The sequence below is a fragment of the Alcanivorax sp. NBRC 102024 genome, assembly GCF_001602235.1.
Classification (GTDB): Bacteria; Pseudomonadota; Gammaproteobacteria; order Pseudomonadales; family Alcanivoracaceae; genus Alcanivorax.
Window position 1 is genome coordinate 565,208 of the sequence record NZ_BDAS01000001.1, and the last position, 55,001, is coordinate 620,208.

The 55,001-nt window shown below is 59.5% G+C and carries 55 protein-coding genes and 1 riboswitch (1 of these 56 cut by a window edge); of the genes, 33 read left to right on the forward strand and 22 right to left on the reverse strand.

Features of this window, described 5'->3' with window-relative positions; genetic code table 11:
- Together A0251_RS02700 and A0251_RS02705 are read left to right on the forward strand one after the other, a co-directional pair.
- On the forward strand, window positions 1–1,386 hold the 3' portion of the coding sequence (locus A0251_RS02700; protein WP_062815277.1) for a hypothetical protein. The gene continues 474 nt to the left of window position 1, outside the view; the window shows 1,386 of its 1,860 coding nt (coding positions 475–1,860); the start codon falls outside the window, past its left edge; it ends in the stop codon at window positions 1,384–1,386.
- Between the two features lie 39 nt (window positions 1,387–1,425).
- Window positions 1,426–2,121 (forward strand): hypothetical protein, encoded by a 696-nt coding sequence (locus A0251_RS02705; RefSeq protein WP_062815278.1) that lies wholly within the window; start codon window positions 1,426–1,428, stop codon window positions 2,119–2,121.
- 65 nt (window positions 2,122–2,186) lie between these two features.
- Here the strand turns inward: A0251_RS02705 and A0251_RS02710 are convergent, their stop codons facing one another.
- Window positions 2,187–3,548 carry a deoxyguanosinetriphosphate triphosphohydrolase gene (locus tag A0251_RS02710; RefSeq protein WP_062815279.1) on the reverse strand — a complete coding sequence of 454 codons (1,362 nt, stop codon included), beginning with the start codon at window positions 3,546–3,548 and terminating at the stop codon, window positions 2,187–2,189.
- Between the two features lie 136 nt (window positions 3,549–3,684).
- Here A0251_RS02710 and A0251_RS02715 point away from each other — a divergent pair, with 136 nt between their 5' ends.
- Together A0251_RS02715 and A0251_RS02720 are read left to right on the forward strand one after the other, a co-directional pair.
- Window positions 3,685–4,374, forward strand: coding sequence for a type 1 glutamine amidotransferase domain-containing protein (locus tag A0251_RS02715; RefSeq protein ID WP_062815280.1), 690 nt, complete (start codon window positions 3,685–3,687; stop codon window positions 4,372–4,374).
- An 82-nt stretch (window positions 4,375–4,456) separates the two neighbouring features.
- A complete protein-coding gene (locus tag A0251_RS02720; protein WP_062815281.1) occupies window positions 4,457–4,933 on the forward strand; it encodes a glutathione peroxidase in 477 nt (158 codons plus the stop codon).
- Between the two features lie 139 nt (window positions 4,934–5,072).
- Here A0251_RS02720 and A0251_RS02725 read toward each other — a convergent pair whose 3' ends face one another.
- From A0251_RS02725 to A0251_RS02740, 4 genes are all read right to left on the reverse strand, one after another.
- Complete coding sequence (locus A0251_RS02725; protein ID WP_062815282.1) at window positions 5,073–5,498, reverse strand: YeeE/YedE family protein; 426 nt, start codon at window positions 5,496–5,498, stop codon at window positions 5,073–5,075.
- Complete coding sequence (locus A0251_RS02730) at window positions 5,495–5,935, reverse strand: YeeE/YedE family protein (RefSeq protein ID WP_062815283.1); 441 nt, start codon at window positions 5,933–5,935, stop codon at window positions 5,495–5,497. The genes A0251_RS02725 and A0251_RS02730 overlap by 4 nt, the downstream gene beginning before the upstream one ends.
- A complete protein-coding gene (locus tag A0251_RS02735) occupies window positions 5,932–6,243 on the reverse strand; it encodes a helix-turn-helix transcriptional regulator (RefSeq protein ID WP_062815493.1) in 312 nt (103 codons plus the stop codon). The genes A0251_RS02730 and A0251_RS02735 overlap by 4 nt, the downstream gene beginning before the upstream one ends.
- 189 nt (window positions 6,244–6,432) lie before the next feature.
- The gene (locus A0251_RS02740; RefSeq protein WP_062815284.1) at window positions 6,433–7,092 is read right to left on the reverse strand and encodes a hemolysin III family protein; all 660 of its coding nucleotides are present in this window, start codon (window positions 7,090–7,092) and stop codon (window positions 6,433–6,435) included.
- 261 nt (window positions 7,093–7,353) lie between these two features.
- Here A0251_RS02740 and A0251_RS02745 point away from each other — a divergent pair, with 261 nt between their 5' ends.
- The 8 genes from A0251_RS02745 (at window position 7,354) to A0251_RS02780 (ending at window position 17,110) form a co-directional block, all read left to right on the forward strand.
- Window positions 7,354–7,800 (forward strand): Dps family protein, encoded by a 447-nt coding sequence (locus tag A0251_RS02745; RefSeq protein ID WP_062815285.1) that lies wholly within the window; start codon window positions 7,354–7,356, stop codon window positions 7,798–7,800.
- Window positions 7,801–7,915: 115 nt separating this feature from the next.
- Window positions 7,916–8,650: a glutathione peroxidase gene (locus tag A0251_RS02750; protein ID WP_062815286.1), complete on the forward strand. Its 735-nt coding sequence runs from the start codon at window positions 7,916–7,918 to the stop codon at window positions 8,648–8,650.
- A 426-nt stretch (window positions 8,651–9,076) separates the two neighbouring features.
- Window positions 9,077–10,150, forward strand: a complete 1,074-nt coding sequence (locus A0251_RS02755; RefSeq protein ID WP_062815287.1) for an efflux RND transporter periplasmic adaptor subunit — start codon at window positions 9,077–9,079, stop codon at window positions 10,148–10,150.
- A complete protein-coding gene (locus tag A0251_RS02760; RefSeq protein ID WP_062815288.1) occupies window positions 10,151–13,219 on the forward strand; it encodes an efflux RND transporter permease subunit in 3,069 nt (1,022 codons plus the stop codon).
- A gap of 195 nt (window positions 13,220–13,414) precedes the next feature.
- Window positions 13,415–14,395: a calcium/sodium antiporter gene (locus A0251_RS02765; RefSeq protein ID WP_062815289.1), complete on the forward strand. Its 981-nt coding sequence runs from the start codon at window positions 13,415–13,417 to the stop codon at window positions 14,393–14,395.
- A 24-nt stretch (window positions 14,396–14,419) separates the two neighbouring features.
- The gene (locus A0251_RS02770; RefSeq protein ID WP_062815290.1) at window positions 14,420–15,544 is read left to right on the forward strand and encodes an AI-2E family transporter; all 1,125 of its coding nucleotides are present in this window, start codon (window positions 14,420–14,422) and stop codon (window positions 15,542–15,544) included.
- On the forward strand, window positions 15,541–16,287 hold the full coding sequence (locus tag A0251_RS02775) for a DUF4397 domain-containing protein (protein WP_062815291.1): 747 nt from the start codon (window positions 15,541–15,543) through the stop codon (window positions 16,285–16,287). The genes A0251_RS02770 and A0251_RS02775 overlap by 4 nt, the downstream gene beginning before the upstream one ends.
- A gap of 109 nt (window positions 16,288–16,396) precedes the next feature.
- Entirely contained in the window at window positions 16,397–17,110 is a 714-nt protein-coding gene (locus tag A0251_RS02780) for a DUF4397 domain-containing protein (RefSeq protein WP_062815292.1), read from the forward strand.
- A gap of 91 nt (window positions 17,111–17,201) precedes the next feature.
- On the opposite strand, the gene A0251_RS02785 is transcribed toward A0251_RS02780, so the two are convergent.
- Window positions 17,202–18,149 carry a pirin family protein gene (locus A0251_RS02785; RefSeq protein ID WP_062815293.1) on the reverse strand — a complete coding sequence of 316 codons (948 nt, stop codon included), beginning with the start codon at window positions 18,147–18,149 and terminating at the stop codon, window positions 17,202–17,204.
- Between the two features lie 46 nt (window positions 18,150–18,195).
- On the opposite strand from A0251_RS02785, the gene A0251_RS02790 reads away from it, so the two are divergent.
- The 5 genes from A0251_RS02790 to A0251_RS02810 all read left to right on the forward strand — a co-directional run bounded on the left by A0251_RS02790 (window position 18,196) and on the right by A0251_RS02810 (window position 22,576).
- Entirely contained in the window at window positions 18,196–18,651 is a 456-nt protein-coding gene (locus A0251_RS02790) for an OsmC family protein (RefSeq protein ID WP_231874139.1), read from the forward strand.
- Window positions 18,652–18,713: 62 nt separating this feature from the next.
- Window positions 18,714–18,998: a pyrimidine/purine nucleoside phosphorylase gene (locus A0251_RS02795; RefSeq protein ID WP_062815295.1), complete on the forward strand. Its 285-nt coding sequence runs from the start codon at window positions 18,714–18,716 to the stop codon at window positions 18,996–18,998.
- A gap of 19 nt (window positions 18,999–19,017) precedes the next feature.
- Complete coding sequence (locus tag A0251_RS02800; protein WP_062815296.1) at window positions 19,018–19,920, forward strand: alpha/beta fold hydrolase; 903 nt, start codon at window positions 19,018–19,020, stop codon at window positions 19,918–19,920.
- A gap of 91 nt (window positions 19,921–20,011) precedes the next feature.
- On the forward strand, window positions 20,012–21,094 hold the full coding sequence (locus A0251_RS02805; RefSeq protein ID WP_062815297.1) for a hypothetical protein: 1,083 nt from the start codon (window positions 20,012–20,014) through the stop codon (window positions 21,092–21,094).
- 210 nt (window positions 21,095–21,304) lie between these two features.
- Window positions 21,305–22,576: an MATE family efflux transporter gene (locus A0251_RS02810; protein WP_082810744.1), complete on the forward strand. Its 1,272-nt coding sequence runs from the start codon at window positions 21,305–21,307 to the stop codon at window positions 22,574–22,576.
- Window positions 22,577–22,717: 141 nt separating this feature from the next.
- Here the strand turns inward: A0251_RS02810 and A0251_RS02815 are convergent, their stop codons facing one another.
- Window positions 22,718–23,641, reverse strand: coding sequence for a sterol desaturase family protein (locus tag A0251_RS02815; protein WP_062815299.1), 924 nt, complete (start codon window positions 23,639–23,641; stop codon window positions 22,718–22,720).
- Window positions 23,642–23,763: 122 nt separating this feature from the next.
- Here A0251_RS02815 and A0251_RS02820 point away from each other — a divergent pair, with 122 nt between their 5' ends.
- From A0251_RS02820 to A0251_RS02835, 4 genes are all read left to right on the forward strand, one after another.
- Entirely contained in the window at window positions 23,764–24,786 is a 1,023-nt protein-coding gene (locus tag A0251_RS02820; RefSeq protein WP_062815300.1) for an AraC family transcriptional regulator, read from the forward strand.
- 215 nt (window positions 24,787–25,001) lie between these two features.
- Window positions 25,002–25,982, forward strand: coding sequence for a nitronate monooxygenase family protein (locus A0251_RS02825; protein WP_062815301.1), 981 nt, complete (start codon window positions 25,002–25,004; stop codon window positions 25,980–25,982).
- Window positions 25,983–26,126: 144 nt separating this feature from the next.
- On the forward strand, window positions 26,127–26,579 hold the full coding sequence (locus A0251_RS02830) for a glutaredoxin family protein (RefSeq protein ID WP_062815302.1): 453 nt from the start codon (window positions 26,127–26,129) through the stop codon (window positions 26,577–26,579).
- A 26-nt stretch (window positions 26,580–26,605) separates the two neighbouring features.
- Window positions 26,606–27,208: a glutathione S-transferase family protein gene (locus A0251_RS02835; protein WP_062815303.1), complete on the forward strand. Its 603-nt coding sequence runs from the start codon at window positions 26,606–26,608 to the stop codon at window positions 27,206–27,208.
- 71 nt (window positions 27,209–27,279) lie between these two features.
- Here the strand turns inward: A0251_RS02835 and A0251_RS02840 are convergent, their stop codons facing one another.
- Entirely contained in the window at window positions 27,280–27,807 is a 528-nt protein-coding gene (locus A0251_RS02840) for a hypothetical protein (RefSeq protein WP_062815304.1), read from the reverse strand.
- A gap of 219 nt (window positions 27,808–28,026) precedes the next feature.
- Between A0251_RS02840 and A0251_RS02845 the strand changes: the two genes are divergently transcribed.
- Genes A0251_RS02845 through A0251_RS02855 form a run of 3 tightly spaced genes read left to right on the forward strand, consistent with a single transcriptional unit; the run spans window position 28,027 to window position 30,417 of the window.
- Window positions 28,027–29,070, forward strand: a complete 1,044-nt coding sequence (locus tag A0251_RS02845; protein WP_062815305.1) for a hypothetical protein — start codon at window positions 28,027–28,029, stop codon at window positions 29,068–29,070.
- Window positions 29,070–30,074: a phosphotransferase family protein gene (locus tag A0251_RS02850; RefSeq protein WP_062815306.1), complete on the forward strand. Its 1,005-nt coding sequence runs from the start codon at window positions 29,070–29,072 to the stop codon at window positions 30,072–30,074. Before A0251_RS02845 ends, A0251_RS02850 begins: the two co-directional genes overlap by 1 nt.
- Entirely contained in the window at window positions 30,064–30,417 is a 354-nt protein-coding gene (locus A0251_RS02855) for a DUF6285 domain-containing protein (RefSeq protein ID WP_062815307.1), read from the forward strand. Before A0251_RS02850 ends, A0251_RS02855 begins: the two co-directional genes overlap by 11 nt.
- A gap of 11 nt (window positions 30,418–30,428) precedes the next feature.
- Here A0251_RS02855 and fghA read toward each other — a convergent pair whose 3' ends face one another.
- Window positions 30,429–31,274 carry an S-formylglutathione hydrolase gene (gene fghA, locus A0251_RS02860; RefSeq protein ID WP_062815308.1) on the reverse strand — a complete coding sequence of 282 codons (846 nt, stop codon included), beginning with the start codon at window positions 31,272–31,274 and terminating at the stop codon, window positions 30,429–30,431.
- A gap of 123 nt (window positions 31,275–31,397) precedes the next feature.
- Window positions 31,398–32,507, reverse strand: coding sequence for an S-(hydroxymethyl)glutathione dehydrogenase/class III alcohol dehydrogenase (locus tag A0251_RS02865; protein WP_062815309.1), 1,110 nt, complete (start codon window positions 32,505–32,507; stop codon window positions 31,398–31,400).
- 140 nt (window positions 32,508–32,647) lie between these two features.
- Here A0251_RS02865 and A0251_RS02870 point away from each other — a divergent pair, with 140 nt between their 5' ends.
- On the forward strand, window positions 32,648–33,520 hold the full coding sequence (locus A0251_RS02870) for a LysR family transcriptional regulator (RefSeq protein ID WP_062815310.1): 873 nt from the start codon (window positions 32,648–32,650) through the stop codon (window positions 33,518–33,520).
- Between the two features lie 232 nt (window positions 33,521–33,752).
- A complete protein-coding gene (locus tag A0251_RS02875) occupies window positions 33,753–34,151 on the forward strand; it encodes a GFA family protein (protein WP_062815311.1) in 399 nt (132 codons plus the stop codon).
- A gap of 32 nt (window positions 34,152–34,183) precedes the next feature.
- Here the strand turns inward: A0251_RS02875 and A0251_RS02880 are convergent, their stop codons facing one another.
- The 9 genes from A0251_RS02880 to A0251_RS02920 all read right to left on the reverse strand — a co-directional run bounded on the left by A0251_RS02880 (window position 34,184) and on the right by A0251_RS02920 (window position 43,948).
- The gene (locus A0251_RS02880) at window positions 34,184–35,338 is read right to left on the reverse strand and encodes a hypothetical protein (RefSeq protein ID WP_062815312.1); all 1,155 of its coding nucleotides are present in this window, start codon (window positions 35,336–35,338) and stop codon (window positions 34,184–34,186) included.
- A 10-nt stretch (window positions 35,339–35,348) separates the two neighbouring features.
- Complete coding sequence (locus A0251_RS02885; protein ID WP_062815313.1) at window positions 35,349–35,567, reverse strand: hypothetical protein; 219 nt, start codon at window positions 35,565–35,567, stop codon at window positions 35,349–35,351.
- A 251-nt stretch (window positions 35,568–35,818) separates the two neighbouring features.
- Window positions 35,819–36,760, reverse strand: coding sequence for a DegV family protein (locus A0251_RS02890; protein WP_062815314.1), 942 nt, complete (start codon window positions 36,758–36,760; stop codon window positions 35,819–35,821).
- Window positions 36,761–36,887: 127 nt separating this feature from the next.
- Window positions 36,888–38,357: a pyruvate kinase gene (gene pyk, locus A0251_RS02895; protein WP_103917308.1), complete on the reverse strand. Its 1,470-nt coding sequence runs from the start codon at window positions 38,355–38,357 to the stop codon at window positions 36,888–36,890.
- A gap of 129 nt (window positions 38,358–38,486) precedes the next feature.
- Entirely contained in the window at window positions 38,487–38,954 is a 468-nt protein-coding gene (locus A0251_RS02900; protein WP_062815315.1) for an aminoacyl-tRNA deacylase, read from the reverse strand.
- Between the two features lie 332 nt (window positions 38,955–39,286).
- On the reverse strand, window positions 39,287–40,114 hold the full coding sequence (gene metF / locus A0251_RS02905) for a methylenetetrahydrofolate reductase [NAD(P)H] (protein ID WP_062815316.1): 828 nt from the start codon (window positions 40,112–40,114) through the stop codon (window positions 39,287–39,289).
- Window positions 40,115–40,205: 91 nt separating this feature from the next.
- Window positions 40,206–41,594, reverse strand: coding sequence for an adenosylhomocysteinase (gene ahcY, locus A0251_RS02910; RefSeq protein WP_062815317.1), 1,389 nt, complete (start codon window positions 41,592–41,594; stop codon window positions 40,206–40,208).
- 20 nt (window positions 41,595–41,614) lie between these two features.
- A riboswitch (S-adenosyl-L-homocysteine riboswitch) is annotated at window positions 41,615–41,692 on the reverse strand.
- A 61-nt stretch (window positions 41,693–41,753) separates the two neighbouring features.
- Window positions 41,754–42,902, reverse strand: a complete 1,149-nt coding sequence (gene metK / locus A0251_RS02915; RefSeq protein ID WP_062815318.1) for a methionine adenosyltransferase — start codon at window positions 42,900–42,902, stop codon at window positions 41,754–41,756.
- A 62-nt stretch (window positions 42,903–42,964) separates the two neighbouring features.
- Complete coding sequence (locus A0251_RS02920) at window positions 42,965–43,948, reverse strand: metalloregulator ArsR/SmtB family transcription factor (RefSeq protein ID WP_062815319.1); 984 nt, start codon at window positions 43,946–43,948, stop codon at window positions 42,965–42,967.
- A 195-nt stretch (window positions 43,949–44,143) separates the two neighbouring features.
- Between A0251_RS02920 and tkt the strand changes: the two genes are divergently transcribed.
- The 4 genes from tkt to fba all read left to right on the forward strand — a co-directional run bounded on the left by tkt (window position 44,144) and on the right by fba (window position 49,533).
- Window positions 44,144–46,144: a transketolase gene (gene tkt, locus A0251_RS02925; RefSeq protein ID WP_062815320.1), complete on the forward strand. Its 2,001-nt coding sequence runs from the start codon at window positions 44,144–44,146 to the stop codon at window positions 46,142–46,144.
- Window positions 46,145–47,173, forward strand: a complete 1,029-nt coding sequence (locus A0251_RS02930) for a type I glyceraldehyde-3-phosphate dehydrogenase (RefSeq protein WP_062815321.1) — start codon at window positions 46,145–46,147, stop codon at window positions 47,171–47,173.
- Between the two features lie 48 nt (window positions 47,174–47,221).
- Window positions 47,222–48,385, forward strand: a complete 1,164-nt coding sequence (locus A0251_RS02935) for a phosphoglycerate kinase (protein WP_062815322.1) — start codon at window positions 47,222–47,224, stop codon at window positions 48,383–48,385.
- An 83-nt stretch (window positions 48,386–48,468) separates the two neighbouring features.
- Window positions 48,469–49,533 (forward strand): class II fructose-bisphosphate aldolase, encoded by a 1,065-nt coding sequence (fba, locus tag A0251_RS02940; RefSeq protein WP_062815323.1) that lies wholly within the window; start codon window positions 48,469–48,471, stop codon window positions 49,531–49,533.
- A gap of 64 nt (window positions 49,534–49,597) precedes the next feature.
- Here fba and A0251_RS02945 read toward each other — a convergent pair whose 3' ends face one another.
- Together A0251_RS02945 and A0251_RS02950 are read right to left on the reverse strand one after the other, a co-directional pair.
- On the reverse strand, window positions 49,598–50,026 hold the full coding sequence (locus A0251_RS02945; protein ID WP_231874140.1) for an META domain-containing protein: 429 nt from the start codon (window positions 50,024–50,026) through the stop codon (window positions 49,598–49,600).
- 75 nt (window positions 50,027–50,101) lie between these two features.
- Entirely contained in the window at window positions 50,102–50,752 is a 651-nt protein-coding gene (locus A0251_RS02950) for a flavin reductase family protein (RefSeq protein WP_062815324.1), read from the reverse strand.
- 112 nt (window positions 50,753–50,864) lie between these two features.
- Here A0251_RS02950 and A0251_RS02955 point away from each other — a divergent pair, with 112 nt between their 5' ends.
- Entirely contained in the window at window positions 50,865–51,815 is a 951-nt protein-coding gene (locus A0251_RS02955) for an alpha/beta hydrolase (RefSeq protein ID WP_062815325.1), read from the forward strand.
- A 106-nt stretch (window positions 51,816–51,921) separates the two neighbouring features.
- Window positions 51,922–52,425: a hypothetical protein gene (locus tag A0251_RS02960; protein WP_062815326.1), complete on the forward strand. Its 504-nt coding sequence runs from the start codon at window positions 51,922–51,924 to the stop codon at window positions 52,423–52,425.
- A gap of 68 nt (window positions 52,426–52,493) precedes the next feature.
- Here the strand turns inward: A0251_RS02960 and rpiA are convergent, their stop codons facing one another.
- On the reverse strand, window positions 52,494–53,147 hold the full coding sequence (gene rpiA, locus A0251_RS02965) for a ribose-5-phosphate isomerase RpiA (protein WP_062815327.1): 654 nt from the start codon (window positions 53,145–53,147) through the stop codon (window positions 52,494–52,496).
- 151 nt (window positions 53,148–53,298) lie between these two features.
- On the opposite strand from rpiA, the gene ilvA reads away from it, so the two are divergent.
- Window positions 53,299–54,822 carry a threonine ammonia-lyase, biosynthetic gene (gene ilvA / locus A0251_RS02970; RefSeq protein ID WP_255357597.1) on the forward strand — a complete coding sequence of 508 codons (1,524 nt, stop codon included), beginning with the start codon at window positions 53,299–53,301 and terminating at the stop codon, window positions 54,820–54,822.
- Window positions 54,823–55,001 lie beyond the last annotated feature (179 nt).

The window sequence follows — 55,001 nt, forward strand, 5'->3', positions numbered from 1 at the left end:
GGCTTTGCCGGTAATGATGATGGCAATGTTTCCCAGGATGAGTGGCTTCAGGCTCTGGGGATTGCTCAGCAAAAAGTGAAGAGCGCTCTAGGGTTTGACCTGCTTGGTGATGATGTGGATCTGTTTTCCAGTCCTCCTCTAATCACTTCTGCCGACGATGATCAGGCCAAAGTTGTTCAGCTGCGTACGGCTGTAGAGGCCGTATCTGCATTAGCTGCAGAGCTTGCCAAAAAGGCGAAGGAAGCCAATACCGCCAGTGAAGAGTCTGCTGACAGCATCTTCTCTGCGCTGCTGCAGGATTTCTCTGATGGGACGATTGATGGCCAGTCAGATGGGCAGGCCCTGAATGCCTTCAGTGACATCCCAAACCTGGCGACAGAAGTCACTCAGGACCCGTCAATGCTGGTTATTCCCGGCACAGATGGTGTCACGGTTGGTCAGACCAACACGGTTGTGGCCGGTGAAACGGCGGATACGGGTCAGTCTGGAGTGGATACCAGCACAGCCTCCGCTACCACTGCCGATCCCGCCCCAGCAAAGGTCGAGAGTGACCTTGATGGCGATGGTGAGCCGGACAGTACCGATCCTGACATCGATGGCGATGGTGTCCTGAACGCCGACGATCCTGCACCTGGAAACCCTGATCGTGATGATGATGGTGTTGTCGATGGTGACGATGCCTTCCCTGATGATGCGGAAGAAACTGCTGATACTGACGGGGATGGCGTAGGCGACAATTCGGATGCCTTCCCGGAAGACGAGACCGAGACAGTGGACTCCGATGGCGATGGTGTCGGCGATAACGCTGATGTGTTCCCGAATGATCCGGAAGAAACCGCTGACACCGACGGCGATGGCGTAGGCGACAATGCGGATGCTTTCCCGGAAGACGAGACCGAGACCGTAGACTCCGATGGGGATGGTGTTGGCGATAACGCTGATGTGTTCCCGAATGATCCGGAAGAAACCGCTGATACCGACGGCGATGGCGTAGGCGATAATGCGGATGCCTTCCCGGAAGATGAGACCGAGACCGTGGACTCCGATGGGGATGGTGCCGGCGATAACACGGATGCTTTCCCGAACGACCCTGGAGAAACGGCTGATACGGATGGTGACGGGGTTGGGAATAACGCTGATCTCTTCCCGGAGAATCCCGATGAGAGCGTCGACTCTGACGGCGACGGGGTTGGCGATAATTCGGATGCTTTCCCTGATGATGTTACCGAAAGTGAAGATGCCGATGGTGATGGATTTGGTGACAACGTAGCTGATCCAGATCCCACTGATCCTTGTGTTCCCAGCACCACGGTCAGTGCCTGCACCGGCACTACTGTCGAAGCAGTCTGGGGCGAAACGAAATGGAACCAAGCGAACTGGCAGTAAGCCGGTTTGGCAACTAATTACGGAAGAAGGAACGACACAATGGAAAAAATTATGATGACTGCTCTGGCTGCTGCAATGGCAAGTTCCGTGGCTGTGGCAGAAGTGACTGTGCCGAATACATTTGTGCAGGGTACGAACGCGGTTGCGGAAGATGTGAATGCCAACTTTCAGGCCTTGGCTGCGGCTATTGATGAAAGCAATAGCCGCATTGCCGCTCTTGAAGAGCAACTGGAGGCGGCCAAATCTTTAGATGTTTCTGGATCAAACTATGCAGTTCAAAGCTCTTCTGCATCAGTAAGAATTCGTGATGCAAACCCAAGCGGTACAGATGATTTCTCAAGTTGGGGAGTGGATTTATTCTCGGAAAAATTTTCCCTTACATTTAATGCTGACACGGACAAAACTGTTACTTTAGAATTTGAAATTGAGCAGGAAGGTGATTTGGATAATGGGTTTCGCTTAAGTATTGAAGAGGATAGTGAGCCCGTAACGGAAACCCTTTATTGGAATCAGGAAGGGAATCGCCTTCAAATTGCTGAATCCTTAGGTGGCGAGCCAGTGGTTGAGTTTGTTGTCGTAGAAGGCGCGAGTGTTATCTACTCTGCTGATACAGAATCTGTTCGGAATGAGAATCTGGGGCATATTGGATGCGGTGAGCAGGGTTTGGATACTTGTTACGAGGATTATTTTGATAACGGGACCCTAGTGGGCATCCGTCAAACTTCGACTCAGTGACTTTTGGTGAATGCGTGATATTTCCGAGCAGGTAGCGATGACGCCTGCTCGGTCATTTATACGCACTAGTACCGTGTTTCCGCCATTCCCGAAAACTGTTTGGCCAGATAGGTGGCGTAGTTGTCAGTCATGCCGGCAAGAAAATCCAGTGCCCGCATGATGCATTGATAAATGCGTTCCTGTTTGGGCAGCGAGGCCAGTTGTTCCGGAAAACTGTGTCGGCCGATCAGGTCGATGATCCGTTCGTGGCGATAGTTCCGGGCGCTATCGCAGGCATGGGACACCGCCGCTTCAATCAGGCCGTCCAGTAGCGCGCCCATCACTTCGAAGGCCCCGATTTCCAGTTCGATTTTCCGTGGATGCTCGAACACTTTCGAACGGGCCAGCTGCTTGGCGTTTTCCACCACATCGCGCACCGCCGGTTCACAGTGGCTGATCAGATCCCCTTCCATTCTGCCGCCCAGCAGATTGTCGTGGTTGGCCACGAAGGCCTCCACCCCGGCCTCAATGAAGCATTCGATGATCTTGCCCCGCAGCAGGGCCGCCTTGCGGCCGTCGCGCAGGTCGGAATGGATCAGGTCGCGGACCTCGGGGGTGTCAGGAAGGGCCGGTTGCAGCAGGGCATAGACTTCGTCCCAGTGCAGCAGGTCCATCTCCAGGCCATCTTCCAGATCGATAATGGCGTAACAAAAGTCGTCAGCGGCCTCCATCAAATAAGCCAGCGGGTGGCGGCAGAAACGGCCCGGAGCAATTTCCCGCAGGCCGGTGGCAGCGGCCACCTCCCGAAAGGCATCGGCTTCCGACACAAAGGCGCTGTACTTGCCGGGCTTGCTGCTGGCTCCGTTGCTGCCGGTGGCATCGATGGACAGCCAGGGGTATTTCAGGAAGGTGGCCAGGGTGGCATAGGTCAGGCGCATGCCGCCGTCGTACTGGTGGTATTCACTCTTGGTGATGATGCGAAAGCCCTGGGCATTGCCCTCGAAAAAGGTCAGGTCGCTTTGCTGCTCCGGGGCCAGCATGGCGAGGAAGCGTTGCCCCCGTTCCTGGAACCAGGCGCGGATGGCGCGCTCGCCGGTGTGTCCGAACGGCGGGTTGCCGATATCGTGGGCCAGGCAGGCGGACTGGACGATGTCACCCAAGTCGGTGGCGCTGACCGTGTCCGGGAGCAACTGGCGCTGCTGCAGCCGTTCGCCCACGCGGATGCCCAGGGTGCGTCCCACGCAGGACACTTCCAGGGAATGGGTCAGGCGGTTATGAACATGGTCGTTGGTGGCCAGCGGGTGCACCTGGGTCTTGCGCGCCAGTCGCCGGAAGGCGCCGGAAAAGATGATCTTGTCGTGGTCGCGCAGGAAGGCAGTGCGACCGCTCTCATCCTTGGCGCTGCGCCCGCCCAGCCGGGCCTTGTTGAGTAACTGGTGCCAATCCATACAAAAAAATCCGCCTGCGGGCTTGATGAAAAACGCTGTCGCACCCAACGTGAGAAGAACCAATCACAGCATGTTGCCATGGGCCGTGCTGAGATGAACAGAACAGGAACGCAGTGAAACACGAACGGGAGGCGTAATGAATCTGGATAAACCCCTGCTGATGCTGGTTACCAGTGCATCGCAAATGGGTCAGGGTCAGCAGACCGGCCTGTGGCTGGAAGAATTCGCAGTCCCCTGGTTGCTGTTCCGGGAGAAAAATATCCCGGTGGTGGTGGCCAGTCCCCGTGGTGGCAAGATTCCCGTGGACCCCAACTCGGTGCCGGATGATGAACAGAAAGCCCAGTGGTCGGAAGCGATCTCTGCCCTGCAGGATACCCGTCCCCTGGAAGAGATCTGGGAAGACGGGTTTGCCGGTGTCTTTGTCCCTGGCGGCCATGGCGCCATGTTCGATATGCCGGATCACCCCTTGGTGGCAGCGGTGATGGAACGGACCTGGGCTCAGGGTGGCCTGCTCGGTGCGGTCTGCCATGGCCCGGCGGCGCTGGTGGGACTCCGCAATGAAGACGGCACCCCGCTGGTGCAAAACCGCACCCTGACCTGCTTTACCAACGAGGAAGAGCAAGAGGTGGGGCTGGATGATGTGATGCCGTTCCTGCTGGCGACTCGCCTGGCAGAGTTGGGGGCGACGCTGGATCTGGGCGACAAGTTTGTCAGTCACGTGGTGGCGGACGGGCGACTGGTGACCGGGCAGAACCCGCAGTCCAGCCGGGCCGTGGCGGAAACGCTGGTCGAGGTGATCTATGGCGGCCAAGGCGCCCAGGGATAATGCCCTGACTCGCCGGCACCCTGGCCTTACGTTAAGGTAAGAGCCTCGCGCCAGCCGGCGTTCGATTCCGTTGGGAGACATCATGGGGATTTATGATTACAGCGCCACGACCTTGAGTGGCGACGAAAAAGCTCTGGCTGATTTTAAAGGCAAGGTGCTGTTGATTGTTAACACCGCCAGCAAGTGCGGTTTCACGCCGCAGTACAAGGGACTGGAGGCGCTTTATGACGACCTGCAGGAAAAGGGCCTGGAGATTCTCGGCTTTCCCTGCAACCAGTTCGGCAAGCAGGAGCCCGGCGCGGCGGACGAGATCGGTGCTTTCTGCGAGAAGAACTACGGGGTCAGCTTCACCATGTTCGACAAGATCGACGTGAACGGTGACAACACCCACCCGCTGTACGCTTACCTGAAAAGCGAAGCCACCGGTGTGTTGGGTAGCAAGGCCATCAAATGGAACTTCACCAAGTTTCTGGTTAACCGGGATGGCAAGGTCATCAAGCGCTATGCGCCCACCGACAAGCCGGAAGCGATCCGCAAGGATATTGAAGCCCTGCTGTAAGCAGGGTGGAGCGACAGGTACGAGTTGCGAGTAACGAGTTTCGAAAAGCGATAATCAGCAGATGGACTGCATCGATTAAGCCGTAGAGCGATTCCGGTTTTGCCTTTCGCAACTCGTTCCTCGAAACTCGTCACTGCCTTTACGCGCTCTTACGCCTTTCCAGCCATTCAAAGGCCGCCATCCCCGCCACCATGGCGGCAACGAAGACCACGGCCTTGAGGCTGCCGGTGCCCAGTGCCACCAGCGCCGGGCCTGGACAAAAGCCCGCCAGCCCCCAGCCCACCCCGAAACCCAGTGAGCCCAGCACCAGCCGCCGGTCCAGTTTGCGGTTGCCGGGTATCTGAATGGGGTCGCCACTCCAGGCAAGGTGACGACCCTTGGTCAGGACAAAGCCCACCGACGCCACCGCAATGGCGCCCACCATTACCAGCGCCAGGGACGGATCCCAATCGCCGGCCAGATCCAGAAAGGCCAGCACCTTGGCCGGGTTGGCCATGCCGGCCAGTAACAAGCCGATTCCGAAAATCAGGCCGACGATGAAGGCACTCAGTTGCGAACGGTTCATAGCGCCCCTCCCAGACAATGGCGAACCACATAGACGGTGACAAAGCCGCTGCCCATGAACGCCAGAGTGGCCACCAGTGAGCGCGGAGAGAGTCGGGAAATGCCACAGACCCCATGGCCGCTGGTGCAGCCGGCGCCGTAGCGGGTGCTGATGCCGACAATCAGCCCGGCAAGGATCAACAGCGGCCAGTCCGCCGCAATGATCAATGGGGGCAGGGTGGTTGCCAGGCCCCACAGCAGCGGGGCAGCGACCATGCCCAGCACAAAGGCCAGTCGCCAGCCCCGGTCACCGGGGGCGGGGCGCACCAGGCCGCCGACAATGCCACTGATGCCGGCAATGCGGCCGTTGGCATGAATAAAGAGGGCGGCGGCCAGCCCGATCAGGGCGCCACCGGCCAGGGCCGACCCGGGCGTAAAGGCTTGCCAGTCGATGGTCATCGGGTGTCTCCACAAAACAGGGCGTACAGGGTTTCCAGCACGGCCAGGGCCTTGGGGTCGGCAATGGAATAATGCATCTGCTTGCCGTCCCGGCGACTGGCCACCAGCCCTTCCCGGCGAAGAACGCCCAGCTGTTGGGACAGGGAGGGTTGGTAAACGCCAACTAATTCTTCCAGCTCGCTGACGCTGCGCTCGCCCTCGGTGAGCTGGCAGAGCAACAGAAGCCGATCCGGGTGTGACAGGGCCTTGAGCAGCTGACTGGCTTCGGTGGCGTTATCGCGCAGGGCATCCATATCCAGAGTTTCCATGACACTTCCATAAAATATATTTAAATAAAATATATAATGAATGATCAGGATCATGCAAGGGGCTGACGGGTAACCGCTATCTCGTCGCCTGATTAGCCGTTGGCGCTTTGCCTGTCACGCGAAGCGGCGTGGCGTTCCTGGTTTCGCTTTGCAAGCAAAGCGCCAACGCGACCCGCGCGGCTGGACCGGCTAGACCGGCAGCACACCGTAGTAGACGGCGAAGAAATGGCAGACGCTGCCGCCCATGACGAACAGGTGCCAGATAGCGTGGTTAAAAGGAATAAAGCGGTCGGCCAGGTAGAAAATCACCCCGGCGGTGTAGGTGATGCCGCCGGCCAGGATCAGCCAGAATCCCAGGTCATTCAATTTGGTGGTCAGCTCCCCGGACGCAACCAGGATCAGCCAGCCCATGGCCAGGTAAATGCCCACCCGCATCAGCTTGAAACGGTGGCCGTACATTGCCTTGAGACCGATACCGATGAGCGCCAGTGTCCAGATCACTGCAAACAGGATCCAGCCGGTCTGGCCACGCAAATTCACCAGCAGGAAAGGCGTATAGGTGCCGGCAATCAAGCCGTAGATGGCGCAGTGATCGAGCATCTTGAACACCGCCCGCCACTTCGGGTTGCGCAGGCTGTGGTAAAGCGCGCTGGCACTGTAGAGCAGGATCAGGCTGGCGCCAAAAATACTGAAACCGACGATTTTCCAGGGGTCGCCCTGCAGACTGGCGGCAACCACCAGCACCACGGTGCCGGCCACACTCAGGGCTGCGCCGATGCCGTGCGTCCAACCGTTCAACCATTCTTCCAGAATAGAGTAATCCGTTTCCGGTTGTGGGGTTGCGGGCATTGACGGCGTCTTCTTTCCAGTGAGAGGAGACTGCATCATGCCGAGCGTTCACCGCGCCTGTAAAGCGCCAATTCAGTCAGAGGTGCAGATCGGCGTTCCCTATCGAGGCAATGAATTCATTCTCCTGTCGATGCGCGGATTGTGGCGTTACGGTCAACACATGGCATGGCGAAGCGGGGTTGAAGTCGCTGTCCCCGAGGCCATGTAAGGAAACAGCGGGAGAGTCTCCCGCCGCACATTCGCACAGCAAGGAGCCACGCAATGATTGAGCACAACAAGCAGGTTGCCGAGCAGTTGAGCAAGTTACTGGCGGAGAGTTATACCCTCTACCTGAAAACCCACAAGTATCACTGGAACGTGACCGGACCCATGTTCCACAGCCTGCATCTACTTTTCGAGCAGCAGTACACCGAGCTGGCGCTGGCGGTAGACACCATTGCCGAGCGAATCCGCGCACTGGGTTGGAAGGCGCCGGGCAGCTATGCGGAGTTCGCCAAGTTGTCCACGGTGAAAGACGCGGTGGGCGACCCGTCTGCCAGTGACATGATCCGAGAGCTGGCGCAGGACCACCGCACCGTTGCCGAGCAGGCCAATCGGGTCTTGAAACTGGCCGGCGAGCACGAGGATGAGGGGTCTTCCACGGTAGCCAGTGACCGCATCGAGATTCACGAAAAGGCGGCCTGGATGCTGTCCGCCCATCTCGACTGATAGTTAAAGGCAATTGATGAAATAGAGGTAATCCGTTTTCCAGATCAATAGAGGGTGACTATTATTGAATGCATAGCAAATGAGCCACCCTCTAATTGGCACAAGGAGTGCAACCATGCTGGAAAATCGCGCAGGACAACGCGTCCCCCAGGTCACCTTCCGGACCCGTGAAGGAAATGAATGGCAGGACGTGACCACCGACGACCTGTTTCAGGGAAAAACCGTGGTGGTGTTCGCCCTGCCGGGGGCATTTACGCCGACCTGCTCCTCCACCCACCTGCCCCGTTATAACGAACTGGCGCCGGTGTTGAAGGCCAACGGTGTCGACGACATTGTGTGCCTTTCCGTGAACGACGGCTTCGTCATGAACGCCTGGGCTGGCGACCAGGCTGCCGGCAACATCCGTTTCATTCCGGATGGTAACGGCGAGTTCACCGACAAGATGGGCATGCTGGTGGACAAGCAGGATCTGGGTTTTGGGCCCCGTAGCTGGCGGTATTCCATGCTGGTGAAAGACGGGGTAATTGACCGCATGTTCATCGAGCCGGAAAAACCTGGCGACCCGTTCGAGGTCTCCGATGCGGACACCATGCTCAATTACATCAATGGCGAAGCGGCCTTGCCCAAGCGGGTCACCGTTTTCACCAAACCGGGTTGCCCGCACTGCACCCGAGCCAAGAAGGCGCTGGCCGATAACGGCTACGCGTTCGAGGAAATCGAACTGGGCAGCCGGGGGCTGAGCTACAGCACCCTGGCGGCGGTCACCGGTGCCGGCACCACGCCGCAGGTGTATATCGAAGGCGAACGCATTGGCGGCGCCGATGAGCTGGAAGCCTGGCTCAAGGCCTGATCAGGCCGCAAGCCTGGTAAAGAGCAACCCCGTGACGCGCTCACCTTCACCGCACGGCGGGCAGGGTGGACCCACCCGCCATGCATCGTACTTCCCCCCTTGGGTCGACGCCTGTCGGCCCTTTTTTTTACGGTAAATCCCCGCAGCTTTGCGAGAGGTAGGGTGCCACTGAGCCCAAGGCGAACTGCACCATGAAGCGCCGGGTCGGTGCAGTTCGCCTCAGGCTCAGTGGCACCCTGCGCAATCGGTGGTGGCGGTCAGGGATTCAGGGTTAGGGTTTCATCATTCGGAAGCCGTTTCCCTACACAAAGACACCACAGTCATTTCAGGTCAGAATCCGGTAGGGTTTTGAATAGGCTTCACGACACGGCGGCAAGTTGTGTGATAATTGGTACTGGTTAGTACCATGGAATCGGGAGAGCACGCATGGCACGTTTCTGGGCACTGGTTGGCCTGTCTCTGGTGATGGCGGGATGTGGTGATGAGCCGCCTGCGCAGGCGCCGTTACCGCAGCCGGTGAAACTGTACACGGTGAATGGCGATGGTGCCGGGCAGCTTCGGCATTACCCGGGGCGGGTGGTGGCGACCGAAGGGTCACAGCTGGCGTTCCGGGTGTCCGGGCAGCTGGTCAAGCTGCCGGTGCGTGCGGGTGAACAGGTGAAGAAGGGGCAGCTGCTGGCGGCCCTGGATCCGGCGGATTTCAACAATCAGCTGGCGGACCGCCAGGCACAGTATGATCTGGCCGAAAGTCAGTATCAGCGAGCCATCAGCCTGCGCGAGCGCGGGGTGATTTCCGAAGCCCAGTTTGACGAGTTGCAGGCCAAACGCCGCCAGGCCCGGGCTGCCCTGAGTCAGGCCCGTGACAATGTGGACTATACCCGTCTCAAGGCACCCTATGAGGGTACCGTGGCGCGCACCGAGGTGGAGAATTTCCAGTTTGTGCAGGCCAAGGAACCGATCCTCTATCTGCAGGGTGACGATAACATCGATATCGAGTTCGCCGTGTCCGAACGCTTTTTCACCAACCTGAGGGAAGGCGGCGAAGACTATCAGCCGACGGTGCGTTTTGAAGGGGCGCCCAACCGTACCTTCAAGGCAAGCTATAAAGAGCATGAAGCCAGCGCGGATGCGCGTACCCAGACCTACAACATCACCCTGACCATGGCTAACCCTGAAGGCTTGCTGGTGCTGCCGGGCATGAGCGTGGATGTGGCCATTGACCTGAGCCAGATCCGCAAGGCCTCCGCGGATCACTTGCAGGTGCCGGTGGAGGCGGTGTTCAAACAGGACGGCAAGGAAGGAGCCTTCGTCTGGCGCTATCAGAAGCAGGACCAGGAGGGAACGGTGACCGCGGTGCCGGTCATGCTCGGCCAGGTTGTCGGTGACGGGGTGGAAATCCTGGACGGCCTGCAGGCCGGGGATCGGGTGGTCAGTGCCGGGGTTCACCATCTTGAAGAGGGTCAGACGGTCCGTGAGTTGGTGAAAGAGCGGGGACTGTAAATGAATATCGCCGCCTACAGCATCCGTCATCGCGTCGTTAGCTGGCTGTTCACTCTGGTGCTGCTGGTGGGCGGGATCGTCAGTTTTACCCGGCTGGGTCAGTTGGAAGATCCGGAGTTCACCATCAAGACGGCCATGGTGATTACCAGCTACCCGGGGGCGTCGCCCCGTCAGGTGGAAGAGGAAGTGACCCTGCCGGTGGAGATGGCCATCCAGAATCTTCCCTATGTGGATTACGTCACTTCCATCTCCAGCAATGGGCTGTCCCAGGTACAGGTGGAGATGAAACCCACCTACCGGTCCAGCCAGCTCAAACAGATCTGGGACGAGTTACGGCACAAGCTCACGGACCTGCAACCTGAGTTACCGCCGGGAGCCGGCACCATTCAGGTCATGGATGACTTTGGTGATGTGTACGGTATTTTGCTGGCCATTACCGGGGACGGTTACCGCTATCAGGACATGCAGGATTACGCCGACTACCTGACCCGGGAGCTGGTGCTGGTGAAAGGCGTGGGCAAGGTGGTGGTAGGGGGCCAGCGCCAGGAGCAGGTGCTGGTGGAAATCTCCCGCACCCGGCTGGCGTCACTGGGCATCAGCCCGGAACGGATCTTTTCCCTGTTGCAGACCCAGAATACGGTCAACCCGGCGGGCAAGGTCAGAGTCGGTGACGAATACATCCGCATCTACCCCACCGGAGAATTTCCCACCGTCCAGGATATGGGGGATCTGCTGATTTCCGAACCGGGCGCGGATGAGCTGGTTTACCTGCGCGATGTGGCCACCATTGAACGGGGCTACGCAGAGGTGCCGGATCATCTTTACCGCTTTAATGGTGAGGCGGCCCTGACCCTGGGGGTTTCGTTCTCCAAGGGCGTCAATGTGGTGGAAGTGGGCGCGCGGGTAGAACAGCGTCTGGCCGAGTTGGAGTACCAGCGACCGGCGGGCATGGAGCTGGCCACGGTCTACAACCAGCCCGAAGAGGTCGACAGTTCGGTGGGGGCCTTCCTGCTCAACCTGGGCGAGGCCATAGCCATCGTCATCGTGGTGCTGCTGGTGTTCATGGGGGTGCGCTCCGGTCTGTTGATGGGGGGCGTGTTGCTGCTCACCATCCTTGGCACCTTTATCGTCATGAAAATGCTGGCCATTGATCTGCAGCGGATTTCCCTGGGCGCACTGATTATTGCCCTGGGGATGCTGGTGGATAACGCCATCGTGGTCACCGAAGGCATCCTGGTGGGCATGAAGCGGGGCATGTCGAAACTGGAAGCGGCGGTGGATATTGTCCGCCAGACTATCTGGCCACTGCTGGGGGCCACGGTGATTGCCATCATGGCGTTCGCGCCCATTGGTCTTTCCGAGGATGCCACAGGGGAATACACCAATACCCTGTTCTGGGTGTTGCTGATTTCGTTGCTGCTCAGCTGGATCACAGCGGTGACCCTGGTGCCGTTCTTTGCCGACCTGTTCTTCTCCGACAAGGATGTGGGCGGTGCCGAGGGGGAGGCCGAAGACCCCTACAAAGGGAAAATCTTTGTCATCTATCGGCGTTTGCTGGACCGGGCCATTCACCACCGGGTGCTCACCCTGAGCGGCATGGGCATCCTGCTGGTCGCAGCGGTGGTGGGCTTCGGCGCAGTCAAACAGGCCTTCTTCCCGCCCTCCAATACCCCCATGTTTCTGGTGGACTACTGGCTGCCCCAGGGCAGTGATATTCGTGCCACCCGCGAGGCGGTGGAGCGTCTGGAGTCATCGCTGCTGGATATGGACGAAGTCACCGGGGTGACCAGTACCATCGGTCGCGGCGCCGAGCGATTCATGCTGCCCTATAACCCGGAAAAGAGTTACCCCAGCTATGCCCAGTTGATTGTTCAGGTGGGCGAACGGGAGCAGATTGATGCGGCCCTGTCTGCCACCCGGAAACTGATCGGCGAAGAACACCTGCAGGCCTTTGCCAAGGTGAAACGCCTGATGATCGGTCCCAGCCCGCCGGCGTCCATTGAGGCCCGTTTCAGCGGCCCGGACCCTCAGACGTTGCGCGAATTGGGGCTGAAGGCCCAGGCGATCATGCGTGCCGACGGCGGTCTGGAGAGCATTCGACATGACTGGCGTCAGCAGGAAAAAGTGATTCGTCCCCAGTTTCAGGAGGCCCAGGCCCGCCGTGCCGGCATCAGCCGGGAAGACCTGGACAATACCCTGGCCCTGAATTTCAGCGGCCGCACTGTCGGCCTGTACCGGGACGGCAGTCAGTTGTTGCCCATTGTGGCGCGGCCCCCGGAAGAGGAGCGGCTCAGTGCCGATAACCTGAACGATGTGCAGGTGTGGTCGCCGGTCTATACCACCTATATCCCGATTACCCAGGTGGTGTCCGATTTCCGCACGGAGTGGGAGAACGCGCTGATTCTGCGTCGTGACCGCAAGCGGACTCTCACCGTGCAGGCGGAGCCGGATGTGCTCGGTGATGAAACCGCCGACCAGGTGCTGCGCCGGATCCGCCCGGCCATTGCCGAGCTGGAATTGCCACCGGGGTATTCCCTGGCCTGGGGGGGAGAATATGAAGCCTCGAAAGATGCCCAGGCAGCCGTATTCGGCAGCCTGCCCATGGGCTACCTGTTCATGTTCATCATTACCATGCTGCTGTTTGATTCCCTGCGCCAGCCGCTGGTGATCTGGGCCACGGTGCCGCTGGCCATTATCGGCGTCACCCTGGGCCTGTTGCTGCTCAATGCCCCCTTCGGCTTCATGGCCTTGCTGGGCTTTCTCAGCTTGTCCGGCATGCTGGTGAAGAACGGCATCGTGCTGGTGGAGCAGATCAAGCTGGAGATGGAATCCCTGCCGCCGTTTGAGGCGGTGGTGACAGCGTCCATTTCCCGGGTGCGACCGGTGTGCATGGCGGCAGTGACTACCATCCTGGGCATGATCCCGCTGTTGTTCGATGCCTTCTTCGAATCCATGGCGGTGGTGATCATGTTCGGCCTGGGCTTCGCCACCATCCTGACGCTGATTGTGGTGCCGGTGCTTTATACCCTGGCCTATGGCATCAAGCCGGGGCGGGAAGAGCATGTGTGAACCCTGTCTGTAGGGGCGGGGTGCTCTGAGCCATGTGGGTGTGGGGCGCGAGCGACGAGATGCGAGTTACGAACGGCAAAATTCGATAGAGGTTTTGGGTTTTCGTAACTCGCTTCTCGTAACTCGCAGGTGTCTGTTTCCGTTCTCTCTGCCACAATGCCCGCCTGACACGATTCACTACCCCAAGGAGTCCCCATGTTGTTGGCTATTGCCGCCGTCATTGCTGGCCTGATTTTGCTGGTATGGAGTGCTGACAAGTTTGTGGAAGGGGCAGCGGGTACCGCCGCCCATGCCGGGATGCCGCCGCTGCTGATCGGCATGTTGATCGTCGGCTTCGGCACCTCCGCACCGGAGATGGTGGTGTCTGCCATGGCGGCGCTCGATGGCAATCCCTCGCTGGCCCTGGGCAATGCCTATGGCTCCAATATTTCCAATATTGCCCTGATTCTCGGGGTGGTGGCGGTGATCAGCCCCATTGCACTGAATTCGGCGGTTCTCAAGAAAGAGCTGCCGGTGCTGACGCTGGTGACCTTGCTGGCCGGCTATCAGCTGTTGGATGGCAATATTTCCCGTCTGGATGCCTGGGTCTTGATCGCCGTGCTGGCGCTACTGATGGGCTGGTCCATCTATGCCGCCATGACCGGTAAAGGGGATGTGCTGGCCGGGGAAGTGGAAACCGATCTGGCGGAACACCCGCTGCCCCTGAAGACGTCGTTGTTCTGGCTGGTGGTGGGCCTGGCCCTGCTGGTGGGTAGCTCCCGGCTGCTGGTGTGGGGGGCGGTGGATATCGCCCAGTCACTGGGGGTCAGCGATCTGATCATCGGCCTGACCATCGTGGCGATTGGCACCTCCCTGCCGGAGCTGGCCTCCAGTATCGCTGCGGTCCGCAAGGGGGAGCACGATATTGCCTTTGGTAACGTGCTAGGCTCGAACCTGTTCAATACCCTGGCGGTGGTGGGTATTGCCGGTGCCATCCAGCCCATGAGCGTGGAAACGCTGGTATTGCAGCGCGACTGGAGCCTGATGATGGTGCTGACCCTGGCCCTGTTCGTCATGGGCTTTGGGTTATGGGGCCGCAAGGGCCAGATCACCCGGGGCAATGGTGTCGTATTGCTGTTGGTGTTCGTATCCTATATGAGTTTCCTGGGCGGCAGCGTGATCATGGCGGCCCGCTAACGTGTCAAAAGGGACGGAGTGGCGATGCAGGGTACGGATATATCGGTAAAGCTGGAGCGTGGCACGTTTTTGCTCACGCTGGTGGCGGTCAGCGTGGCTTTTGCGCTGTTGTTGAAACCCTTCTTCGCCCCGATCTTCTGGGCCTGCGCCATCGGCGTGATTTTCTATCCGTTCCAGAAACGGCTGCTGGGCAAATGGCCCCATCGCCGTAACCTGGTCTCCCTGTGCACCCTCATCCTCTGTGTGGTGCTGGTGGTGATTCCGGTTCTGGTGGTGGCCTCCTCCTTTGTCACCGAAGGGGTGTCCCTGTTCCAGAAAGTGCAGAGCGGCGAGCTCAACCTGGCTGACTATGTGGACCGCATCAAGCAGGCCTTCCCCTGGTTGCAGACCCTGGCCGAACGTTTCGATATTGACCTGGATCGCATCAAGTCGCAGACCGTGGAAGCCTTCACCGGCGCCGGCCAGTTTCTGGCCAAGCGGGCCCTGGCTGTCGGTCAGAACACCTTCCAGTTTTTCCTCAATCTGGGGCTGATGCTGTACTTGGCGTTCTTCCTGATCCGCGACGGCGATGCCATGGTCAGCATGCTGATTCGCGCGCTGCCGCTGGGTGACGAACGGGAAAAACTGCTGTTTGCCAAGTTTGCTGAAGTGACCCGGGCTACCATCAAGGGCAATCTGCTGGTGGCAGCGACCCAGGGGGCGCTGGGCGGATTGATCTTCTGGTGGCTGGGTATCCCCGGTGCCTTGTTGTGGGGGGTGGTGATGGCCGTGCTGTCGCTGATTCCGGCGGTGGGGGCAGGCCTCATCTGGGTACCGGTTTCACTCTACCTCTATGCGGTGGGTGATATAGTGAATGCCACCATACTGGCCTTGTTTGGTATTTTTGTTATCGGGCTGGTGGACAATATCCTGCGGCCGATCCTGGTGGGCCGGGACACCAAGTTGCCGGATTATGTGGTGTTGTTTTCCACCCTTGGCGGCCTGGCCATGTTCGGCATTACCGGTTTTGCGCTGGGGCCGCTGCTGGCGGCCCTGTTTGTTGCCTTCTGGGGCATTTTCATACGCGAGTTCAATGAGGGTGAAAGTCCCGCCGTTCTGCTGGAGCAGCAGGGCAGTAGCGAGGAAGCGCCCGGGAGTGAGGCATCATGATTTTTCTGCGTCTGGTATTGGCCGCGTCCGTGGCAGGGCTGTCGACTTTCGGTTGCGACGAGGATGATGACAACGGTCTGTTTTCTGACAACGCCAGAATCTACTTCCATAACCAGCTGACCCAGGTGGGTGGCGGCAGCGAAGATGATGTCACCGTGGACCTGTTTGTGGACAACCAGAATAGTCCTCTGCAGGACGATGTGGGCTACACCATTACGGGCAATGTCAGCGCTGAATCCATCGAGCTGGATGACGACAGTGAGTCCTTGTCTTTCGATGCCCGTGGCAGCAGTTCCGGCAGCACCCTGGTCAACGGCCCACTGAATCGCACTCTGACAGCGGGTGATCGTTATACCGTGGTGCTGATGGGGGATACGACGCTGGACAACCGTCAGCTGCGCACCTACCGCCACCAGGATATGGACGTAACCAGCGGTCAGATCCGGGTGCGTTTCATCAATACCCTGTCGCGCCTCTCCGGCGACGAACTCAGCGTTGTCACGCCGGGCGCAGCCGGCCAGTCGCTGGTGTCCGGTCTGGAGTATGCGGAGGGCAGCAGCTATGTCTCGGTGAATGCCAGTGGCAGCCTGGACGTGACGGTGAACAACGAAACCCAGGGCCTGGAAATCGACCAGGTAAGCTGCAGCGTCAGCAGCGGCCGCAGCTACGATGCCATCATTGCCTATCGCCGTTTCGACAGCGACGATGACCAGATCGCCCTGTACTGCCAGCCGTTCAACTGAACGGCTGGCAGTACCCGCCTTTCGACCCCCTCCAAACTGCCAACTATTACCAAAAAAATGCCGCTGGCCGTGGTAATTCTTACGCCGGTAATCGATTCGGGAGAAAACAATGAAAAAGCTGGGCCTGCTGGCCATGGCCGGTGTTGTGATGTTGTCCGGTTGCGGGGGAGATGACGATGAGGTGGAGGATCTGCTGCGGCCCCCTGCCAGCCTCTATTTCCATAACCAATTAACCGACTTCACGGATCCGGATGCCTCCAGCATTCGTGTGGATGTGGTGACCAACAAATCTTCGGATCCCCTGTTTGAGGATGTGGGTTACTCAACCGATGAACAGGACGGCAAGAATCTGAAACTGGATGCCGGTGAAGACACTATCGAATTTTCCGTGCGCAGAAATGGCAGCGACTTCCACGCAGACAGCGCGAGCCTGAAAGCGGGGGATAATTACACGCTGGTATTCATGGGCGATGTTGTTGGCGGTGCTCTGCAATTGGCTGCGTTTCGCCAACAGACGCCAGAGGTGGCTGCTACCCAGGTAGGGGTGCGTTTTATCCATGCCATGTATGAGCAAGCCAGCACCCGTTTCTCAATCGGCATTGCAGCGGATCTGGATTATGGCAAAGCAACCGGCTATTTCGCAGATACACCGAACGGCAGTGGCCGCCTGGAAATTGAAGTGAGGGATGCGGCGGATGACAGCCTGCTGGATACGGTATCCTGTGCGGTTCAGGCCGGTAAGAGCTATGACGCCATCATTACCCACAAGGGGTTTGCTGATCCTGACATGGCGATGTTTTGCCAGCAGGTAGAAGGCTCCTGATCCGGGCTGTGTTGGTGTAGGAGCCATGCTCGCATGGCGAACATGTTGAGCGATTCGCCATGCGAGCCTGGCTCCTACGGGCCAATCCGAATCATTTAAGCCGTACTGATGGATCCAGGCTGGGGGCTTTCAGGGGATCGCCCTGATAGGCCGCCACATCCGGGAAGCGTTGGTTGGGCCAGGCAGCCCAGTCTGCAATCGCTGCCTCCAGCTGCTGCTGGTCCCGACCGACAAAATTCCACCACAACAGCACGGGTTGCCCCAGAGGCTGGCCCCCCAGCAGCATCACCCGGCTGTTGGCGCTGAGCGTGAGTGTCAGGCTGTCACGGCCACAACCCAGGTAGTACAGCTCACCCACCTGCAGGGTTTCACCGTCCACCTCGGCGCGGCCTTCGCTGATGCATAGCCCCAGTTCAAAATCCGCCGGCACAGGCAGGGTCAGGGTGCAGGTGTCTTGCGCCACGATATCGGCGCCGACCAGGGGGGAGTACACCCGGGCGGGGGAATGGTGGCCATCCAGTTCGCCCACCACCAGGGTGATGTCCGCACCCTCCTGATGCCATTGCGGCAGGTCGGTGTGATGGCTGAAGGCCGGGTCGGTGTCTTCGTGTTCGGCGGGCAGTGCGATCCAGAATTGCAGACCATGCATGGGGCCGCTGAAACCCTCGGGGCTTTCCTCGGAGTGACAGATGCCATGCCCGGCAGTCATCAGGTTGAGTTGTCCCGGGCGAATCACCTGTTCATAGCCCAGGCTGTCCTTGTGCAGCAGGGCTCCCTCGAACAGCCAGGTCACGGTCTGCAGGCCGATGTGAGGGTGGGTGCCCACATCCACGCCGTTGTCGGCGGCCAGTGAGGTGGGCCCGATATGGTCAAGAAAACACCAGGGGCCGATCAGTCGCTGATCACGGCTGGGCAGATGGCGAATGATCGGTAGGCCACTGCCGAGAATGCTTTTGCGTGAGGCCACCGCCTTGAGTGTGGGTTTGCTGGCCAGGTTGGGGCATTCCACCATCTCGCCGCTGGCATTGGTATTGCTCATGGCCGTCTCCGTGGCATAGTCATTGATCCTGCTTCTGGAGGTCTGCATGCAGTCTACAGAGGCGGTTTGGTATTTCAGTATGCAAGCGGCGACGCTTCAAGAAAAGGAGAGCATGATGGCCAAGGTGCAGGTTCAAAGCGTGGAGAAGTACGTGCAGCAGATTGATGCCCGGCAGCATCGGCTCGCTGCCGATGAAGGCGAAAAGCTGGGTGGCAGTGACAGCGGCCCGAATCCCTACGAATTGTTGCTGTCCGGACTGGGAGCGTGCACGTCCATTACCCTGCGAATGTATGCCGAGCGCAAAGGGTGGGACTTGGGTGAGATTCAGGTGGGTCTGCATTTTTACCGGGATGACGCGGGCAAGGAATATATCGATCGTACCCTGACCTGTAGCGGTCAGTTGAGCGACGAACAGCGGCAGCGTCTGTTGGAGATTGCCGCCAAGACCCCGGTCACCAATACCGTGCGGCAGGGCACTCCGATTGCCACGGATTGGAAATAAGCGGCACAGCGACGGCGCTTTTGGCATACTCGCGCCTCCATTGACTCAACGGAGGTCCTTGCATGTTCAAGGTCAACGAATACTTCGATGCCAAGGTGGCATCCATTGCCTTTCAAGCCGAAACCAAACCGGCCACCGTCGGCGTTATGGCGCCGGGCGATTACGAGTTCGGCACCAGCGAGCACGAGACCATGACCGTGGTAAGCGGCGCACTGACCGTGAAGTTGCCCGGCGCTGCCGATTGGCAGACGTTTGCTGCCGGTGACACCTTTGAGGTCGTGGCAGACAGTCGTTTTCAGGTAAAGGTGGCTATGGATACCGCCTATCTGTGTCTGTACGGCGAATAACAACAAACGGGGGAGCGGGATGCCGTTATTTCCTGCCAGGGACGGCCAGTCTCTGCATGTGAGAATTCTGGGGCGTGGCCAGCCGGTGCTGATGTTGCACGGGCTTGGTATGCAGGGACGCGACTGGTTGCCTTTTGTGTTGCCATACCTGCGTCGTTACCAGTTCTTCATGCCGGATCTGCGCGGGGCGGGACAGTCCGCCGCCGCCCGATTCAATCAGCCGGATGTGTTCCATAACCACATGCAGGACATGGAAGACCTGGTGGCCCATTTCGGGTTGCAGGACTTCCATTTGGTGGGCTATTCCCTGGGTGCCACCACCAGCCTCCTCTGGCAAGCCCACGGGGATTTCTCCCCGGTGGCACGGTATCTCCATATTGATCAGACGCCCTGCATTGCCAACCAGCCGGATTGGGCCCACGGCCTGTTCGGTGAGCGTCAGGAGCATTTCTTCTCCCAGCTGCGGGAGTTGCTGGTATTGCTGGAGGCGGCGCCGGATCAGGGGCGGGTCGCCAACCTGGCTCCCGGTCTGCGCGAAGCGGTACTTCGCCAGTTGACCCATATTCTCGCGCAAGTGGCTGGGCGCCCCGGGCTGCATTCTGCCTTTCGGGCCACTGCCCGCTGGTCCGGATTATGGGCTCGCCTGCTGCCGGTGGCGGAGCTGGCAGATATTCGTGCCTACCTGCAGGCCTACCTGTCCGCAACCCATGATTATCGGCCCACTGCGGCGGATTTCCCGGTGCCGGCCACGGTCATCACCGGCGCCCACTCCCCCCTCTATCCTGCGGAAGGGCAGGCTGCGTTTGCCGAACTGATCGGGGCTCGCCATGTGGTGTTATCCCGCTCCGGCCATGTGCCGCTGATGAGTCAGCCGTGGGCGTTCACCCGCGCGCTGGGGGAGTTTCTGACCGCCCAGCATTGAACGGCGGAAGCAGCCGCGGAATGCAATTTCGGAAATCTGCCAATAGCGGGTAGGATGCATAACCTTCCTGAGCAGGTTGCGGAGAGAACAGGTGGTCGCCATTCACAATAACGCCCCGGCCTTGACGTTGCGCGCGGGCACCGACGCTATTGCCCATTTGCGCGAATATGGTCTGCGTGCCGGGGATGTGGACATTGTTCCCGGTGCGGCCGGTGGTCCCAAGGCCCTGGGAATCAACGGGCTGGACCAGGCCGTTTTTGGTGACTTCCTGCCCCGGGCTCCTCGCCGTCGGACCCTGATCGGTGCCTCCATTGGAAGCTGGCGTTTTGCCGCCATTGCCATGGGGCAGGACCCGGCCAAGGGGCTGGCAAGGCTGGCGGAGCTCTATACCTGCCAGCGTTTTCCCAAAGGCATTACCTCCAGAGAAGTCAGCCACCGCTGTGCGGCCATGCTCTCCGACCTGCTGCAGGATCGCGACCAGCATATCCTGCATAACCAGAACTACCGGCTGGTGATTGTCGTAATTCGCAGCCGCGGCCTGATGGCTCGGAGCGGCGGTCTGGGCCTGGGTCTGGGCCTGGCCGGGCTGATCGGTACCAACTTTTTCAGTCGTCAGGCCACTGGCCTGTTCATGGAACGAGGCCTGGTTTACCCGGACGGCAGCCCGCTGCCGGTGGGCCCGCTCAATGATTTCACCACCCACCATATTTCCCTGGGGGCGGAGAACTTGCGTGCGGCGCTGCTGGCCAGTGCCGCTATTCCCATGGTGCTCGATGGGGTCACCGGCCTGCCTGGGGCGCCGGATGGCGTCTACCGGGATGGCGGTATGCTCGATTATCACCTGGATTTGCCTTACCAGAGCACGGGTATTGTGCTGTATCCGCACTTCACGGACCGGGTGATCCCCGGCTGGTTCGACAAGCCGTTGCGCTGGCGCAACGGCGATCCCAAGCGGCTGCGTCGGTTGTTGCTGGTGTCACCCTCCCGGGAGTACCTGGCCAGCCTGCCCCATGGCAAGTTGCCTGATCGCACCGACTTCAAGCATTACCTGGGGGATGACGCCGGCCGCGAGGCCTATTGGCGCAAGGCGGTGGGCGAGAGCCAGCGGCTGGGTGATGAATTCCTGGAGCTGGTGGAAAGCGGCAAGCTGATGGACCGTATCCAGCCGCTGTAAGTCTTTCCATAGGAGCGTCGCTGGCGGCGCGATAACCCAGCCTACGCGTTGCTCGATACGGTTATTATCGCGCCGCCAGCGACGCTCCTACGAGAAGACATGTTACCCTCGCCTCGTTTCTCTCCATGACCCGGACCCGGATTGCCCGTGACTGAATCCAGCCCCACAACCCTTTCCCTCGTCCGCCAGCTCTGGCAGCAAACCTGGCCCATGGCGCTGGGGGTGATGTCGTTACTGGGGTTCTACTTGGTCGACAGTATCTTTGTGGCACGGCTGGGCACGGCGCCGCTGGCGGCCCAGTCGTTCACCTTTCCGCTGGCGTTTCTGGTGATCGGGGTCCAGGTGGGGATCGGCATTGCCATTGCGGCACTGATTTCCCGGGCCATCGGTGCCGGGCAGCAGGATCAGGCCAACCGGCTTGGCGCCCTGGTGCTGACCGGTGGTGGCCTGTTGCTGGGGGTGCTGTTGCTGCTGCTCTGGCTGCTGCAAGCCCCGGCGTTTTCCCTGATCGGTGCCAGTGACGCCATTCGCGAACTGATCCGCCCCTACTGGGCGATTCAGGTGCTGGCCATGTGGGTGGGCGGGGTGTTGTACTTCGGCTACAGCCTGTTCCGGGCCCATGGCAACACACGCTTTCCGGGGCTGATGATGGTGCTCACCAGCCTGCTCAACCTGATGCTGGACCCAATACTGATCTTCGGGGTGGGGGACTGGGACGGCTTCGGCCTTCCCGGTGCGGCGCTGGCCTCGCTGCTGGCCTTTGCCATTGGCCTGGGCATTCTGGTGCTGGCCCTGCGCGGTAAGGGCTGGGTGCAGCGCCATGGCATGCTGGTACAGATGCGAGTCTCTGCCTGGCCCTTTGCGCAGATTGCCGGGCCCGCCATGATCAGCCAGCTGATGCCGCCGCTGGCGGCCATGCTGGCCACCGCCCTGGTGGCCCGTGCCGGTGATCAGGCCGTGGCCGCCTGGGGTATGGCAAGCCGGCTGGAAAGTTTTTCCATCGTGCTGGTGCTGGGCATGACCATGGCCCTGCCGCCCTGGCTGGGCCGTTGCTATGGCGGTAATGACTGGGATACCGTGCGCCGCCTGATGCGGGTGGCGGCGGCCATGGTGATCGGCTGGCAGCTGTTGCTGGGGTTGTTGATGGCCTTGCTGGCGGCACCGCTGGCTGGGCTCCTGGTGGATACCGCCCCGGTGCAGGCCTACCTGGCCCTGCTGATCCGCTGGTTGCCACCGAGCTATGGGCTGCTCGGTGTCTGCATGCTGGTGGTCTCCGCCAGTAATGCCCTGGGCTGGCCCATGCGCGCCATGCTGATTTCCTTCCTGCGCCTGTTCCTGTGCTACCTGCCGTTGCTCTGGCTGGGTTATCAGCTGGGGGATTTCGGCGGCCTGGCCCTGGGGGCGGCGTTCGGCAATCTGCTGGCGGGGGTGATGGCGTGGATGTTTTATCAGCAGGCGCTGGGAAAGGCAGTTAATAGTTAATAATGAATAATTAATAACGTCGCGGTGGCGGCTTGCTTTACTGAAACGCACGAGGCCGCGCCCAGACTCTGGGCGCGGCCTCATGCGTTTTGAAAATCCCGGCGAGTAAACGCGCAATTATTAATTATTCATTATTAACTATTAATTGCTTTCTCTCTCCCATTCCGGTGGCTTCCAGAGATGTTTCAGCCGCTGGCCGATGGGGCCGCGTTGTTTGATGTCGCGGAACATGTCCACGTATTCATGGCACCAGTTCACCAGCAGGTTGTTGCTGTACACCGGGCGGGTGATGCCGTATTCCACCGGCTCCTCGTCCCGTTCCGGGGTAAAGGTGCCGAACAGACGATCGAAGACGATGAAGACGCCGCCGTAATTGGTGTCGATATAGTCCGGGTTGCGACCATGATGGACCCGGTGGTGGCTGGGCGTGTTGAACACATATTCGATGGCCGGATGCAGTCGCTTCACCAGGGTGGTGTGGATAAAGAACTGGTAGACCAGTGACAGCGCATAGCAGACCCCGATCCACACCGGGTTGAAGCCGACAAAGGCCAGTGGCACGTAGAACAACCAGCCACCATTGAAGATATTGGTGGCGTTCTGACGCATGGCCGTGGAGAAGTTCATCCGCTCGGAGGAGTGGTGGGTCACATGGGCGGCCCAGAACCAGCGCACCCGGTGTGAGGTGCGGTGCATCCAGTAGAAGCAGAAATCGGTGAGCACCCACAGCAAGGCGCCGGTCAGCCAGGTCAGTTCGATATCCAGCAACCGGTGGTGATAGGCAAAGGCGTATACCGGGAAGGCGATCAGGCCGGCGAATAATAACTCAGTGGTCTGATAGCCCGCCCCCAGCATGAAATTGCGAATGGATTCACGGCTATCCACCAGCGTGGCATCGTGGCGGATTTTCAGGAACTCCCACAGGAATACGCCAATAAAGAACGGCGTGGCCACCATGAAGATCAGTTGCCGTTCGTCCAGGGCCAGCCAGGGCGCCACGGTGTCCCAGAGCGGGGCCAGGCCGCTGTTCTGCCAAACGCTGTTGAACCAGTCCATCAGAGCCATGGGCAACGCTCCCGGTGTGATTGATGATGGATCCATTGTGCGATGGGCTGTCCGGTTTGTATTGACGTTCCATGCCGTATTTTTGACAATCTATGCCATCGGATAAACGGCGGGAGAGGATAATGGCCACAGCTATGCGCGTGACCGGCGCCTGGGTGCAGCTGCTCACGGACTGGCTGGACCGGGAAAATCTGCCGGCACCGGCCCTGCGAACCGTGCTCGACAGCCGCAGCCCGGCGGACCTGGTGCCTTTGACGCTCTGGCGTGACCTGCTGCAGCAGGCAGTGGCCCTGCGGCCTGAGCGTGTCGCGCCGGGCCTGTCCATCGGCGCCATGGTGCAGCCCCGCCACGTGGGTATGCTCGGCTATCTGATTCTCACCTGCCGCACCCTGGGCGAAGCCATGCTGGCCTACCAGCGCTACGAAACCCTGTTCTATGGCCAGGATATGGTGGAAGTGCTGGGCCAGGGGGATCAGATGCAGGTGCGCTGGTCCGGGGACGATTCCGTGGGGGAGCTGGCGGACACCGTGGCCATCGCTGCGCTGATCACCTTTCTGCGGCGGCTGGTGGATGATCCGCCGTCACCGACGTCCGTGTCCTTCGTGTTCCCGGCACCGCCGGCCGAGACCCGCCAGGCCTACGAGGCATTCTTCGGTTGCCCGGTATGGTTTGCCCAGTCTCACACCTGCGTCAGTTTCCCGATTCACTTTCTGGCCATGGCCCTGCCACACAGCGACCCCAGCATGCGTAATCTGCTGGATCGCCAGGCCCGGGCCATGTTGCTGGCGCTGCCGGATTCCGACAGTTTCGATCGGGCCCTGCAGCAGGCCATGGTCAGGTTGATGCCCGAGGCGACGGTGACCCTGCCGCGCCTGGCGGCGGAGCTGCATATGTCCGTGCGCACCTTGCAGAGACGGCTTGCGGAGCGGCGGCTCACCTGGCGGGAGTTGCTGGACCGCACCCGTGAACAACTGGCTCGACATTATCTGGCGGACCCTTCGCTGACGCTGGGTGATATCGCGCTGTTGCTGGGGTTTTCCGAGCACAGCGCCTTCAGTCGGGCCTATCGGCGCTGGACCGGTACCTCGCCGGGCAAGGCCAGGAAAGCCCTGGGCAGCGCATACAAAAGTGACGTTCCTGTCTAACCGTTGGGCGGAAAAAGGGTTTCCGGGCGCCTCAAAAAAGCGTTGTACAACAGCGGCTTGCTAGCAGATCCCGGATCAGTGCTATCCAAAATTTCCGGGGGGGTGAACATTCCTGTCATTGCTGCAAAATAGTGGCCTTCAGTACGTTGGCGCCATCCTGACACCTCGCACCGAGTTCTGCGGGCGGGTCTGAATTGAGTAAAAGGATCCCATTCATGAAAACACGTATTACCGAATTGCTGGGCATCCAGTATCCGATTGTACAAGGCGGCATGCAGAATGTGGGCTATGCGGAACTGGCGGCGGCGGTATCCAACGCCGGTGGCCTGGGCATCATCACTGCCCTGACCCAGCCCACGCCGGAAGACCTGGACAAGGAAATCAAGCGCTGCAAGGAGATGACCGACAAGCCCTTCGGTGTGAACCTGACCATCCTGCCCACCATCAAACCGGTGCCCTATGAGGAATACGCCCGGGTGATCTGTGAAAACAATATCACCGTGGTGGAAACCGCCGGTCGCAACCCGGAACCCTTCATGCCTCTTTTCGAAGGTGCCGGCGTAAAAGTGGTGCACAAGTGCACCTCCGTCCGTCATGCGCTGAAGGCAGAAAAAGTGGGTGTGGCGGCGGTCTCCGTGGATGGCTTCGAATGTGCCGGTCATCCGGGTGAAGATGATATCCCCAATCTGGTATTGCTGCCGGCGGCGGCAAAAGTGATCAAGATTCCCATGCTGGCATCCGGCGGTATTGGTACCGGCGCGCAAATGGCCGCTTGTCTGGCTCTGGGTGCGGACGGTATCAACATGGGGACCCGTTTCCTGGCCTCGAAAGAGTCGCCGGTGCACGACAATATGAAGCGTGCCATTGCCGAGGCGTCCGAGCTGGATACGGCCCTGATCTTCCGGCCGCTGAAAAATACCGCCCGTGTTTTCAAGAATGCGGTAGCCACCCGGGTCAACGACATCGAACGGGAAAAGGGCCCGGACATGAAGTTCGATTACATCCAGGATCTGGTTGCTGGTGTAAAGGGCAAGGCGGCGCTGACCTCCGGAGACATCGACGGAGGCATCTGGACCTCGGGCATGGTTCAGGGCCTGATCGACAGTTACCCCAGCTGTGCCGAAATCATCGATGACATCATCAGTGAGTGTGTGGGCACCATCAACCAGCGTCTCGCCGGTTTTCTCAACGATTGATTTCTTCCGGTTTAGTCTCGCTCTCCCGAGCCATGCCAGGGGTAATGCCCTGGCTTTTTTTTGCCTGGACAAAAAGGATGGGAACTCTCCCATGTTTGTCAGCAGGGTATTCAGCTAAGCTTTGCACGCAGAAGGAGAAAAGCCATGAAAGGATGCATAGCGCGAATACTGATTTATTCCCTGGCTCTGGCCTGGGGAGTGGCCAGCGCCGACGGCATTTATACCTGGACAGATGCCCAGGGCCGGGTACATTTCGGTGACACACCAGCGGAAAACGACCAGGCGAAAACCGTTAAGGTCCAGATCAATACTTTCGAGAGTGTGACCTACCAAAGTCTCGATAAAGGATTGCCGGCGTCGGCAGAGGGCAGCGGCAAGGTTGTCATGTATGCGACCCAGTGGTGCGGTGTGTGCAGGAAAGCCCGCCGCTACTTCAATGACAATAATATACCCTTTATCGAATACGATATTGATAAAGACCCGAAAGCCCAGGCACGATTTGACGCTCTGCAAGGAAAGGGCGTACCCGTGATCCTGGTGGGAAAGAGAAGAATGAACGGATTCAGCGCCGCGGGTTTTGAACGGCTATATCGATAACGTTTTCTCAGTCACAAGGAACAGTGATGTTGACGCTTTACGAATTTTCTTCGTCCGGGAATTGCTACAAGCTACGGCTGGCCATGACCCAGCTGAGGATCGCCTTTCGCCGTATCGAAAAAGACATTACCCGTGGTGAAACCCGCACCGCGGACTTTCTTGCCATCAATCCCAATGGACGGATTCCGGTACTGGTCACACCAGAGGGGCAGGTTCTCCCGGAATCCAATGCGGCACTCTGGTACCTGGCCAGGGGGAGCCAATTCATGCCGGAAGATGCGTTTCAGCAGGCTCAGGTTCTGCAATGGATGTTCTTCGAGCAGTACAACCACGAGCCCAATATCGCGACATCCCGCTACTGGATTCATGTTCTGGGAGAAAGGGAAAAGTACGCCGAGGCGCTGGCGGAAAAACAGCAAAAAGGCCATGAAGCGCTGAGGGTGATGGATGCCCACCTTGCTGATCATGATTTCTTTGTCGGGGAGAGTTACAGCATTGCCGATATCGCTCTGTACGCCTATACCCATGTGGCCGAGCAGGGCGGGTTTTCCCTGAAAGCCTATCCGGCGATTGGCAACTGGCTGAATCGGGTAGCAGAGCAGCCGGGCTATGTGCCAATGGAGGCGTGATGCAGGCGCATGCAAGGGGGTGTTGTTCTGAGAGCGCAATCGGTTATTCAGAATGGCCCCCTGTGCAGCCGCTAGAGCGCCGGTTTTACCACAGCCAGATAAATAATAAGCGGAATAAAAATCGCTACCAGAGGTGTGCTGATGCGAAAGAAAGCCCAGTGCCATTGCATCAGTTTTTCATGGCGCGCATGGTCGCCTTTTTCCCGCCATTGGCGCTTGCTTCCGCCAAAATGAGAAAGCCAGTAATCAACAATTTCCATCGGCACAAACACTCCCGTCACCAGTAGCAGCTTCACTGCCAGCCAGTGAGATTCCAGTGTCCATCCCGTGGTCCAAAACAAGAGCCCGCCGCTGAGTAAAAGAACCGGGAAGGCGATATGCTCCAGTGATGCGCCTTTGTCGAACTGCTCCATGAGCCAGTCCCGGCGTTTTTTCAGTGCAGCCACATCCGGGTGTTTTTTCCAGCTTATCCAGGCGCTTCGGATAAACCAGATGTAGGCGACGGCAGTGCTGAAACTCCATGTCATCACTGCAAGTAAATGAATGAATTTTATTTGTAGATACCAGGGTTGCAGAACTTGCCGTATCTCTTCCAGCATGGTGGGCTCCTTGTTTTTCTGAAGTGCTTTTGTTGAAGCCTGCCGGAGCCACTATATGGATGAAAATTCATGAAGTCTTGTGCATCTGATAACAAATATCCTGGATAAGTTGTCACTCAAAGTTAATGCACGATCTCCTGTTTCCTTTCAGTCTGTAAGCCTGCCGATGTCGGTGATGATTCGGTAAGCAAAAAAACAATTTTTATCAGGGAGGATGATATGGATCTGGGGAAAAGTGCCCTGCGACTGGATGCCAGTGATGAATACATGCATCCCATTGAGGCGGCAAAAAACTTTAATGAAAGCATGTACGTGAATCTCTTTGATCACCGCAAGGGAATCGGTGGCTGGTTTCGCGTGGGTAACCGGCCCAATGAGGGCCATGCGGAAATGTCTTTCTGTTTTTATCTGCCGGATGGGAAGGTGGCATTCATGTTTCGCCGGGTCGAGATTCATGGAAACCATGCTCTGAATGCGGGAGGAATGCGCTTTGAGGTGATTGAGCCGTTAAAGAAAATTGCCTTGCACTACCAGGGTCCGGCCTGCGTGCTGGACAATCCCCAGGAGATGGAAAACCCGGCCCGGGCCTTTGCCGATAACCCTACGGTCATGGTGAAAGCACAGTTCAACTTCGAGGGGCTGACCCCGGTTTACGGTGGCGAAATGGTCGATGAGCAGGGCCGGCCCATCGAGGAAGACCCGGAGGAATCCTTTGCCCGCGGGCACTACGAGCAGCACCTGCGTGGCAAGGGCGAAATCAGTATTGGCCATCAGAACTTTTCATTGCAGGGCTTCGGATTGCGCGATCATTCCTGGGGGCCACGTTACTGGCAGAACCTCTATTGGTATCGCTGGCTGCCACTGGTTTTCAACGACCAGTTCGCGGTCAATGTGTCAATCGTGCAGATGGCCAGTGGCCGTCAGCATGTCTGGGGCATGGTCTACGATACCCGTGATGGTAGCGAGCCACGTTATGATCCGGTGGAACAGGCCACGCTGTGCTCAGCCCTGGATGAGCGCGATCAGGCATACACGCAGCGTGTCAGCCTGACCACCGAGTCCGGCCGTTGCTATGCCATCAGTGGTGAATCCCTGGCAATGATCCCTCTGCGCAATCGACGCCAGACCGATGACGGCGAGTGGAGACATACCCGTATCACGGAAGCGATGTCCCGGTTTACCTGCGATGGTCTCACCGGTTATGGAATGGCCGAGTATCTTGACCAGATGGTAGACGGTAAACCGGTGGGCAGGCATTGCTGATGACTGTGACTGTGGAACAGATTGAACAGGTGATCCCCGGGTTGGTGGAGCCGGTGATGGGGAACAGGTGTCTGCTGCAACAATGCCGGCGGCTCACCGCCGGGGCGTCAGCGGATACCTGGTGGCTGCAGGCAACAGTGGGCCAGCAGCAACACCAGTGGATATTGCGCCTGGATGCCGGCGGTGAAGATCTGGGCATGGCCCCGGGAAAGCAATTGGAAGCCCGGGCCCAGCAGGCAGCGGCGGATGCCGGTTGTGCCACGGCGACCGTCATCGCGGAACTGGGCGAGGGCAGCGGGCTGGGCTGTGGCTATCTGATGGCGGCGTTGCCCGGGGAGTCCCTGCCGCCGGTATTGCTCAAGTCCCCGGCCTACGACACTGCCCGTCGGCGTTTCCCGGACCAGGTGGCTGGCGCGCTGGCGGCCATACATCGCACGCCGTTAACCGGTCTGGGTGGCCTGCCTGTGCTGGATGCCAGGCGGCAGCTGGAGCAACTGTATGCCATGCACCGGGATTATGGTGAGCCTCTGCCGGTATTCGCCCTGGCGTACGGTTGGTTAAAGGAGCATGTACCGGACAACGCCAGCCTCACTCTGGTACATGGGGATTTTCGGCTGGGTAATTTCCTGTTCACGGAGTCGGGCCTTAGCGGCATTCTGGATTGGGAGCTGACTCACCTGGGCGACCCCATGGAGGATCTGGGCTGGCTGTGTGTCAACGCCTGGCGTTTCGGTCGACGGGCAAAACCGGTGGCCGGATTGACGGAGCGGGAGGTTTTCCACGCCGCCTATGAGGCCGCCTCGGGGCGCCCTGTGGACCCTGCCCATGCCCGTTACTGGGAGTTGCTGGGCACCTTCAAGTGGGGGGTTATCTGCCAGTATCAGGCCTACAGTTACCTGCGGGGGCGGGTGTCATCCGTGGAGCGAGCAGCGATTGGTCGACGGGTAGCGGAAACCGAATACGACATGCTGATCTGCCTGAAGGAGCTACAGGATGCCGCTTAATCGACCCCATGCCCGGGAATTGCAGCAGGCCATTGAGCACTATCGGCAGCGCCCGGATCCGGATCCCAGGGTCCATGAGTATTACGGCAAGGTGATTGCACACCTGGAGGCCCTGCTGGAACCGGAAAAGGCGTTGGCTGTCGCATTTGCCCACCAGGAAAAGGTGGCCATGGAGCAGCTGGCAGCGGTGCTGAAATCCTCAGACCAGACGCTGGCGGGCCTGTGCCGGAGGCTGGCATCCGGTAACGTCAATGAGCATTTGCCAGCGGTGCTGGAGACCCTGCTGGCATTGGCGGAAGCCAAGCTGGATATCGACAGCCCACGCTATCCGCGCGCAAGTTGATATGCCGCGCATCACGCAGTCAGATGGTGAAAGTGATACTTCAGATGATCGTCAATAAAACTGGCGATGAAGAAGTAGGAATGGTCATAGCCGGGTTGCATGCGCAGGGTGATCGGCACCCCCGCCTCCTGGCAGGCAGCACTGAGGGATTCCGGACGGAGTTGGCCATCCTGATAGAAATTATCCGCGTCGCCCTGGTCCACCATTAGCGCCAGGTCGCTGCCGTTGGCCTTGATCAGCTCGCAGGCATCCCAGGCCTCCCAGGTTGCACGGTCCTCCCCCAGATAGCCGCCCAGTGCCTTCTCGCCCCAGGCGCACTGACTCGGGTTGCTGATTGGTGCGAACGCCGATACCGAGGTATAGCGGCCGGGGTTTTTCAGTGCGCAGATCAATGCGCCATGGCCTCCCATGGAATGGCCGCTGATCGCTTCGCGGCCGTTGAGGGGGAAATGATCGCGGAGTAGTGCCGGCAATTCACGGGTCACATAATCATACATGCGATAGTGCTGGCTCCAGGGCGCGCGGGTTGCGTTTACATAGAAACCGGCACCGGAACCGAAATCATAGCTGTCGTGTTCGCCGGGAAGGTCGGTGCCCCGCGGGCTGGTATCCGGGCAGACCATGGCCAGACCCAGTTCCGCTGCCGTGCGTTGGGCGCCGGCTTTCTGCATGAAATTTTCATCGTTGCAGGTCAGGCCGGACAGCCACCACAACAAGGGAACGGAAGCCTGCTCCGCTGCCGGTGGCAGATAGATGGCAAAGATCATCTCGCAATTGAGCACCTGGCTGCGGTGCCGGTAGCGCTTCAGCCAGCCGCCAAAGGATTTGGTGGCAGAAACCAGTTCGATATCAGACATGATTCAACCTTTCTACGAAGCCGCTGTAGGAGCACCTCTTGAGGTGCGAACCTTGCCTGGCAAGGTCTTTCGCAAGTAGATTCGCACCTCAAGAGGTGCTCCTACAGTCGGAATTAGTACGCCTTAAAAAAGAATCACCGAACGAATGCTCTTGCCTTCGTGCAGCAAATCAAAGGCGGTGTTGATCTCATCCAGCCCCATGGTATGGGTGACGAATTCGTCGATCTTGATCTCACCGTTCATGTAACGATCCACATAGCCAGGCAGCTCGGTGCGGCCTTTTACACCGCCGAAGGCGGAGCCTTTCCAGACCCGGCCGGTGACCAGTTGAAACGGACGCGTGGAAATTTCCTCGCCGGCACCGGCCACGCCGATGATGATGGATTCGCCCCAGCCCTTGTGGCAGCACTCCAGCGCCGAGCGCATCACGTTCACATTGCCGATGCACTCGAAGGAATAATCCACACCGCCGTCGGTGAGTTCGACAATCACTTCCTGAATGGAATTGTTGTAATCCTTCGGGTTGATGAAATCGGTGGCGCCGAACTGCCGGGCCAGGGTTTCCTTGGCCGGGTTGGTGTCGATGGCGATGATGCGCTCTGCCTTGGCCATCACCGCGCCCTGAATCACCGACAGACCGATACCGCCGAGCCCGAACACGGCCACCGTGGAACCGGGCTCCACCTTGGCAGTATTCAGGACCGCACCGATGCCGGTGGTGACGCCGCACCCAAGCAGGCAGATCTTGTCCAGCGGGGCTTCCTTGCTGACCTTGGCCAGGGAAATTTCCGGCACCACGGTGTATTCGGAAAAGGTGCTGGTGCCCATGTAGTGGTGCAGCAGTTTGCCGTTCAGGGAAAAGCGGCTGGTGCTGTCGGGCATCAGGCCCTGGCCCTGGGTGGCGCGGACCGCCTGACACAGGTTGGTTTTGCCGCTGAGGCAGAATTTGCACTGGCGGCACTCGGCGGTATAGAGCGGAATCACGTGGTCGCCGGGTTTCAGGCTGGTCACGCCTTCGCCCACTTCCTGGACGATGCCGGCGCCCTCATGGCCGAGAATGGAGGGAAAGATGCCCTCCGGATCCTTGCCGGACAGGGTGTAGGCATCGGTGTGGCAAACGCCGGTGGCAACGATCTGCACCAGCACTTCCCCGGCCTTGGGGCCGGCCACATCCACGTCTTCGATCTGTAGGGGTTTGCCTGCTTCCCAGGCGACGGCGGCACGGGATTTCATGGTGATTCCTTTTTGACGGTTCGGAAGGCGGTAACCTTTTCGCCGGGCTTGCTCAGCGATTCATGGATTATTCACTATACGCAGACACGAATAGCGCTATAAGGCACAATTCGACAAGAGATTATTGTCAGGTAGCAACAATGCAGCACTGGGATCGTATTGAAGCCTTTGTGGAAGTGGTGAGGCGGGGCTCCTTTGCGGATGCCGCCCGGCATCTGGGGGTATCCAGCTCCCATGTGAGCCGGCTGGTGTCCCGGCTGGAAACCCAGCTCGGCACCCAGTTGCTCTACCGCACCACCCGGCGCCTGAAGCTCACCGATGCGGGGGCGGTCTACTTCGATCATTGTGGCCAGTTGTTTGATGGTTTCCAGGAAGCGTTGTCGGCCATCAGCGACTACCAGCAACGGCCCACCGGGGTGCTCAAGCTGACCTGCGCCACCACCTTTGGCGAACGTTACATCGCGCCGTTAGTGAACGACTTTCTGGCCCGCCATCCGCAATTGTCCATCCAACTGGACTTTACCAACCGGCGGGTGGATATCATCGACGAGGGCTTCGATGTGGCCATCCGTACCGGGGCGCTGCCGGACTCGTCATTGATCGCCCGCAAACTCTGCCCGCGTCGCGAATATATTGTCGGTTCCGCCGACTATTTCCAGCGCCATGCCCGGCCCCACACGTTGGGGGAGTTGAGTCAACACAACTGCCTGTTGGGTTCAGCGGATCAGTGGGCGGTGGATGTGGATGGTCAGCACCGGCAATGGAAAGTGCAGGGCAACTGGAAGGGCAATTCCGGCGTGGCCCTGCTGGATGCGGCTCGCAAGGGCCTGGGGTTGGTGCAGCTGCCGGATTATTACGTGGAGGATGATCTGCATCGGGGACGGCTGATTTCCGTGCTGGATCAGTATGCCTGCAGCCACACTGCGGTGTGGGTGGTGTATCCCCGCCACCGACACTTGTCGCCCAAGGTGCGCCAGTTTGTGGATTTTCTGGTGGAGGGTATGGTGCGTTGAAAGGCGTCGAAATCTTCTTTTGCAGGAGCGGCGCTGACGGCGCGATAACCAGAGTTTCGAGTTTCGAGTTTCGAGTTTCGAGTTGCGAGTTGCGAGTTGCGAGACGCGAGTTTCGAAAGACAAACCCCAAAACGCGGTAAAGTCCGGTGATTTTCGCTTCTCGTAACTCGTAACTCGCCACTGGTTTATCGCGCCGCCAGCCAGGCTCCTACAGCAATAAAACGGAGCGGTTATGTACACAGGAAATTGTCTCTGTGGTGGTGTGACATTTGAAATCGCCGGTGAGCTGGCGCCGATTCAGGTCTGCCATTGTCAGCAATGTCGAAAGGCCCAGGGTACTGCGCTGGTTACCAATATTCCGGTGGAAACCGGCAAGCTGCACTGGGTACGGGGTGAGGCATTACTGAAAAGCTATGCGTCCTCGCCGGGCAAGCAGCGGGTGTTCTGCTGCGAGTGCGGCTCGCCGATTTACAGTAGCCATGAGAAAAAGCCGGGCGTGCTGCGGATTCGGGCGGGGCTGCTGAATGAGCCGCTGGCGACGCGGCCCGCGTTTCATATCTATACGGATTCGGCCTGTAACTGGTGGGCCATTGACGATGGGTTGCCGCAGTATCCTGAAGGTGCGGAATAAAAAAATGCCGGGTCAGCGCCCGGCATTTTTTGTTACGCCATTTGTGCCTTCAGCGCCTCGATCTCGTGGGCATCGCCGTTGCGCGCCGCGAAAGCCTGCCAGTTCTCGGCGGCATGGCTTTTAAGTACCTCGGCCACTCGGGGTAGCTCCGCGTCGGGCAAGTGGCCGAACAGGCCGAGCAGCTTGCTGTCATGGGCCTGGCCCAATGCTTGCCCCAGTGCCTCTGGCTGGCTTTGGGTTAGCACGTCCACCGCTGGTGTCAGGTGTTCCTGATCCAGCAGTGGCAACAGGGTGAGCAATTCATCCCAGCTGTTTTCACTGGCCACGGTGCTGATCAGGCTTTCCATCACTGGGGCTTCGCGCAACTTGGGCACATTCACCACCATTTGCTGATGCTGATTGTCCATGGCGTTCACCGCCTGCAACAGGTTGGTCCACAGGCGCTGTTCGCTGGCCACTTCGATAATGTGACTGATGACGGCTTCGCCCTGCTCGGCTACCAGGTTGCCCATCTGGCCACGCAGTTCGGTGTTCAGGTGCCCGTTCAGGGACAGCACCGCCGGCCACAGTTCATGGTCGGTGGCGGCTTTCAGAGTGGCCCGTTGCTGTGCTTCGCTGAGCAAGGCCAGCACCGTGTCCAGTTTGCTCTTGTCTTCTAGGTAAAGCGCGATCTTCACCATGGCTTCGCCGTCGTCGATGCTGCGGGTGACGGCTTCCAGGGCAGACGGCTGAATCACGGCGACAAAACGGGCCAGGGTGATGTGCTCGCCCATGGACAGCAGGGTTTTGGCCACGGAGGCGACAATCTTGTCGGGCATGGCAGCCAGCAGATCCCGGGAGTATTTGGGCTCAAGGTGGATGCACAGCTTGGCGAGAAAGTCTTCCGGCAGTTTGTCGGCCAGCTTGATAGCGCGTTCGGGGGGCAGCTCGGAGGCAATGCCGGCGGCGAGCACGGAGCCCAGTACGGTGGTGGCCAGCTTGGCGCTGGCACCGGTGGGAACCAGTTTGCTGATGCCGGCCAGGCGCTGGTAGCTGTCCTGGTGCTGTTCGTAGAAGAAGCCGGAGACGGCACTGCGGAAGTTGGCAATGGCGGTCAGGTCCTGACCATCCAGAAAGGCCAGGTTGGTCTCGTCGGTTTCCAGCAGGCGGCTGAGTTTGAGCAGTTCGGCCTGGGTTTCAATGTGCATGTCTGTCTCCTTAACCGAACAGCATTTTTTTCACCGGGCGGCGGAAGGGCCCGGGCACCACATTCAGTGCGTTATTCATGGCTTTTTCGACTCTGGCGTCTTTGGTTTCCAGAGCGGCAAGGACGGTATCGGCCAGTTTGCTGGCTTGATCCGCAGGCAGGGACTCGATAAAGGCCAGCGCATCGGCTGGCAGTCCCTTGGTCTTCAGGGTGCTGATGGAATCAGACATGGTTTCTCCTTTACTACAGCGCCCGGGAGCACATCCCCGGGCGCCCTGGATGCAGGCTGTCGCGCGCAGCCTGCCTATGGCTGGCGCTACTATGCCAGCAATAAGGAAGGATGGGTGTTGCCGAAAAGCCGCTGCCGGGCGGCGCTCAAGAAAGCGCAGCTATTGCCTTGTGGCGGTTTGGCGGGTTCGATTCGCTGCGGGTAACGCTCACTCCGGGGAGCCTGATCCGGTATCCACCCCGGTGGACGGGGTCAGGCGAAATCCATCTGGTCGGTGATGAAACCCACGCTGATGGCGCCGGGGCCGATATTGACGCCCCCGGTCAGCCCCATATGACTGATCAGCAGGTCCACGCCGTGTTTCTCGGTGGTGGCCTTCAGTTCGCTGAAGCCGGGCATCTGGTAAACCGCATCCGGGTCGCCGGCGTAGCTGACACAGACAATGGGGGTGAGCAGGCCTTGCTCCACGCAGGCGCAGGCGTGGGTAAACATTTTCTCGACAGCGGTTTCGAACCCCCGGACCTTGGCCACCGGGAAGGTCTGATCCTGGCGGGCACAGAGGATGGGCTTGATGTCCAGCGCCGAGCCCATCAGAGCGCCGATGAAGCCCACGCTCTTGTCGCCTTTCTTGCGGGCGCGCTTGTGCACGTAATACAGGTCCGGCACCACCGCATAGCCCACGGTTTTCGGGGTCAGGTCACTGATGCGCTGGCGGATGTCGCCCACTTTCATTTCCGTATTGATCAGTCGCATGGTTTCCGCCGCCAGCACGCCCTGGCCGGCAAACAGGGTCTGGCTGTCACTGACGCGGATACGGAACGGGCCTTCCCGCCCGGCGGCTTCCCGGTATTTCTTGTAGTCGCCAAGAATGGCGTGGGCCGCTTCGGTGGCGTTCTCGAAAATCGGGCTGCGGCTTTTCGGCACGGTCTGCACCAGGGCGTAGTCGAACTCGCCCACCGCCTGTTCCAGGAACAGGGTGCGGATCTGGTCCACCGTGGGAGGGGCGGTTTCCGCGTCGTGGTTCTTGTCCACTTCATGGCGGGCGTAAAACTCCCGGGCCCGTTGCGGGTCGCGGTCGTCCACGAAAATTTCCTTGCCGATGCGGATGGGCACCGGCATGACCAGGATGTTGTTTGCGTCAATAAAGTCCTTGGGCAGATCACAACCCGAGTCCACAACCAGACCGATTCTCATTGTTATGCTTCCTGTGGGAAGTTTGAGAACCAGTCTAGTACCACCGTTCCGTTACTGGCGTCTTTTTGCGTATGGGAATGGTTAGGGGCTGTTACAAGACGCCAGTCTTTGCATCGCTGGTGAGGCGTTACTGAATATCCCCGCCCACCTGGATCACCTTCAGGGTGTTGGTGCCGCCATGGGCATCGTTGTAGTTGCCCTTGGTGATCAGCACCCGGTCGCCGTCCTCTATGGCGCCCATCTCTTCCAGGATGGCGACCGCGCGGCGGTTCACTTCGTCGCTGGCGATGGCATGGCTGTCAAAGGGGATGGCGCGCACGCCGCGCAGGATGGCCACCCGACGCTGGCTGCTGGGGTAGGGGGTAAAGGCATAGATGGGGATGCCGGAGCGCAGCCGTGACATCAGTCGCGGGGTGTTGCCGCTTTCGGTCATGGCAATGATGGCGGTGACCTTGCTGAGTCGGTTGGCGGCCTGCATGGCCGCCATGGCAATCACTTCATCAATATTGTCGGTGTTGTCGTTGATGGGACGGTCGGTGCGTCTTTCCTGCCAGGTGCGCTCGGCGCCGAGAATAATGCGGTCCATGGCCTGGACGGTTTCCACCGGGTATTCGCCCACGGCGGTCTCTGCGGACAACATCACTGCGTCGGTGCCGTCCAGCACCGCATTGGCCACATCGGAGACTTCCGCCCGGGTGGGCTGGGGGCTGTGGATCATGGATTCCATCATCTGGGTGGCGGTGATCACAAAGCGGTTGAGGGCCCGCGCGCGGCGGATGATGTGTTTCTGCACCCCCACCAGCTCCGCATCGCCGATCTCCACGGCCAGATCGCCCCGCGCCACCATGACGCCGTCGGAGGCCAGGATGATGGCATCCAGGGTGTCATCGTCCGCCACCGCTTCCGCCCGCTCAATCTTGGCAACGATGCCCCCCTGGCCGCCGGCCTGCCGGTAGCGACGACGGGCTTCTTCCACGTCTTCGGCGTCGCGGGGAAAGGACAGGGCAAGAAAGTCCACTTCCATGTCGGCGGCGGTGACGATATCGGCCAGATCCTTGTCGGTGAGTGCCCGGGCGCTGAGGCCTCCGCCCTTGCGATTGACCCCCTTGTGGTCGGACAGCTCGCCGCCCACCAGTACGGTGCATGCCACCCGGGTGCCGTTGATGGCATCCACTTTCAGTTCCAGCAAGCCGTCATTGAGCAGCAGGATATCGCCGGGCTGGCAGTCCTCCGGCAGTGGCGGGTAACTCACCCCGACCTCCTCCGCATTGCCGGCGTCATCCGCCAGGGCGGTGTCCAGCGTAAAAGCCTGGCCGGCTTTCAGCAGAATGGGGCCATCGGGAAAGCTGCCAATACGGATTTTGGGTCCCTGCAGGTCTGCCAGAATCGCCACGTGTTCGCCGCACTGTTCCGCACAGCGGCGAATGGTCTCTGCCGTTTTCCGGTGCGTATCCGCACTGCCATGGGAAAAGTTCAGGCGGAACACATTCACGCCAGCCTGTATCAGAGCCTCCAGTCGGGATTCTGAAGAAGAGGCGGGGCCAACGGTGGCGACAATCTTGGTGCGACGCAGGGGGGAGCGGGACATTCGGAACATTTCCATCAGCTGATTTTTGGCCAGCATACCATGTGGACTTGGCGGAGGGATGACAGCAATGGGCCAGATATCAGACAAAAAAATACCCCCGCACGGGCGGGGGCAAGGGGATAATTGTGCAGAGAGAAATCAATGCAGCATGGCAAAAGAGCAGGACTGGGCTCCACTGAGGCGCAGGAAATCGCCCATACCCATCTTGATGACTTCGGTGTGAGAGCCGGCATTAAAGGCCAGCCAGTCTTCACTGAGCAAGGTGTCGTCCACATACACCTTCATGTCGTAGAGGTTGCCGAAAGGCGGTTCACCACCGGGCTCGCACAGCGGGAAGCGATCCTTGAAATCTTCCTCCGGGGCAAGCCGGACGCTATTGGCATTCAGTGCCTGGCGTAGCTTGTCCGGGTCCAGGTATTGGTCGGAAGGCAGTACCGCCATGGCGAGCTCGCCATCCACATCCACGATCACCGTTTTGGCCATGTGACGTCCGGGGATATGGCTGGACTGGGCCACCTCGGAAGCGGTAACGGCGGGCGGGTGGTTATAGCAATGGTAGTTCACATTGTTGTTGTCGAGAAAATCAGCCAGTGCGCGGGCAGGCATGATAGACCTCCTCCCGGAACAGGTAAGCCGGGATTGGGGAGCGGTCCGCGGAGCAGTGGGTAACTGGCCGGGCCCGTTCCATGAATGTTCATATCCAAGCTTAGGGAGGTAAAAGCAGGCGGGGAAATACGGTTATGCGCTAAGAGAAATAGCGGAAAGACATAATGAGAGTTGCAAGTTTCAAGTTAAAAGTTGCAACGCGATTTTGTTGTGGTGCTAATCATTGCAAGTCGGAGCCGCGCCGGCAGGCATGCAGCGCGGGTAAGGCGTAATAGGTGTGGCTTTGACCTTCCCCGCGCTTTGTAACTTTCAACTTTTAACTTGCAACTGAATCACATCCCCAGATTATCCAGAATCCGCAGATTCGGACCGGCCTGGTTCATGGTGTAGAAATGCAGGCCCGGTGCGCCCATGGCGAGCAGGCGTTCGCACAGACGGGTGACCACTTCCTCGCCGAAAGCTTTGACCGCAGCGTCATCATCCTTGATGTCGTTGAGCTTGCTGTGCAGCCAGCGGGGGATATCGGCGCCACAGGTGTTGGAGAAGCGTACCAGGTTGGCCACGTTGAGGATCGGCATGATGCCCGGGTAGACCGGGGCGTCGCAGCCGATTTTCTGCAGCGCGTCCAGGTAATAACCGTAGGCATCCGCGTTGTAGAAATACTGGGTCAGGCCGCTGTTGGCGCCGGCGTCGACCTTGCGCTTGAAGTGGGCAATATCATCTTCAAAGCTGCGCGCCTGGGGGTGCATCTCCGGGTAGGCGGCCACTTCCAGGGTGAAGTGATCGCCGGTTTCCTCACGGATCAGCTGCACCAGTTCGTCCGCATACTTGATCTCACTCTGGGCGTAGCCCATGCCGGAGGGCAGGTCGCCGCGCAGGGCCACGATGCGGGTCACTCCCGCGGCCTTGTAGCCGTTCACCAGCTCCAGGATTTCCTCGCGGCTCTGGCCGATGCAGCTCAGGTGCGGGGCGGTGTCGCCGTGCTGATTGCGTAGCTGGTTGACCATGTCGCGGGTGTTGTCACGGGTGGAGCCACCGGCGCCAAAGGTGCAGGAAAAAAACGCCGGTTTCTTGGCCAGAAGTTTCTGCTGGGTCGCCAGCAGTTTTTCTTTTCCCGCATCGGTTTTCGGCGGGAAAAATTCAAAACTGATTCGTTTCATAAAATGCTCGCGTCGCGAGGCTGGCACAGAGGCACGCCCCACGCTGGCACGATTGGAGGCGAGCAGCGTGGGGCGTGTTGTGTGCAAGCGGTTAGTACTTGTAGTGCTCGGGTTTGTACGGGCCGTTCACGTCGACGCCGATGTAGTCGGCTTGCTCTTTGGTCAGTTTGGTGATCACGCCACCAAAGCCCTGCACCATGTAACGAGCCACTTCTTCGTCCAGGTGCTTGGGCAGCACCTCTACTTTAAGCATCTTCTCCTTCACGGTATCGGAGTGCTTGGCGTAGCCCTGGTCGAACAGATACATCTGCGCCAGTACCTGGTTGGCAAAGGAACCATCCATGATGCGGCTGGGGTGCCCGGTGGCGTTGCCCAGATTCACCAGACGGCCTTCGGACAACAGCAACAGGAAGTCACCCTCGGCCTTGTTGCGCCATACCTTGTGTACCTGCGGTTTGACCTCTTCCCATTCCCAGGTCTTGCGCATGAAGGCGGTGTCCACTTCATTGTCGAAGTGACCGATGTTGCAGACCACGGCACCTTTTTTCAGGGCCTTGAGCATGTTGGCGTCACAGACATTGAAGTTGCCGGTGGTGGTCACCAGCAGGTCGGTGTTGCCCAGCAGTTCCGTGTTGATGGAAGCCTCAGTACCGTCATTGACGCCATCCTTGTACTGGCTGACGACCTCGTAGCCGTCCATGCAGGCCTGCATGGCGCAGATCGGGTCCGCTTCGGTGACCTTCACGATCATGCCTTCCTGGCGCAGGGACTGGGCAGACCCCTTGCCCACATCACCGTAACCAATGACCAGTGCTTTCTTGCCTGACAACAGATGGTCGGTGCCGCGCTTGATGGCGTCATTGAGAGAGTGACGGCAGCCGTATTTGTTGTCGTTCTTGCTCTTGGTGACCGAGTCATTCACGTTCACCGCCGGCACTTTCAGGGTGCCCTTGTTGAGCATCTCGTAGAGACGGTGCACACCGGTGGTGGTTTCCTCGGTGATGCCGTGGATGTTGTCCAGCATCTGCGGGTAGGTCTCGTGGATGTAGCCGGTCAGATCGCCGCCGTCATCCAGGATCATGTTGGCATCCCACAGTTCACCGTTGCCATCGCGACAGGTCTGCTCGATACACCACATGTACTCTTCTTCGGTTTCCCCTTTCCAGGCGAATACCGGTATGCCAGCGGCTGCGATGGCGGCAGCGGCGTGGTCCTGGGTGGAGAAGATATTGCAGCTGGACCAGCGCACTTCTGCGCCCAGTGCGACCAGGGTTTCGATCAGCACGGCGGTCTGAATAGTCATGTGGATACAGCCGATGATTTTTGCGCCTTTCAGCGGCTGTTCGGTACGGTATTTTTCGCGGATTGCGATCAGTGCCGGCATTTCGGTTTCGGCAATATGGATTTCAGAGCGGCCATAGGCGGCCAGGGAAATATCGGCGACTTTAAAGTCGGTAAAAGTGTCCACTCTTGCGTTCATGATGTTCTCCATTCGTTTTTGACGAATGGGCGCCGTTGTTCCTTGCGTGTCTGCCCAGCGAGCCTCGCGGTCAAGCCGCTGCAGCGCCCCTCACAGGGCAGACATAGTCGGGATAATGCCGGCGCCACCCAAGAGGCGGCGCCGGCGGTGATGCCGGAGTTACAGGGCCTTGGCCAGGTCTGCCGCCTTGTCGGTTTTCTCCCAGCTGAAACCTTCGCGACCGAAGTGGCCGTAGCTGGCAGTGGGGCGGTAGATCGGCTTGCGCAGGTCGAGCATCTCGATGATGCCCCGCGGGCGCAGGTCAAAGTGCTCGCGCACCAGGGCCACGATGGCATCGTCGCTCAGTTTGCCGGTGCCGAAGGTGTTGACCGAGATAGAGGTAGGTTCGGCCACGCCGATGGCATAGCTCACCTGGATCTCGCACTTGCTGGCCAGGCCGGCAGCCACGATGTTCTTGGCCACATAGCGGCCGGCGTAGGCGGCGGAACGGTCTACCTTGGACGGGTCCTTGCCGGAGAAGGCGCCGCCACCGTGACGGGCCATGCCACCGTAGGTATCCACGATGATCTTGCGGCCGGTCAAACCACAGTCACCCATGGGGCCGCCGATCACGAAAATCCCGGTGGGGTTCACGTGGTACAGGGTGTCCTTGTGCAGCCACTCTTCCGGCAGGACCGGCTTGATGATTTCTTCCATCACCGCTTCACGCAGATCGGCCAGCTTGATGTCCGGGGAATGCTGGGTGGACAGCACCACGGCATCCACGGCCACCGGCATGCCGTTCTCGTAGCGCAGGGTGACCTGGCTTTTCGCATCCGGGCGCAACCAGGGCAGGGTGCCGTTCTTGCGCAGCTGTGCCTGGCGCTCCACCAGTCGGTGAGAGTAGTACACCGGCGCGGGCATCAGGGTGTCGGTTTCGTTGGTGGCAAAGCCGAACATCAGGCCCTGGTCGCCGGCGCCCATTTCCTTGTTTTCGGCTTCGTCTACGCCGATAGCGATATCCGCAGACTGTTTGCCGATGCCGTTGAGTACCGCACAGCTGGCACCGTCAAAGCCCTTGTCGGAGCTGTCATAGCCGATGTCCAGAATCACCTGGCGAACGATGTCCTCCAGCTCCACATAGGTGCTGGTACGGACTTCACCGGCAACGATGGCCATGCCGGTTTTGACCAGCGTTTCCACCGCCACGCGGGCATGGGGGTCATCCTTGATGATGGCATCCAGAACGGCGTCCGAGATCTGGTCGGCCATTTTATCCGGGTGGCCTTCGGACACAGACTCGGAGGTAAAGATGGAATATTCACTCATTACTGGAGTGCTCCCGTTATTCAAGTGTGCGTTACATTGCCTTCAACAGGCGCCAAAAACTTTCAACTCTTCCTGAAGGTGCGTACCTGCACCTGAAAACCATTGCGCAGGGCCAGAAACTGGCTTTCCTGCAATGCCAGACCGGCGCGGCCGGCCCAATCCACCAGATCGGCTTCTTCGAAGCCAAGCCAGAAATCACCACAGGCCTCGTGGGCCCAGTGCTGGTCATGCCGACACAGGTCGGTGATCAGCAGGGTGCCGCCTTCATTCAGCTGCCGGGCCGCGGCGCTGATGGCGCTGGCGGGGGCTGGCAGGTGATGCAGCACCATGTTCAGAACCACGGCATCCACCGTGGGCAGGATGGTGGCGCTGGCGGGCCACTCACCCAGTATCAGTTGCACATTTTGCCGTTTGGCGACAGTCAGGTTCTGGCGGGCCCGCTCCAGCATGGCTTCGGCATTATCCAGGCCGAACACAGTGTCAAAGCGTGTCGCCAGTTCCAGAAGAAACTGGCCATCACCGGGGCCGATCTCCAGGACGCTCTTGCCATCCGGAGCGTCCGGGCTGGCCCGGGTGAGTAATTCCAGGGCCTGATCCGCATACTGGCCATAGTCGGCAATCAGTTCCTGCTGTTCGTCCACCTGCTCCGCATGGCGGGCAAAAAAGGCCCGGCTCTGTTCCGCACGCTGCCCTTGCACCTGCTCAAGCCGTTCCGCCACCTGGGCGTCCAGGGGGCTATCATCCAGTTCTTCCAGCAGGGCGGCGTGAAGCGCGCCTTCTGAGTTGTCACCCTGGGGCAGGCGCCGGCGATAGAAGATGGAATTGCCTTCCCGCCGCTTCTCCACCAGCCCGCCCTGGGCCAGTACCTTAAGGTGGTGACTCATGCCGGATTGTTTCATGGCCATGATGTCGCACAGCTCCAGCACCCCGAAGCTGTTCTGGCCCAGCACCTGCAGCACCTGAAGACGCAACGGGTCGCCAGCGGCCTTGAGGAAGCCCGCCAGATGATCAGTGATCTCCGGAGCGTCGGGTGCTTGTGCATTCATAGGGGAAAGAGTCTAGCGCAATGAAAAGCTAAATCAAAATAAATTGATATAGATTTTCTGGCGGCCTGGCCGGTCACCCGCCAGAGCTGCTCTGGGGCATGTAAACCGGCGGGCGGGGCGCCCGCGCTTGTAGCGATTATCCCCTTGAGGGACAATAGCGCCCCTTTTCAGCCACCAGCCAGTTTGGAGCCCTGCATGTCCAGTGCCCCCGCCCGCCGTGAACTCGCCAACGCTATCCGTGCCCTGAGCATGGATGCGGTACAGAAAGCCAATTCCGGGCACCCCGGTGCGCCCATGGGAATGGCCGATATCGCCGAGGTGTTGTGGCGCGGCTTTCTCAAGCACAACCCGCAGGATCCCACCTGGCCCGACCGGGATCGCTTCGTGCTGTCCAATGGTCACGGCTCCATGCTGCTTTACAGCCTGCTGCACCTGAGCGGCTACGGCGTCAGCCTGGACGACATCAAGAACTTCCGGCAGCTGGGCAGCCCCACCGCCGGGCACCCGGAATACGGCGACGCCCCGGGCATCGAAACCACCACCGGGCCGCTGGGCCAGGGCATTGCCAATGCCGTGGGCATGGCATTGGCGGAGAAGATGCTGGCAGGTCAGTTCAACCGGGAAGGGCACGATATCGTCGACCACTACACCTACTGCTTCCTGGGCGATGGCTGCATGATGGAAGGCATCTCCCATGAAGCGTGTTCCCTGGCGGGCACCCTGGGCCTGGGCAAGCTGGTGGCCTTCTATGACGACAATGGCATTTCCATTGATGGTGAGGTGGAAGGCTGGTTCACCGATGACACCGTGGAGCGTTTCCGTGCCTATGGCTGGCAGGTGATCCCCAATGTGGATGGTCACAACGCGGAAGAGGTTCAGGTGGCCATCGAAAATGCCCGTGCCAATACCGATCAGCCCACCCTGATCTGCTGCAAGACCGTTATCGGTTTCGGCAGCCCCAACAAGCAGGGCAAGGAAGAGTCCCACGGTGCCGCTCTGGGGGAAGACGAAATTGCCCTGACCCGGGACGCGCTGGGCTGGAAGCACGGCCCCTTCGAGATTCCTGCCGACATCAAAAAGGCCTGGGATGGCAGCGAGAAAGGGGCGGCTGCCCAGAGCGACTGGCAGCAGCGTTTCGACGCTTACCAGGCCGCCTACCCGGAACTGGCGGCAGAGTTCCTGCGTCGTCAGGCCGGCGAATTGCCCGCCAACTTCCAGGAGCAGGCGGATGCCTACATCCGTGAGTGCCAGGAAAAAGGTGACAAGGTCGCCACCCGCAAGGCCAGCCAGAACACTCTCGATGCCTTCGGCCCGCTGCTGCCGGAACTGGCCGGTGGCTCCGCCGACCTGGCCGGCTCCAACAACACCATCTGGAAAGGCTGCAAGTCGGTCACCGCGGAGGATGCCAGCGGCAACTATATCCATTACGGGGTGCGTGAATTCGCCATGACCGCGATCCAGAACGGTCTCTGCCTGCACGGCGGCCTGCGCCCTTACGGCGGCACCTTCCTGGTGTTCATGGAATATGCCCGCAACGCGGTGCGCATGGCGGCGCTGATGCATCAGCCCAACATTCTGGTCTATACCCACGATTCCATCGGCCTGGGTGAAGACGGCCCGACTCACCAGCCCATTGAGCAAATGGCCAACCTGCGCCTGACCCCGAACATGCGCACCTGGCGCCCTTGCGACACGGTGGAATCCGCGGTGTCCTGGAAGAAAGCCATTGTCCGGCAAGACGGTCCTTCCGCGCTGATCTTCTCCCGCCAGGGGCTGCCCTGCATGGAGCGAGGTGATGCGCAGCTGGCCGAGATCGAAAAAGGCGGCTACACCCTGCTGCAAACCGGTGAGGGCACCCCGGACGCCATCATCATTGCCACCGGCTCTGAAGTGGAGCTGGCGGTGAATGCGGCCAAGGCCCTGACCGGCAAGACTATCCGTGTGGTCTCCATGCCCTGCGTGGAAGAGTTCCTGGCCCAGGACCGTGAGTATCAGGAAAGCGTGCTGCCCTCCAGTGTGCGCGCCCGGGTGGCCGTGGAAGCGGCCATCGCCGATTACTGGTATCGCTTTGTAGGCCTGGACGGCAAGGTGGTGGGCATGAACAGCTTCGGCGCCTCTGCCCCCGCCGGCGACTTGTTCAAGCACTTCAATATCACTGCCGAGGCAGTGCAGCAGGCCGTGGAGAGCCTGCTCTAAGTGAAAGTCGCGATTAACGGCTACGGCCGTATCGGGCGTTCCTTTGTCCGTGCCCTGGCCGAGCGCGAAGGCGCCGGCTGGCAGGCACCGTTCACCCTGGCGGCGATCAATGACAAGGGTCGCCCGGAAGACCTGCTGTACCTGACCCGCTACGACACCACCCATGGTCGTCTGGCGGAGCCGGCGGAATTGATCGAAGGCATGCTGCGTATCGGCAAGCAGGCCCCGCGGCTGCTGCAGCAACCCAAGCCGGAACAATTGCCCTGGCGCGAGATGGGGGTGGGTCTGGTGCTGGAATGCTCCGGTCATTTCCGCAGTCATGCGGGTGCCTCACGGCACCTGGAGGCAGGGGCCGGGCGGGTCATCATCGGTGCGGTGCCGTTCGATCAGGCGGACCAGATCGTGGTGTACGGCGTGAACCACAGGGATGTGCGCGATGACAGCAAGGTGCTGTCGGCGGCATCCTGTACCACCCACTGTATTGCGCCACTGCTGTCCCGGCTGGACCAGGCCTATGGCATCCGCCAGGTACTGATGAAGGAGATCCACTCCTATACGTCGGATCAGACCCTGCTGGATCATGTTCATCGGGATCCGCGCCGGGGCCGGGCCGGGGCACAGAACATCGTGCCCACCACCAGCAGTGCCATCGGCGCGGTACAGCAGGTGCTGCCGGCCCTGGCCGGCAAGATCAGCGGCCATTCCATCCGTGTGCCCACCCTGAACGTGGCCATGGTGGAGCTGACACTGCTGCTGGAGCGTACCCCGGATAGGGACAGTCTGAACCAGTGGCTGCAGCAGCAATCGAAAGAAGCCAGTGCGTTGATTGGGTACAATGATGCGCCGCTGGTGAGCGTGGATTTCAACCACCGGCCGGAATCTGCCATCGTCGATGCCACCCAGACCCGGGTGCAGGGCGAGATGGGGCAGGCCATGGTGCAGATAGTGGCCTGGTATGACAACGAATGGGGCTATGCGAACCGACTGCTCGACTGGGTGGCGGCGCTGGCTGAATCACATCAAGCTTGAATGAATGGATGCACCCATGCGGGTGGCCGTGAATGAGGTAAGTACGACATGAACTTCAAACGCATGACCGACCTGGATCTGGCAGGCAAGCGCGTTCTCATCCGGGAAGACCTGAACGTGCCGGTGAAGGACGGCAAGGTCACCAGCGATGCGCGTATCCGCGCGTCCCTGCCCACCATCGAGCACGCCCTGAAGGCGGGAGCCAAAGTGATGCTGATGTCGCATCTGGGCCGTCCCACGGAAGGGGAGTACGCGGAGGAGTTTTCCCTGCAGCCGGTGGCCGACCATCTTGGCAAGCTGCTGGGGCGAGAGGTGCCGCTGGTGAAAGACTGGCTGGACGGTGTCGATGTGGCAGAAGGCCAGGTCGTATTGTGCGAGAACGTGCGTTTTAACAAGGGCGAGAAAAAGGATGACGAGGCGCTGTCACAAAAGATGGCGGCCCTCTGTGATATCTATGTGATGGATGCCTTCGGCACCGCACACCGGGCCCAGGCCTCCACCCATGGTGTGGGCAAGTTTGCCCCGGTTGCCTGTGCCGGTCCGCTGCTGGCCAATGAGCTGGATGCTCTCGGCAAGGCCCTGAACGCGCCCGAGAAGCCGCTGGTGGCGATTGTCGGGGGTTCCAAGGTATCCACCAAGCTGGAGGTGCTGGAATCCCTGTCGGATGTGGTGGACCAGCTGGTGGTGGGTGGCGGTATCGCCAACACTTTCCTGGCCGCGGCCGGTCATCCGGTGGGCAAGTCCCTGTACGAGGAAGACTTGATCCCGGCGGCGAAGAAGATCGCCGAGAAGGTGCATATCCCGATCCCGGTGGATGTGGTCACCGCCAAGGAATTTGCCGAATCCGCTGAAGCTACCGCCAAGAAGGTGGATGATGTGGCCGAGGACGACCTGATTCTGGATATTGGCCCGCAGACTGCCCACATCGTGGCGGCGCTGATGAAGGAAGCCAAGACCATTATCTGGAACGGCCCGCTGGGTGTGTTCGAATTTGACCAGTTCGGTGAAGGCACCCGGGAAATGGCGGAAGCCATTGCCGACTCCGATGCCTTCTCCATTGCCGGTGGCGGTGACACCTTGGCCGCCGTCGACAAGTACGGTATCACCGACAAGGTCAGCTACATCTCCACCGGTGGTGGGGCCTTCCTGGAATTTGTGGAAGGCAAGGTGCTGCCGGCAGTCGCCATGCTGGAAGCGCGGGCGAAAGATTGATCACAGACCGCATGGCCGGTCTGGGAAACCACTGAACAGGAATCGGGCAGCATGGCTGCCCATGGAAACGAAGGGGAAAGACAATGGCACTCGTAAGCATGCGACAGCTGCTGGATCACGCCGCCGAATATGGCTATGGCGTACCGGCCTTTAACGTGAACAACGTGGAACAGATGCGCGCCATCATGGAGGCCGCGGATCAGACCAATTCCCCGGTGATCGTGCAGGCCTCCGCTGGCGCCCGCAAATACGCCGGTGCCCCTTTCCTGCGGCACCTGATTCTGGCAGCCACCGAAGAATTTCCGCACATTCCTGTGGTGATGCACCAGGATCACGGCACCAGCCCCTCCGTGTGCCAGCGTTCCATTCAGCTGGGGTTCTCCTCGGTGATGATGGATGGCTCGCTGGGCGAGGACGGCAAAACCCCCACGGATTACGAGTACAACGTGCGCGTCACCCAGCAAGCGGTGGCCATGGCCCACGCCTGTGGTGTGTCTGTGGAAGGTGAGCTGGGCTGCCTGGGTTCCCTGGAAACCGGCCAGGCCGGTGAAGAAGATGGTATCGGCGCGGAAGGCACCCTGAGCCACGATCAGATGCTCACCGACCCGGAAGAGGCGGCGGACTTCGTCAAGCAAACCAAGGTGGATGCCCTGGCCATCGCCATCGGTACCAGCCACGGTGCCTACAAGTTCACCCGTCCGCCCACCGGTGACATTCTGGCCATCGAGCAGATCAAGGCGATCCACAAACGCATCCCGGATACTCACCTGGTCATGCACGGTTCCTCCTCCGTGCCGCAGGACTGGCTGGCCATCATCAATGAGTACGGTGGCGAGATTGCGGAAACCTACGGGGTGCCGGTGGAAGAGATTCAGGAAGGCATCAAGCACGGCGTGCGCAAGGTGAACATCGATACCGATCTGCGCCTGGCGTCCACCGGTGCGATTCGTCGTTTCCTGGCCCATAACCCGGCCGAGTTCGACCCGCGCAAGTATCTGAAGGAATCCATCACCGCCATGCGCGATATCTGTATTGCCCGCTACGAAGCGTTTGGCACGGCCGGTAATGCGGACAAGATCAAGCCGATCAGCCTGGAGCGCATGTTCCAGCGCTACGAAGCCGGCGAGCTGGATCCGCGCGTCAAGTAACGGACCGCACTGAAACACAAAAAAGCCCCGCACTGCGGGGCTTTTGGGTTTCCGTGGGGGAGAATTATGGCTGGCGGGTAGCTTCGATCTGTACCTGGTCCGCACCACGCAGAACCAGTTGCCCGTCCTCGTTGATATCTCCCGCCGTCACCTCTTCCAGCGCGGTCAGAAATTGTTGCTCCAGCGTCATCAGCGGCTGGGGGCACGCCATCATGGTGACGCCGCCGGTTTTCACCGTGAACGTGTCCTCGTCCAGGGTGTAGCTGGCCATGTAGTTGTTGCAGGCGGCCTTGCCGGCCAGTCGTCCCGGTTCATGAAAGTTCAGGGTAATAAGGGCATCCCCCACATGGTCACCGTTGAGGCGCTGTACCTGCCAGGCGCTGCCCTGCAGTTGCTCGGAAGTGACCATGGTATCGGTTCCTGTGGGGTGGCTGCTGCAGGCGGCAAGCGTCAGGGCGGCACCTGCCAGCAGGGAAAGCTTGAGTGTTTGCATATCGGGTCCTTATTGATCGCACGGTATCAGGGCGTCCTGTCCCGGTTAGTCCCCAATGGCAGCGGATAGTTTCCCTCAGCCCTGATCGTGGTCCGGATCCAGACGGCGCAGGGGCTGATCCGGCTTGGCATAGCTCCAGCGCGCCTGGCGGTGGGTCAGGTGGTAGCTGTCCAGGCCAGACAGGGCCACGGTGCCCGCCTTTTCGATATCCACATAGCCGTCACTGCCCAGCGCGTAGCCGGGTAACTGAATATGTTCGATGGCACCGATTACCATCACTGTATCGTTGACCTGCAAGGTGTGTGTCTCCAGCAATACCATGCCCAGTCGGATGCGGGCCTGTTCCACAAAAGGCGCCGGGAAATCCGGCAGGTAGGCCGGGGTCAGACCGGTGGCGGTAAACTCGGACACGTCGCGGGGGTAGCGGGCCGCGGTCTGATGCGCCGCAGGGACCATGTCCCCATGCACCTGGTTGAGCGTGTAGAAACCGGTTTCCATCAGGTATTCCAGGCTGTGGCGGTCCACAGAGTGGGGACGAATGATCATGCCCAGCAAGGCAGGATCCGCGCCAAGATGGAAGCAGGAACTGACAATGGAAAGGTTCTCCTGGCCATTGGCGGCACGGGTGCCCAGCAGATTGGCGCTCTTGAAGCCGGACAGGCTGTTGATCAGATTGACCCGCTGTTGGCGGGGCAGGTCCTTGAGAGTATCGGCGGTCAGGTGCATGGTGTGCTTCCTCCTGGCGCCGTATTATCAGAAGTCGCCGTGAGTAAACCGTGGAGGTCTGTATGAACTCCGGTGCGACTACGACTAGACTCGAAACAGGCTCTTACCGGCTATGGCAAACCCTTTCGACCGTGATCACATTGTTCAGGAATGGCAGCCGCTTAACTGGGAGGCGTTTGATCCGCTCAGTGAGTCTACCCGGCGATATGTGGCCTACTATGGTCTGAATTTCGCAGAGCAGTTACCGGATCTGGAACATGGCTTTGGCTATTTCGAAGCGGCCGGCCACCAGTTGTCCGTGCATGCCTGGCGCCCCCGGGCGCCGCGGGGCACGGTGCTGGTCTGCCATGGTTACTTTGATCATGTGGGCCTGTACCGGCATATCATCGGCCATTTACTGGAGCTGGGTTACGCGGTGCTGGCCTATGATCTGCCCGGCCATGGATTGAGCTCCGGCCCCCAGGCCGTGATCGATGACTTTCGGACCTATCGGGATGTGCTTGAACAATGTCTGGCGCTGGCGGATAACCATTTTCCCCGTCCCTGGAATGTGATTGCCCAGAGTACCGGCGGGGCGATCGTGATGGATTATCTGATCAGTCGTGGCGACGGCGATGCCAATCCCTTTGAACATGTCATCCTGCTGGCGCCACTGGTACGACCGTTCAAATGGTCTTCAGCCCGTTGGTTGCATACGTTTATCCGCCCTTTTGCCCGCAGCATCAAACGCGTCTTTACCATCAATTCCAATGATCCGGATTTTCTGGATTTTCTGGAAAACCAGGACCCGTTACAGGCCAAGAGAGTGTCTGCAGTGTGGGTGTCTGCGCTGAAAAAATGGTTGCCGGGTTTTGAAAAAGCATCACGAATCAAGGTGTCGCCGGTGGTGATACAGGGGGACATGGACGAAACCGTGGACTGGCGTCATAACCTGAAAGTGATTCAGGAAAAATTTCAGGATCCACAGATTCATATGTTGCCCGGTGCCCGCCATCAACTGGCCAATGAACATGAAGACTTTCGCGGTAAAATTTTCGCGATTATTGATCAATATCTCGACTGATTATCGATTTTACGCTTTGTTACTTGAGCTGCGGCGCGAATTTCCTGATGGTAGCGTCACATAATGGCAATATGCCTTTTGAATGTTGTTTCAAGGAGACTTAAGCATGGATAAGAAATGGATGCTGGCCATGACCGCCGGTGCTGCAATGATGAGCCAGGCAGCAATCGCTGATCTGAACGCAGGTATCAATGCTGCCGTTAATGCCGAAGCGGATGCCAAAGCCACTGAGCAGTCTGTCCGTGATCAGCGTGATGCGGCCAAAGCCAACGCGGAGCAAATGAAGGAAGACGCCAAGGCACGCAAGGAAGCCATGAAAGAGCAGGCTGAAGCGAAGAAAGAAGAAGCCAAGGCCAAGAAAGAAGCCATGAAGGAAGAGGCTGAAGCGAAAAAGGAAGCGGCCAAAGAGCGTGCCGAAGCCGAGCGCGAAGCGGCGAAAGAGCGCATGGAAGCCGAGCGTGAAGCTGCGGAAGACATGAAAGACGCTGCCAAGGCAGACGTGAATGCCAGCGCCAATGTGAGCGCTGACGGTGCTTCCGTCAATGCCGAAGCCAATGCGGAAGGAAACGGCAAGGCAGAAGAAAAATCCTGGTTCAACTTCTGGGACTAATCACCCAGCCAGGAACGAAAAAGGGCCGCTCTATGCGGCCCTTTTTTATTGTGCAAAATAACAGCGTTTCAGTATTGATTGACGCTGCCATTTTCTCCTACCAGGACCACATCCGCCGGCCGTTTGGCAAACAGGCCATTGGTGACAACACCCACGATATTATTGATTTTTTCTTCCATCTCGATGGGGTTGAGAATATCCAGGTTGTGAACGTCCAGAATGATATTGCCATTATCGGTGACAAAGCCCTCCCGGTACTCCGGCTGCCCTCCCAGGGCCACCAGTTTGCGGGCCACGTGGGAGCGCGCCATGGGGATGACCTCCACCGGCAGCGGAAAGCGCCCCAGCCGTTTCACCTGCTTTGAGCCGTCAACAATACAGACGAACTGTCTGGCCACGGCGGCAACAATTTTTTCCCGGGTGAGCGCGCCGCCACCGCCCTTGATCATTTCCCGGTGACCGTTGACTTCATCCGCGCCGTCCACATATACCGGCAGGGAATCCACGTCGTTCAGAGACAATACCGGAATGCCGTGTCCCTTCAGTCGTTCTGCGGTGGCATCGGAGCTGGCCACAGCGCCCTTGATGCGGTCTTTGATACTGGCCAGACCGTCAATGAAGAAGTTGGCGGTGGAACCGGTGCCCACACCAATGACTTCGCCTTCGGGCACAAAGCGGAGCGCCGCCTCGGCGACCTGTTTTTTCAGCGCATCCTGGTCCATGAAATTGTCCTGTCATGCCGATCAATGAATTTTGCGGGGATTATAGGGCAGGTGTGGCGTTGACTCGACCCTGGAGAGCCGCTGACCTATCGCATTTATCCCGGTCACCCCCTAGACTAGTCCTTCCTGCGCACCAAACACCAACCCGGAACTGTCAATGCTGGACAAATACGTCAAACGGATACTGCAATCCCGCGTCTACGACGTGGCGGTGGAAACCCCTATCCATGCAGCGCCGTTGATTTCCAAACGTATTGGTAACCGGGTATTGCTCAAACGGGAAGATTTGCAGCCGGTGTTTTCCTTCAAGCTGCGTGGGGCTTACAACAAGCTTTGCCAGCTCACCGACGAGCAGCTTCAGCATGGAGTGATCTGTGCTTCCGCCGGCAATCATGCCCAGGGCTTGGCGCTGGCAGCCAGTTCCATGGGGATCAAGGCCACTATCGTGATGCCGCGGACCACACCGGATATCAAGGTGAACTCGGTGCGTAACCATGGTGGCAAGGCCGTGTTGCATGGTGACAGCTTCGATGAAGCCCTGGCCCATGCCCGCAAACTGGAAGCACGCGACAATCTGACGTTTGTGCACCCCTATGATGATCCGGATGTCATCGCCGGCCAGGGCACCGTGGGTATGGAAATCCTGCGGCAGCAGAGCCGGGATCTGGATGCCATTTTTATTCCGGTTGGCGGTGGCGGTCTGGCTGCCGGCGTGGCGGCCTACGTGAAATACGTACGCCCGGATGTGAAGGTGATTGCCGTGGAGCCGGAAGATGCGGCCTGTTTGAAGGCTGCACTGGATAAAAATCGTCGTGTCACGCTGGCGGAGGTCGGTTTGTTTGCCGATGGTGTGGCGGTGAAACAGATCGGCAAGGAAACCTTCAAGATCCTGCGCCATCACGTGGATGAGGTGATTACCGCCACCACGGATGAAATCTGCGCGGCCATCAAGGATGCCTTCGAGGATACCCGGGCCATCTGCGAGCCAGCCGGTGCCCTGGCACTGGCTGGCCTGAAAAACTGGGTGGCCAAGCACCAGGTGGAAAATCAGACCCTGGTAGCGATCCAGAGCGGTGCCAATGTGAATTTTGATCGCCTGCGCCATGTGTCTGAGCGCGCGGAATTGGGTGAACAGCGTGAGGCGATTCTGGCGGTGACCATCCCTGAGCGACCTGGCGCCTTCCGCGCCTTTTGCCAGGCTCTGGGGCGTCGAGGTATCACCGAGTTCAACTACCGATACAGCGATGACCGGGATGCCAACATTTTTGTGGGCATCCAGTTGCGCCCGGGTGGTGAAGCGCTACAGGCCCTGATGGCGGAGCTGCAAGAGCGTGGTTACCCGGTGGTGGATATGAGCGGCAACGAAATGGCCAAGTTGCATATCCGCCATATGGTAGGGGGGCACGCCCCTCGCCAGGACATGCAGGAAAGATTGTTCCGGGTGGAATTCCCCGAGCGCCCGGGGGCCCTGATGAAGTTTCTCCAGTCCCTGGGGGAAAAGTGGAACATCAGCCTGTTCCACTACCGTAACCACGGCGCGGCCTATGGGCGAGTGCTGGTGGGCTTTCAGGTGGAGTCCGGCAAGTACTCCCGGCTGCTGGCGGATCTGAAGAAAGTCCCCTATCCCATGGTGGAAGAAAGCGACAACCCGGCCTACCGGCTGTTTCTTGATTAGTCCTGAACTAAATGGCGACAGACCTGTCTGTCCCTGTTGATGTCCCGTGAGTCACGGCTTTCTGGTTGCATAACCAATAATTGCATTTAAAGCGGCTTGCAGACGGCACTTAACGAGGGTTTTTGTTAAGAAACGTCAGCAAGACCGGCTAACTGCTTGACTTTGCACCTTAAAGTGAT

What these genes read in the sequence shown, in the direction of transcription:
- A0251_RS02705 (WP_062815278.1), top strand. Translation starts at nt 1,426, where the DNA reads ATGGAAAAAATTATGATGACTGCTCTGGCTGCTGCAATGGCAAGTTCC.
- A0251_RS02710 (WP_062815279.1), bottom strand. Translation starts at nt 3,548, where the DNA reads ATGGATTGGCACCAGTTACTCAACAAGGCCCGGCTGGGCGGGCGCAGC.
- A0251_RS02715 (WP_062815280.1), top strand. Translation starts at nt 3,685, where the DNA reads ATGAATCTGGATAAACCCCTGCTGATGCTGGTTACCAGTGCATCGCAA.
- A0251_RS02720 (WP_062815281.1), top strand. Translation starts at nt 4,457, where the DNA reads ATGGGGATTTATGATTACAGCGCCACGACCTTGAGTGGCGACGAAAAA.
- A0251_RS02725 (WP_062815282.1), bottom strand. Translation starts at nt 5,498, where the DNA reads ATGAACCGTTCGCAACTGAGTGCCTTCATCGTCGGCCTGATTTTCGGA.
- A0251_RS02730 (WP_062815283.1), bottom strand. Translation starts at nt 5,935, where the DNA reads ATGACCATCGACTGGCAAGCCTTTACGCCCGGGTCGGCCCTGGCCGGT.
- A0251_RS02735 (WP_062815493.1), bottom strand. Translation starts at nt 6,243, where the DNA reads ATGGAAACTCTGGATATGGATGCCCTGCGCGATAACGCCACCGAAGCC.
- A0251_RS02740 (WP_062815284.1), bottom strand. Translation starts at nt 7,092, where the DNA reads ATGCCCGCAACCCCACAACCGGAAACGGATTACTCTATTCTGGAAGAA.
- A0251_RS02745 (WP_062815285.1), top strand. Translation starts at nt 7,354, where the DNA reads ATGATTGAGCACAACAAGCAGGTTGCCGAGCAGTTGAGCAAGTTACTG.
- A0251_RS02750 (WP_062815286.1), top strand. Translation starts at nt 7,916, where the DNA reads ATGCTGGAAAATCGCGCAGGACAACGCGTCCCCCAGGTCACCTTCCGG.
- A0251_RS02755 (WP_062815287.1), top strand. Translation starts at nt 9,077, where the DNA reads ATGGCACGTTTCTGGGCACTGGTTGGCCTGTCTCTGGTGATGGCGGGA.
- A0251_RS02760 (WP_062815288.1), top strand. Translation starts at nt 10,151, where the DNA reads ATGAATATCGCCGCCTACAGCATCCGTCATCGCGTCGTTAGCTGGCTG.
- A0251_RS02765 (WP_062815289.1), top strand. Translation starts at nt 13,415, where the DNA reads ATGTTGTTGGCTATTGCCGCCGTCATTGCTGGCCTGATTTTGCTGGTA.
- A0251_RS02770 (WP_062815290.1), top strand. Translation starts at nt 14,420, where the DNA reads ATGCAGGGTACGGATATATCGGTAAAGCTGGAGCGTGGCACGTTTTTG.
- A0251_RS02775 (WP_062815291.1), top strand. Translation starts at nt 15,541, where the DNA reads ATGATTTTTCTGCGTCTGGTATTGGCCGCGTCCGTGGCAGGGCTGTCG.
- A0251_RS02780 (WP_062815292.1), top strand. Translation starts at nt 16,397, where the DNA reads ATGAAAAAGCTGGGCCTGCTGGCCATGGCCGGTGTTGTGATGTTGTCC.
- A0251_RS02785 (WP_062815293.1), bottom strand. Translation starts at nt 18,149, where the DNA reads ATGAGCAATACCAATGCCAGCGGCGAGATGGTGGAATGCCCCAACCTG.
- A0251_RS02790 (WP_231874139.1), top strand. Translation starts at nt 18,196, where the DNA reads ATGCAGTCTACAGAGGCGGTTTGGTATTTCAGTATGCAAGCGGCGACG.
- A0251_RS02795 (WP_062815295.1), top strand. Translation starts at nt 18,714, where the DNA reads ATGTTCAAGGTCAACGAATACTTCGATGCCAAGGTGGCATCCATTGCC.
- A0251_RS02800 (WP_062815296.1), top strand. Translation starts at nt 19,018, where the DNA reads ATGCCGTTATTTCCTGCCAGGGACGGCCAGTCTCTGCATGTGAGAATT.
- A0251_RS02810 (WP_082810744.1), top strand. Translation starts at nt 21,305, where the DNA reads ATGGCGCTGGGGGTGATGTCGTTACTGGGGTTCTACTTGGTCGACAGT.
- A0251_RS02815 (WP_062815299.1), bottom strand. Translation starts at nt 23,641, where the DNA reads ATGGCTCTGATGGACTGGTTCAACAGCGTTTGGCAGAACAGCGGCCTG.
- A0251_RS02820 (WP_062815300.1), top strand. Translation starts at nt 23,764, where the DNA reads ATGGCCACAGCTATGCGCGTGACCGGCGCCTGGGTGCAGCTGCTCACG.
- A0251_RS02825 (WP_062815301.1), top strand. Translation starts at nt 25,002, where the DNA reads ATGAAAACACGTATTACCGAATTGCTGGGCATCCAGTATCCGATTGTA.
- A0251_RS02830 (WP_062815302.1), top strand. Translation starts at nt 26,127, where the DNA reads ATGAAAGGATGCATAGCGCGAATACTGATTTATTCCCTGGCTCTGGCC.
- A0251_RS02835 (WP_062815303.1), top strand. Translation starts at nt 26,606, where the DNA reads ATGTTGACGCTTTACGAATTTTCTTCGTCCGGGAATTGCTACAAGCTA.
- A0251_RS02840 (WP_062815304.1), bottom strand. Translation starts at nt 27,807, where the DNA reads ATGCTGGAAGAGATACGGCAAGTTCTGCAACCCTGGTATCTACAAATA.
- A0251_RS02845 (WP_062815305.1), top strand. Translation starts at nt 28,027, where the DNA reads ATGGATCTGGGGAAAAGTGCCCTGCGACTGGATGCCAGTGATGAATAC.
- A0251_RS02850 (WP_062815306.1), top strand. Translation starts at nt 29,070, where the DNA reads ATGACTGTGACTGTGGAACAGATTGAACAGGTGATCCCCGGGTTGGTG.
- A0251_RS02855 (WP_062815307.1), top strand. Translation starts at nt 30,064, where the DNA reads ATGCCGCTTAATCGACCCCATGCCCGGGAATTGCAGCAGGCCATTGAG.
- fghA (WP_062815308.1), bottom strand. Translation starts at nt 31,274, where the DNA reads ATGTCTGATATCGAACTGGTTTCTGCCACCAAATCCTTTGGCGGCTGG.
- A0251_RS02865 (WP_062815309.1), bottom strand. Translation starts at nt 32,507, where the DNA reads ATGAAATCCCGTGCCGCCGTCGCCTGGGAAGCAGGCAAACCCCTACAG.
- A0251_RS02870 (WP_062815310.1), top strand. Translation starts at nt 32,648, where the DNA reads ATGCAGCACTGGGATCGTATTGAAGCCTTTGTGGAAGTGGTGAGGCGG.
- A0251_RS02875 (WP_062815311.1), top strand. Translation starts at nt 33,753, where the DNA reads ATGTACACAGGAAATTGTCTCTGTGGTGGTGTGACATTTGAAATCGCC.
- A0251_RS02880 (WP_062815312.1), bottom strand. Translation starts at nt 35,338, where the DNA reads ATGCACATTGAAACCCAGGCCGAACTGCTCAAACTCAGCCGCCTGCTG.
- A0251_RS02885 (WP_062815313.1), bottom strand. Translation starts at nt 35,567, where the DNA reads ATGTCTGATTCCATCAGCACCCTGAAGACCAAGGGACTGCCAGCCGAT.
- A0251_RS02890 (WP_062815314.1), bottom strand. Translation starts at nt 36,760, where the DNA reads ATGAGAATCGGTCTGGTTGTGGACTCGGGTTGTGATCTGCCCAAGGAC.
- pyk (WP_103917308.1), bottom strand. Translation starts at nt 38,357, where the DNA reads ATGTTCCGAATGTCCCGCTCCCCCCTGCGTCGCACCAAGATTGTCGCC.
- A0251_RS02900 (WP_062815315.1), bottom strand. Translation starts at nt 38,954, where the DNA reads ATGCCTGCCCGCGCACTGGCTGATTTTCTCGACAACAACAATGTGAAC.
- metF (WP_062815316.1), bottom strand. Translation starts at nt 40,114, where the DNA reads ATGAAACGAATCAGTTTTGAATTTTTCCCGCCGAAAACCGATGCGGGA.
- ahcY (WP_062815317.1), bottom strand. Translation starts at nt 41,594, where the DNA reads ATGAACGCAAGAGTGGACACTTTTACCGACTTTAAAGTCGCCGATATT.
- metK (WP_062815318.1), bottom strand. Translation starts at nt 42,902, where the DNA reads ATGAGTGAATATTCCATCTTTACCTCCGAGTCTGTGTCCGAAGGCCAC.
- A0251_RS02920 (WP_062815319.1), bottom strand. Translation starts at nt 43,948, where the DNA reads ATGAATGCACAAGCACCCGACGCTCCGGAGATCACTGATCATCTGGCG.
- tkt (WP_062815320.1), top strand. Translation starts at nt 44,144, where the DNA reads ATGTCCAGTGCCCCCGCCCGCCGTGAACTCGCCAACGCTATCCGTGCC.
- A0251_RS02935 (WP_062815322.1), top strand. Translation starts at nt 47,222, where the DNA reads ATGAACTTCAAACGCATGACCGACCTGGATCTGGCAGGCAAGCGCGTT.
- fba (WP_062815323.1), top strand. Translation starts at nt 48,469, where the DNA reads ATGGCACTCGTAAGCATGCGACAGCTGCTGGATCACGCCGCCGAATAT.
- A0251_RS02945 (WP_231874140.1), bottom strand. Translation starts at nt 50,026, where the DNA reads ATGCAAACACTCAAGCTTTCCCTGCTGGCAGGTGCCGCCCTGACGCTT.
- A0251_RS02950 (WP_062815324.1), bottom strand. Translation starts at nt 50,752, where the DNA reads ATGCACCTGACCGCCGATACTCTCAAGGACCTGCCCCGCCAACAGCGG.
- A0251_RS02955 (WP_062815325.1), top strand. Translation starts at nt 50,865, where the DNA reads ATGGCAAACCCTTTCGACCGTGATCACATTGTTCAGGAATGGCAGCCG.
- A0251_RS02960 (WP_062815326.1), top strand. Translation starts at nt 51,922, where the DNA reads ATGGATAAGAAATGGATGCTGGCCATGACCGCCGGTGCTGCAATGATG.
- rpiA (WP_062815327.1), bottom strand. Translation starts at nt 53,147, where the DNA reads ATGGACCAGGATGCGCTGAAAAAACAGGTCGCCGAGGCGGCGCTCCGC.